Annotated in this window: 57 protein-coding genes, 2 tRNA genes and 2 pseudogenes; 1 reads left to right on the top strand and 60 read right to left on the bottom strand. The window is 44.4% G+C overall.

The genetic code is table 11. From position 1 onward, the window contains the following. Nucleotides 1-249: 249 nt before the first annotated feature. The 47 genes from lysS to metG form a co-directional block, all read right to left on the bottom strand. On the bottom strand, nucleotides 250-1749 hold the full coding sequence (gene lysS, locus AXI59_RS12895; RefSeq protein ID WP_061528441.1) for a lysine--tRNA ligase: 1500 nt from the start codon (nucleotides 1747-1749) through the stop codon (nucleotides 250-252). Between the two features lie 90 nt (nucleotides 1750-1839). Further along, complete coding sequence (gene dusB, locus AXI59_RS12890) at nucleotides 1840-2841, bottom strand: tRNA dihydrouridine synthase DusB (protein ID WP_061528440.1); 1002 nt, start codon at nucleotides 2839-2841, stop codon at nucleotides 1840-1842. Beyond that, nucleotides 2841-3068 carry a helix-turn-helix domain-containing protein gene (locus tag AXI59_RS12885; RefSeq protein ID WP_061528439.1) on the bottom strand — a complete coding sequence of 76 codons (228 nt, stop codon included), beginning with the start codon at nucleotides 3066-3068 and terminating at the stop codon, nucleotides 2841-2843. The genes dusB and AXI59_RS12885 overlap by 1 nt, the downstream gene beginning before the upstream one ends. Continuing rightward, nucleotides 3020-3523: a 2-amino-4-hydroxy-6-hydroxymethyldihydropteridine diphosphokinase gene (gene folK, locus AXI59_RS12880; protein WP_061528438.1), complete on the bottom strand. Its 504-nt coding sequence runs from the start codon at nucleotides 3521-3523 to the stop codon at nucleotides 3020-3022. The genes AXI59_RS12885 and folK overlap by 49 nt, the downstream gene beginning before the upstream one ends. Then, on the bottom strand, nucleotides 3520-3882 hold the full coding sequence (gene folB / locus AXI59_RS12875; protein WP_061521580.1) for a dihydroneopterin aldolase: 363 nt from the start codon (nucleotides 3880-3882) through the stop codon (nucleotides 3520-3522). Before folB ends, folK begins: the two co-directional genes overlap by 4 nt. Then, nucleotides 3875-4732, bottom strand: coding sequence for a dihydropteroate synthase (gene folP, locus AXI59_RS12870; RefSeq protein ID WP_061528437.1), 858 nt, complete (start codon nucleotides 4730-4732; stop codon nucleotides 3875-3877). Before folP ends, folB begins: the two co-directional genes overlap by 8 nt. Then, the gene (gene pabC, locus AXI59_RS12865) at nucleotides 4713-5597 is read right to left on the bottom strand and encodes an aminodeoxychorismate lyase (RefSeq protein ID WP_061521578.1); all 885 of its coding nucleotides are present in this window, start codon (nucleotides 5595-5597) and stop codon (nucleotides 4713-4715) included. The genes folP and pabC overlap by 20 nt, the downstream gene beginning before the upstream one ends. Further along, nucleotides 5594-6181, bottom strand: a complete 588-nt coding sequence (pabA, locus tag AXI59_RS12860) for an aminodeoxychorismate/anthranilate synthase component II (protein WP_061521577.1) — start codon at nucleotides 6179-6181, stop codon at nucleotides 5594-5596. Before pabA ends, pabC begins: the two co-directional genes overlap by 4 nt. A gap of 11 nt (nucleotides 6182-6192) precedes the next feature. Beyond that, nucleotides 6193-7608, bottom strand: coding sequence for an anthranilate synthase component I family protein (locus tag AXI59_RS12855; RefSeq protein ID WP_061528436.1), 1416 nt, complete (start codon nucleotides 7606-7608; stop codon nucleotides 6193-6195). 166 nt (nucleotides 7609-7774) lie between these two features. Then, entirely contained in the window at nucleotides 7775-8701 is a 927-nt protein-coding gene (gene cysK, locus AXI59_RS12850; RefSeq protein ID WP_061521575.1) for a cysteine synthase A, read from the bottom strand. Nucleotides 8702-8776: 75 nt separating this feature from the next. Beyond that, nucleotides 8777-9667, bottom strand: coding sequence for a peptidyl-prolyl cis-trans isomerase (locus AXI59_RS12845; protein WP_061528435.1), 891 nt, complete (start codon nucleotides 9665-9667; stop codon nucleotides 8777-8779). Nucleotides 9668-9712: 45 nt separating this feature from the next. Beyond that, nucleotides 9713-10588, bottom strand: coding sequence for an Hsp33 family molecular chaperone HslO (gene hslO / locus AXI59_RS12840; protein ID WP_061528434.1), 876 nt, complete (start codon nucleotides 10586-10588; stop codon nucleotides 9713-9715). Between the two features lie 9 nt (nucleotides 10589-10597). Beyond that, nucleotides 10598-11374 (bottom strand): type III pantothenate kinase, encoded by a 777-nt coding sequence (locus AXI59_RS12835; RefSeq protein WP_061521572.1) that lies wholly within the window; start codon nucleotides 11372-11374, stop codon nucleotides 10598-10600. 148 nt (nucleotides 11375-11522) lie between these two features. Then, nucleotides 11523-13442 carry an ATP-dependent zinc metalloprotease FtsH gene (gene ftsH / locus AXI59_RS12830; protein ID WP_061528433.1) on the bottom strand — a complete coding sequence of 640 codons (1920 nt, stop codon included), beginning with the start codon at nucleotides 13440-13442 and terminating at the stop codon, nucleotides 11523-11525. Between the two features lie 97 nt (nucleotides 13443-13539). After that, nucleotides 13540-14079: a hypoxanthine phosphoribosyltransferase gene (gene hpt / locus AXI59_RS12825; protein ID WP_061521570.1), complete on the bottom strand. Its 540-nt coding sequence runs from the start codon at nucleotides 14077-14079 to the stop codon at nucleotides 13540-13542. Then, nucleotides 14076-15494 (bottom strand): tRNA lysidine(34) synthetase TilS, encoded by a 1419-nt coding sequence (gene tilS, locus AXI59_RS12820; protein WP_061521585.1) that lies wholly within the window; start codon nucleotides 15492-15494, stop codon nucleotides 14076-14078. The genes hpt and tilS overlap by 4 nt, the downstream gene beginning before the upstream one ends. 103 nt (nucleotides 15495-15597) lie before the next feature. Continuing rightward, the gene (locus tag AXI59_RS12815; RefSeq protein WP_061528432.1) at nucleotides 15598-16599 is read right to left on the bottom strand and encodes a protein kinase domain-containing protein; all 1002 of its coding nucleotides are present in this window, start codon (nucleotides 16597-16599) and stop codon (nucleotides 15598-15600) included. Next, nucleotides 16565-17302 (bottom strand): vWA domain-containing protein, encoded by a 738-nt coding sequence (locus AXI59_RS12810; RefSeq protein WP_061521568.1) that lies wholly within the window; start codon nucleotides 17300-17302, stop codon nucleotides 16565-16567. Before AXI59_RS12810 ends, AXI59_RS12815 begins: the two co-directional genes overlap by 35 nt. Before the next feature lie 67 nt (nucleotides 17303-17369). Next, complete coding sequence (gene spoIIE / locus AXI59_RS12805; RefSeq protein ID WP_061528431.1) at nucleotides 17370-19859, bottom strand: stage II sporulation protein E; 2490 nt, start codon at nucleotides 19857-19859, stop codon at nucleotides 17370-17372. A gap of 209 nt (nucleotides 19860-20068) precedes the next feature. Continuing rightward, a tRNA-Glu gene (locus tag AXI59_RS12800) sits at nucleotides 20069-20140 on the bottom strand. Nucleotides 20141-20149: 9 nt separating this feature from the next. Continuing rightward, a tRNA-Met gene (locus tag AXI59_RS12795) sits at nucleotides 20150-20226 on the bottom strand. Nucleotides 20227-20385: 159 nt separating this feature from the next. Next, complete coding sequence (locus AXI59_RS12790) at nucleotides 20386-20772, bottom strand: S1 domain-containing RNA-binding protein (protein WP_004264630.1); 387 nt, start codon at nucleotides 20770-20772, stop codon at nucleotides 20386-20388. An 80-nt stretch (nucleotides 20773-20852) separates the two neighbouring features. After that, nucleotides 20853-21230 (bottom strand): cell division protein DivIC, encoded by a 378-nt coding sequence (gene divIC, locus AXI59_RS12785; RefSeq protein WP_061521566.1) that lies wholly within the window; start codon nucleotides 21228-21230, stop codon nucleotides 20853-20855. A 17-nt stretch (nucleotides 21231-21247) separates the two neighbouring features. After that, the gene (gene yabQ / locus AXI59_RS12780; RefSeq protein ID WP_061528430.1) at nucleotides 21248-21883 is read right to left on the bottom strand and encodes a spore cortex biosynthesis protein YabQ; all 636 of its coding nucleotides are present in this window, start codon (nucleotides 21881-21883) and stop codon (nucleotides 21248-21250) included. Continuing rightward, entirely contained in the window at nucleotides 21880-22182 is a 303-nt protein-coding gene (gene yabP / locus AXI59_RS12775) for a sporulation protein YabP (RefSeq protein ID WP_004264638.1), read from the bottom strand. Before yabP ends, yabQ begins: the two co-directional genes overlap by 4 nt. Nucleotides 22183-22260: 78 nt before the next feature. After that, nucleotides 22261-22521: an RNA-binding S4 domain-containing protein gene (locus AXI59_RS12770; RefSeq protein ID WP_061521564.1), complete on the bottom strand. Its 261-nt coding sequence runs from the start codon at nucleotides 22519-22521 to the stop codon at nucleotides 22261-22263. 1 nt (nucleotide 22522) lies between these two features. Next, nucleotides 22523-23998: a bifunctional methyltransferase/pyrophosphohydrolase YabN gene (gene yabN, locus AXI59_RS12765; protein ID WP_061528429.1), complete on the bottom strand. Its 1476-nt coding sequence runs from the start codon at nucleotides 23996-23998 to the stop codon at nucleotides 22523-22525. Then, nucleotides 23988-25568: a putative polysaccharide biosynthesis protein gene (locus tag AXI59_RS12760; RefSeq protein WP_061521562.1), complete on the bottom strand. Its 1581-nt coding sequence runs from the start codon at nucleotides 25566-25568 to the stop codon at nucleotides 23988-23990. The genes yabN and AXI59_RS12760 overlap by 11 nt, the downstream gene beginning before the upstream one ends. A 164-nt stretch (nucleotides 25569-25732) precedes the next feature. Then, nucleotides 25733-26269: a stage V sporulation protein T gene (gene spoVT, locus AXI59_RS12755; RefSeq protein WP_061521561.1), complete on the bottom strand. Its 537-nt coding sequence runs from the start codon at nucleotides 26267-26269 to the stop codon at nucleotides 25733-25735. A gap of 136 nt (nucleotides 26270-26405) precedes the next feature. Beyond that, a complete protein-coding gene (gene mfd, locus AXI59_RS12750; protein WP_061521560.1) occupies nucleotides 26406-29939 on the bottom strand; it encodes a transcription-repair coupling factor in 3534 nt (1177 codons plus the stop codon). A 70-nt stretch (nucleotides 29940-30009) separates the two neighbouring features. After that, entirely contained in the window at nucleotides 30010-30240 is a 231-nt protein-coding gene (locus AXI59_RS12745) for an anti-sigma-F factor Fin (protein WP_061521559.1), read from the bottom strand. A 60-nt stretch (nucleotides 30241-30300) separates the two neighbouring features. Beyond that, a complete protein-coding gene (pth, locus tag AXI59_RS12740; RefSeq protein ID WP_061521558.1) occupies nucleotides 30301-30867 on the bottom strand; it encodes an aminoacyl-tRNA hydrolase in 567 nt (188 codons plus the stop codon). Between the two features lie 86 nt (nucleotides 30868-30953). Further along, complete coding sequence (locus tag AXI59_RS12735) at nucleotides 30954-31562, bottom strand: 50S ribosomal protein L25/general stress protein Ctc (protein WP_061528428.1); 609 nt, start codon at nucleotides 31560-31562, stop codon at nucleotides 30954-30956. A gap of 84 nt (nucleotides 31563-31646) precedes the next feature. Beyond that, the gene (locus tag AXI59_RS12730) at nucleotides 31647-32600 is read right to left on the bottom strand and encodes a ribose-phosphate diphosphokinase (RefSeq protein ID WP_061521556.1); all 954 of its coding nucleotides are present in this window, start codon (nucleotides 32598-32600) and stop codon (nucleotides 31647-31649) included. A gap of 21 nt (nucleotides 32601-32621) precedes the next feature. Beyond that, nucleotides 32622-33992, bottom strand: coding sequence for a bifunctional UDP-N-acetylglucosamine diphosphorylase/glucosamine-1-phosphate N-acetyltransferase GlmU (gene glmU / locus AXI59_RS12725; RefSeq protein ID WP_061521555.1), 1371 nt, complete (start codon nucleotides 33990-33992; stop codon nucleotides 32622-32624). Nucleotides 33993-34183: 191 nt separating this feature from the next. Continuing rightward, a complete protein-coding gene (gene spoVG, locus AXI59_RS12720) occupies nucleotides 34184-34477 on the bottom strand; it encodes a septation regulator SpoVG (RefSeq protein ID WP_004264660.1) in 294 nt (97 codons plus the stop codon). 196 nt (nucleotides 34478-34673) lie between these two features. Beyond that, nucleotides 34674-35051: a 2-iminobutanoate/2-iminopropanoate deaminase gene (ridA, locus tag AXI59_RS12715; RefSeq protein ID WP_061521554.1), complete on the bottom strand. Its 378-nt coding sequence runs from the start codon at nucleotides 35049-35051 to the stop codon at nucleotides 34674-34676. Beyond that, on the bottom strand, nucleotides 35048-35905 hold the full coding sequence (purR, locus tag AXI59_RS12710) for a pur operon repressor (RefSeq protein ID WP_061521553.1): 858 nt from the start codon (nucleotides 35903-35905) through the stop codon (nucleotides 35048-35050). Before purR ends, ridA begins: the two co-directional genes overlap by 4 nt. 55 nt (nucleotides 35906-35960) lie before the next feature. Further along, complete coding sequence (gene ispE / locus AXI59_RS12705) at nucleotides 35961-36830, bottom strand: 4-(cytidine 5'-diphospho)-2-C-methyl-D-erythritol kinase (protein ID WP_061521552.1); 870 nt, start codon at nucleotides 36828-36830, stop codon at nucleotides 35961-35963. Between the two features lie 146 nt (nucleotides 36831-36976). Then, the gene (locus AXI59_RS12700; protein ID WP_011996172.1) at nucleotides 36977-37165 is read right to left on the bottom strand and encodes a small, acid-soluble spore protein, alpha/beta type; all 189 of its coding nucleotides are present in this window, start codon (nucleotides 37163-37165) and stop codon (nucleotides 36977-36979) included. 163 nt (nucleotides 37166-37328) lie between these two features. Further along, the gene (gene veg / locus AXI59_RS12695; RefSeq protein WP_003218330.1) at nucleotides 37329-37589 is read right to left on the bottom strand and encodes a biofilm formation stimulator Veg; all 261 of its coding nucleotides are present in this window, start codon (nucleotides 37587-37589) and stop codon (nucleotides 37329-37331) included. A gap of 213 nt (nucleotides 37590-37802) precedes the next feature. Continuing rightward, nucleotides 37803-38675 carry a sporulation peptidase YabG gene (gene yabG / locus AXI59_RS12690; protein WP_061521551.1) on the bottom strand — a complete coding sequence of 291 codons (873 nt, stop codon included), beginning with the start codon at nucleotides 38673-38675 and terminating at the stop codon, nucleotides 37803-37805. A 173-nt stretch (nucleotides 38676-38848) separates the two neighbouring features. Beyond that, nucleotides 38849-39730 (bottom strand): 16S rRNA (adenine(1518)-N(6)/adenine(1519)-N(6))-dimethyltransferase RsmA, encoded by an 882-nt coding sequence (gene rsmA / locus AXI59_RS12685; protein ID WP_061521550.1) that lies wholly within the window; start codon nucleotides 39728-39730, stop codon nucleotides 38849-38851. Further along, complete coding sequence (rnmV, locus tag AXI59_RS12680) at nucleotides 39720-40283, bottom strand: ribonuclease M5 (RefSeq protein WP_061521549.1); 564 nt, start codon at nucleotides 40281-40283, stop codon at nucleotides 39720-39722. The genes rsmA and rnmV overlap by 11 nt, the downstream gene beginning before the upstream one ends. Nucleotides 40284-40418: 135 nt before the next feature. After that, nucleotides 40419-41744, bottom strand: coding sequence for a G5 and 3D domain-containing protein (locus AXI59_RS12675; protein ID WP_231878426.1), 1326 nt, complete (start codon nucleotides 41742-41744; stop codon nucleotides 40419-40421). A gap of 134 nt (nucleotides 41745-41878) precedes the next feature. Continuing rightward, nucleotides 41879-42646: a TatD family hydrolase gene (locus tag AXI59_RS12670; protein WP_061528427.1), complete on the bottom strand. Its 768-nt coding sequence runs from the start codon at nucleotides 42644-42646 to the stop codon at nucleotides 41879-41881. Nucleotides 42647-42722: 76 nt separating this feature from the next. Further along, nucleotides 42723-44714: a methionine--tRNA ligase gene (gene metG, locus AXI59_RS12665; protein WP_061528426.1), complete on the bottom strand. Its 1992-nt coding sequence runs from the start codon at nucleotides 44712-44714 to the stop codon at nucleotides 42723-42725. Between the two features lie 493 nt (nucleotides 44715-45207). On the opposite strand from metG, the gene abrB reads away from it, so the two are divergent. Further along, the gene (gene abrB, locus AXI59_RS12660; RefSeq protein ID WP_169510469.1) at nucleotides 45208-45498 is read left to right on the top strand and encodes a transition state genes transcriptional regulator AbrB; all 291 of its coding nucleotides are present in this window, start codon (nucleotides 45208-45210) and stop codon (nucleotides 45496-45498) included. Between the two features lie 51 nt (nucleotides 45499-45549). Here abrB and rsmI read toward each other — a convergent pair whose 3' ends face one another. The 13 genes and pseudogenes from rsmI to AXI59_RS12595 all read right to left on the bottom strand — a co-directional run bounded on the left by rsmI (nucleotide 45550) and on the right by AXI59_RS12595 (nucleotide 54788). Next, nucleotides 45550-46428 (bottom strand): 16S rRNA (cytidine(1402)-2'-O)-methyltransferase, encoded by an 879-nt coding sequence (gene rsmI, locus AXI59_RS12655; RefSeq protein WP_061528425.1) that lies wholly within the window; start codon nucleotides 46426-46428, stop codon nucleotides 45550-45552. Continuing rightward, nucleotides 46403-46703, bottom strand: a pseudogene (locus tag AXI59_RS12650) (GIY-YIG nuclease family protein). Before AXI59_RS12650 ends, rsmI begins: the two are co-directional and overlap by 26 nt. Further along, nucleotides 46690-47433, bottom strand: coding sequence for a tRNA1(Val) (adenine(37)-N6)-methyltransferase (locus AXI59_RS12645; RefSeq protein WP_061528424.1), 744 nt, complete (start codon nucleotides 47431-47433; stop codon nucleotides 46690-46692). Before AXI59_RS12645 ends, AXI59_RS12650 begins: the two are co-directional and overlap by 14 nt. 60 nt (nucleotides 47434-47493) lie before the next feature. Further along, nucleotides 47494-47853, bottom strand: coding sequence for a replication initiation-control protein YabA (gene yabA, locus AXI59_RS12640; RefSeq protein ID WP_061521543.1), 360 nt, complete (start codon nucleotides 47851-47853; stop codon nucleotides 47494-47496). 14 nt (nucleotides 47854-47867) lie between these two features. After that, on the bottom strand, nucleotides 47868-48695 hold the full coding sequence (ricT, locus tag AXI59_RS12635) for a competence/sporulation regulator complex protein RicT (protein ID WP_061521542.1): 828 nt from the start codon (nucleotides 48693-48695) through the stop codon (nucleotides 47868-47870). A 2-nt stretch (nucleotides 48696-48697) separates the two neighbouring features. Continuing rightward, entirely contained in the window at nucleotides 48698-49687 is a 990-nt protein-coding gene (gene holB, locus AXI59_RS12630; RefSeq protein ID WP_061521541.1) for a DNA polymerase III subunit delta', read from the bottom strand. Between the two features lie 11 nt (nucleotides 49688-49698). Beyond that, nucleotides 49699-50139 carry a YaaR family protein gene (locus AXI59_RS12625; protein WP_061528423.1) on the bottom strand — a complete coding sequence of 147 codons (441 nt, stop codon included), beginning with the start codon at nucleotides 50137-50139 and terminating at the stop codon, nucleotides 49699-49701. A gap of 12 nt (nucleotides 50140-50151) precedes the next feature. Beyond that, the gene (gene darA, locus AXI59_RS12620; protein WP_061521539.1) at nucleotides 50152-50481 is read right to left on the bottom strand and encodes a cyclic di-AMP receptor DarA; all 330 of its coding nucleotides are present in this window, start codon (nucleotides 50479-50481) and stop codon (nucleotides 50152-50154) included. A 72-nt stretch (nucleotides 50482-50553) separates the two neighbouring features. Next, nucleotides 50554-51192 carry a dTMP kinase gene (tmk, locus tag AXI59_RS12615; RefSeq protein ID WP_061521538.1) on the bottom strand — a complete coding sequence of 213 codons (639 nt, stop codon included), beginning with the start codon at nucleotides 51190-51192 and terminating at the stop codon, nucleotides 50554-50556. Beyond that, complete coding sequence (locus AXI59_RS12610) at nucleotides 51189-52622, bottom strand: aminotransferase class I/II-fold pyridoxal phosphate-dependent enzyme (RefSeq protein ID WP_061528422.1); 1434 nt, start codon at nucleotides 52620-52622, stop codon at nucleotides 51189-51191. The genes tmk and AXI59_RS12610 overlap by 4 nt, the downstream gene beginning before the upstream one ends. A 76-nt stretch (nucleotides 52623-52698) precedes the next feature. Further along, nucleotides 52699-53815: pseudogene (locus tag AXI59_RS12605) on the bottom strand (toxic anion resistance protein). A 15-nt stretch (nucleotides 53816-53830) separates the two neighbouring features. Then, complete coding sequence (locus tag AXI59_RS12600) at nucleotides 53831-54445, bottom strand: 5-bromo-4-chloroindolyl phosphate hydrolysis family protein (protein WP_061528421.1); 615 nt, start codon at nucleotides 54443-54445, stop codon at nucleotides 53831-53833. A 148-nt stretch (nucleotides 54446-54593) separates the two neighbouring features. After that, on the bottom strand, nucleotides 54594-54788 hold the full coding sequence (locus AXI59_RS12595) for a sigma factor G inhibitor Gin (protein ID WP_061521534.1): 195 nt from the start codon (nucleotides 54786-54788) through the stop codon (nucleotides 54594-54596). Nucleotides 54789-54972 lie beyond the last annotated feature (184 nt).

Below are 54972 nucleotides of genomic sequence, written 5' to 3'. Positions count from 1 at the left end.
TTTCAAAGATCATCCTGTCTTTCGTTCAAGCGACTTTATTATTATATCTTATCAATCTCTTGAAGTCAACAACTTTTTGAATTTCTTTTTTTCGTCAGCGCCTTGTTTTAGCGGCAACGAATAATAATATACCATCCCATAAATAATAGTGCAATAGTTTTTTTGAAAGAAAACCAAAAAAGTTTTCGGGATGTAAGATTTTCAAAAAGCGCCGCACTGCAGTACGGCAGAAACGGCGCATCTCTTTTATTAACGGTGTCTCATTTGAGGGAATAATAAAACATCTCTGATAGACGGAGCATTTGTTAAGAGCATGACAAGACGGTCAATGCCGATGCCCAATCCTCCGGTCGGCGGCATGCCGTACTCAAGAGCTTCAACGAAGTCTTCGTCCATCATATGCGCTTCGTCATTTCCCTCTTCTCTTTCTTTTAATTGCGCTTCAAACCGCTCTCTCTGATCGATAGGGTCATTCAGCTCTGTAAATGCGTTGGCGTGCTCACGGCCTACGATAAACAGCTCAAAACGGTCTGTGAAGCGAGGGTCCTCAGGATTTTTCTTAGCAAGAGGAGAGATTTCTACCGGGTGGCCGTAAATAAATGTCGGCTGGATTAGTGTTTCTTCAATTTTTTGTTCGAAGAATTCATTAATGATATGGCCGACTGTCATTGTGTTCGTAATTTCCACACCGTGTTCTTTTGCGTGGCCGCGTGCTTCTTCCACCGTCATTTCATTCCAGAAATCCACACCGGTCGCTTCTTTCACGGCGTCTACCATATGGATTCTTTTCCATTCCGGTTTCAGGTCAATTTGCTCCTCGCCGTATTGGATAGTGGTGCTTCCAAGCACTTCTTGCGCAATATGAGCGACAAGGTTCTCTGTCAGGCTCATGATATCTTTATAATCAGCGTATGCTTCATACAGCTCGATCATGGTGAATTCAGGGTTATGACGAGTAGAGACACCCTCGTTACGGAACACGCGTCCGATTTCGTAGACTTTTTCTAAACCGCCGACGATCAGGCGTTTCAAATGAAGTTCAATCGCAATACGCATATAAAGAGGCATGTCCAGCGCATTATGGTGAGTAATGAACGGGCGTGCGGATGCTCCCCCCGGTATGCTGTGCATCGTTGGCGTTTCAACTTCTAAGTATCCGTGGTCATCTAAGTATCTTCTCATCGCTTGGATGATTTTGCTGCGTGTGATAAAGGTCTGTTTGCTGTCAGGGTTCACGATGAGATCAAGATAGCGTTGGCGGTAGCGCTGTTCAACGTCTTTTAATCCATGGTATTTATCAGGCAGCGGACGCAGCGCTTTTGTCAGCAGTACAAAAGATGTGGCTTTGACAGAAAGCTCGCCTACATTTGTTTTGAAGACCTTTCCTGTGATTCCGACTACGTCACCGAGGTCTGAAGACTTGAAGATTTCGTATTGTTCGTCGCCGACACTGTCTTTTCTTACGTAAATCTGGATCTGTCCTTCTAAGTCCTGCAGATGCGCAAAGCCGGCTTTCCCTTTTCCGCGCTTAGTCATCATGCGGCCTGCAATAGTGACTTCAATCGCTTTTTCTTCCAGCTCTTCTTTAGAAAGCTCTTGATAGGCTTCAATGATTTGTTGAGATTGATGTGTTCTTTCGAAACGTTCACCGAAAGGATCAATGCCGTTTTCTCTCAATTGGTTCATTTTATCGCGTCTGACTTGCAGCTGGTCGTTCAATTCCTCATGATTTTGCTCTTCTTGACTCATTGGTATCACTCCGTTACATTTTGATTTCATGAAAAAAGCAGAAAAACTGCCAGCGGAAAGCTGGCAGTGAGCAGCAAATAGAGGTGGATATTATCCTACTTTTGCATCTTGAAGCTCTTTTGCCTCTACTTCAGCCGTAAATGCATCTAAAAGCTGTACAAGTTCTTCACGCGTCTCACAATGGTTGATTTCGTTGCGGACCTTCGCATTGCCTCTGACGCCTTTCAGATACCAGGCAGCGTGTTTTCTCATTTCTCTGACTGCCACGTTCTCGCCTTTTAATTTGATCAGACGGTCCAGATGCAGTTTACATACTGACATTTTTTCGCGAACTTGCGGTTCATCTTTTAATTCACCTGTTTCAAGATACTGAACCGTACGGTAAATCATCCACGGATTTCCGAGTGCCGCGCGGCCGATCATTACGCCGTCAACGCCGGTTTCATCAAGCATGCGTTGGGCGTCCTGAGGCGTTTTGACATCACCGTTTCCGATAACAGGAATAGAGACGGACTGCTTCACTTCTTTAATGATATCCCAGTTCGCAGTGCCTTCGTACATTTGCACTCTTGTACGGCCGTGCAGAGCGACAGCTTTTCCGCCTGCCCGTTCAACGGCTTGAGCGTTTTTCACCGCATAGATGTGATCTTCGTCCCATCCCATTCTCATCTTCACTGTGACAGGCTTGTCAACGGCATCAACCACAGCAGATACCATTTCATAAATTTTGTTCGGATCCAGGAGCCATTTCGCTCCCGCATCGCATTTTGTAATCTTTGGAACTGGACAACCCATGTTAATATCAATAATATCAGCAGTCGTATTTTGATCTACAAACTTAGCCGCTTCCACAAGGGTTTCTTTCTCTCCTCCGAAAATCTGAAGGCTGAGTGGTTTTTCTCTTTCCTCTATATAGAGCATTCCCATTGTTTTTGCATTGTTGTACAGGATGGCTTTGTCACTTACCATTTCCGCACATACCAGACCCGCTCCGAATTCTTTAACGGTCAGCCTGAATGCGGCGTTGCAGACTCCTGCCATCGGGGCAAGAACCACTCTGTTTTTCAATTGAATATCACCGATTTTAAACATTATTTGTCCTCCTTTCGTTTATTTTCCGGCGGAGCCAATTCCTCCGCGCTTATATTTAAAGCATCAGCCGCGTCACGAATGACCGCAGCTGACGGCAAACGGTTTCCGCGTTCAATCTCGCCGAGAATGGAAACTGATATACCTATTGCTTTTGCAAACCCTTCTTGAGTATACCCTTTCAGCTTTCTGAATGCACGAATTCGTCTACCCCAGATTTCTGCTTCCATACTCTTACACCTTCTTGTTTTGTTTCAGCGCTTATTGTTATATTGTCAGCTTGCGGACATATTTCTTTTAATGGCGCAAGGACAAATAAGCGCTCATACATTCTCGGATGCGGAACAATCAGCTGCTCTGTTTCAATATTTTCACGATTATACAGCAAAATGTCAAGGTCTGCCGTTCGCGGTCCCCAGCGGACTTCTCTCGTTCTGCCTAATTCGGCTTCGATGTTTTGTGTCAGCTCCAGAAGTTCAAAAGGAGACAGAGAGGTATTGACTTCAACCGCCATATTGAGAAACTGATCTTGGTCCTCGTATCCGACCGGGTCTGTTTCGTATATTGAGGACACCTTCGTCACCGTTACATGCTGATGCTGCGCGAGCATTGCCACTGCTTGCCGCAAATAGCGTTCGCGGTCGCCTATATTTGATCCGAGGCCGATATATGCTGTATTGTTCATGATTTCTTTCTCGTCATTTCAATCGCTACCGATTTATAATGGCCAGGAATCGGGGGATCGGGTTTAATGACTTTTACCGTACATTGTTGCACCGGGTCAAACTTCTTGAGGACAGTGTCCGCAATCCGTTCCGCAAGCGTCTCCACCAGATTGACAGGTTTGCCCTCTACGATTTCCCTGCAGACGCTGTAAAGCTCCGCATAATTAATGGTATAAGCCAGATCGTCAGTTTGTCCCGCTTTGCTCAAATCGAGTTCAGCTGTAAGATCTACCTTGAAACGCTGTCCCAATTTGTTTTCTTCCTCAAATACACCGTGGTATCCGTAAAACTCCATACCTTCTACATATACTTTATCCATGATGTACGCCCCCTTTATTCAACATAGCATCCATCATCTTCGTCATCCTTGCGATTTGTTTTACATCGTGCACTCTGACAATGTCAGAGCCCTTCTGAATGCCAAGACAAACTGTCGCTCCCGTCCCCTCAGCACGCTCCTCAGGAGGAAGATCAAGCACACGGCCGATGAATCTTTTTCTTGAAGTAGCGAGAAGCAGCGGATAGCCCAAGTTGCTGAACAGTTCAAGCTGATTCATGACGACCAGGTTGTCCTCGTATGATTTCGCAAATCCAATCCCCGGATCAAGGATGATATTTTTATCTTCAACACCAGCTTCCGCCGCGATCTTTACGCTTTCCATCAAGTCGGCAAGCATATCTGGAATAAGGTCGTTATAGTTTCTCTCCTGCCGGTTGTGCATTAAGATAATCGGAACGCCATGGGCGGCGGCTACTGACGCCATGTCAGGGTCGCCCTTTGCCCCCCAGATATCATTAATAATGGAGGCTCCTGCTTTTACAGCTTCATCTGCCACAGAAGCTTTGTACGTATCGATAGAAATCGGAACGTCCAATTCGTTTGTAATCCGTTCAATCGCCGGAATCACCCGTGACAATTCTTCATCAACAGAAACAAATGATGCGCCCGGTCTGGTCGATTCACCGCCGATATCGATGATATGAGCGCCTTCCTCGGCCATTTTCACCGCATGCACGAGAGCTGTTTCCGTACTGTCGTATTTACCGCCGTCAGAGAAGGAGTCAGGCGTTACGTTTAATATCCCCATAACGAGCGTCTTCTCTTTATAAGACAGAATGCCTTTTTTTGTATGAATCAGTTTGGGCTGTTCAATCGTTTGCTGCGCCATTTTGTTCCTCCTTCTGTAAGTTCATTTTGTTTATGTCTTGCTGATACAGCTTCTGGAGAAATTGTACTGTCTCTCCGCTCACTCCCGGAAACTGTGCTTCTTCTATTTTAGAAAACGGAATAATCTCAAGAACAGAGTTTGTCATCCACGCCTCATCCGCTTCAAGCATAGATTGAAAAGGGAATCGGCCTTCGATGACTTCTGTTCCCTGCCGTTTCATTTCACCGATCACAAATTGCCTTGTCACACCGTCAAGTATGCCTGTGTCCAAGGAAGGTGTATACACCGTGTTTTCTTTACGCCAAAAGACATTGGAAACAATGCCCTCTGCGACATCCCCTTCTTCAGTCAAGAAAATCCCTTCATATTTGGGGTCATTGCCAATTTCCTGTTTGGCGTACATATTATTTAAGTAGTGATGGGATTTTAACCGAAGTGATCCTTCAGGCGTATTCCTCCGAATTGAGAGGAGCTTGCCTTCTTTTTGAACAGGCAGTGTTTCAGGGTTCAGCGGGTGGACAAAACAAAGGACTGTCGGCTTTTCATAGGTTTGAGCGGCAAAGCCTTTATCACTGATACCGGCTGAAATGTTCAGCCTGACCCGGGCGCTGCCGTCCTTTATGTCATTCAAAAGCAAAAGCTTATCCAGCATATCAAGCAGTTCCTGCCTGCTGACGTCATATGCAATCTGCACGTCACGAAGCGCCCGTTTAAGCCTGCCGATGTGGCCGTCCAGCAGAAAAGGCCGGCCTCCGTAGAGCCTGAAAGTCTCGAACACGCCGATTCCGTACAGATAACCATGGTCAAAAGGAGAAAGCACTGCCTCTTTCTCCTCTATATATTGACCATTCAAATATATAATCACACCGTCACTTCCTTCTTGCGGTGCGTCTCAATAAAGTTTCTGAGCATTTCCTTTCCGAAGGAGGTCATGATCGATTCAGGGTGAAATTGAACGCCTTCGATAGGCAGCTCATTATGGCGGATTGCCATAATTTCTCCCTCTTTAGTCTCCGCGGATACCGTAAAACAGCTAGGCAATGTTTCCGCTTTGACGATAAGCGAATGGTAACGGGTGGCGACCAATGGATTTTGCAGGCCTTTAAATATCGTCTCCCCGTCATGCATGATTTCTGATGTTTTACCGTGCATAAGCCGTTCCGCTCTGACGACGTCGCCGCCGAAAACCTGGGCGATTGACTGATGTCCGAGGCAGACTCCGAAAATAGGGATGCTCCCTGCAAAATGTTTGATGGCTTCAAGGCTGATCCCCGCCTCATCAGGGCTGCACGGCCCCGGTGAAATCATTAAGAAATCCGGTGCCAGCTCTTCGATTTGCTCGATCGTCATCTCATCATTCCGCCTGACGATCAGCTCTTCCCCAAGCTCCCCTAAATACTGAACCAAGTTATAAGTAAATGAATCGTAGTTGTCAATCATTAATATCATCTCTGCTCACCTCATCTGATTTTTGTCTCTTCTTCACTCAGCTCTAACGCTTTTTTCATCGCAAAAGCTTTTTTGAACGATTCCTTATATTCATGCTTAGGAACCGAATCAATGACCACTCCTGCGCCGGACTGCATAAAAGCATGTCCTCCTGATGCATAGATCGTCCGGATCACGATGTTAAACTGCAAATCTCCGTTAAACCCGAACCATCCTATAGAACCAGTATAAAGCCCTCGTCTTGTCGGCTCAAGCTCTTCTATAATTTCCATCGTTCTAACCTTAGGCGCTCCCGTGATCGTGCCGCCGGGGAAAACCGCGTGAATGATGTCCACCGCGTCATATCCGTCCTGCAGTTCTCCCTGTACATTTGACACGATATGCATGACATGGGAGTACTTTTCTATCGCCATAAACTCGTTCACACGAACGGAGCCGTAGCGGGATACACGCCCGAGATCATTTCGTTCCAGATCCACAAGCATGACGTGTTCCGCGCGTTCTTTTTCATTATGAATTAACTCGTCAGCCAGCGCCTTGTCTTCAGCGTCATCTTTTCCTCTGGAACGCGTGCCTGCGATCGGCCTCGTTTCGAGCTTCTTCCCTTTTTTCGTCACCAATAGTTCAGGCGATCCGCATATCACTTGAAAGCCCGGTGTCTCCAGGTACGCCATATAAGGTGACGGATTAACGTCTCTTAAGTGCTTATACACCTCATAAGGATGGGCTGAGAGGGGCTGAGACTGACGAATGGACAAATTAACCTGAAACACATCCCCGCTCCCGATATATTGCTTAATTTTTTCTACTGCTTGCGAGAATCCTTCTTCGGTAAACGGAGAGGCGTATGATCCGTCTCCGCCTTGCTTCAGTGCCTGGTTAGGCACATTTTCAGTCTGGCGGGACCGCCACATTTGCTCTAACTCGGTAAGCTTTGCTTCGGTCAGCTCCTCATCTCCATCTTCAGTATGGGTAATGAGCCATAACGCTTCCTCCATGTGGTCAAAAACAGCGACATCATCAAATACGAGAAAGTAGATATCAGGCGTTTCCAGATCATCTAAGGAAAGCATTTTAAAATGCTCTATATATCGGGCATAGTCGTAGCTTATAAAACCGATCGCTCCGCCTTGAAAATCAGGGAATTCTTCTTTAGTTTCAGTTCCCAGTGTCTGAAACCAGCTGTGAAAGGCACGCAGCGGGTCACCTTCTTTAAACAGCGTTTCCCCTTTATGCTTAATCGTCGTAATCCCGTCTTTCCCTTTTACAGACGCAATCGGATCTAGACCGGCTATGCTGAACCTTCCCCCTCTCGCACTTTCGAGCAAAACATGCCGCTTTCTCAATTTCGCAAGGTTTTCATATTGTTGTAAGAAATCTTGTTTTTTAAAAGGTATTTTTCTTCCTGCCGGTCTGCGTTGTGCCATCGTATCAATCCTCTGCTTCGTTTTCTCTTAATTTTATTTTAAAGCAATCACGTGAGTGAAAAAAGTGAATTTCTCTTCCAACCATAAGATTCGAAGCGATTTTTGGATTTAAGATACTTCGGACAAAAAAAACTCCCGGATAACCGGGAGCCGCGCGTGTGTTTTTCTATTCAAACTGATAAAGCGGCGTGCTTAAGTAGCGTTCTCCGTTACTCGGGATGATGGCAAGCACTTTTTTGCCTTTCCCCAATTTTTTCGCAATTTCCAGAGCGGCGTAAATCGCTGCCCCGGAAGAAATACCGCCGAGGATCCCTTCTTCTTTTGCGGTTCTGCGGGCATATTCAAATGCATCCTCGTTTTGTACAGGAATGATTTGATCATAAATTTCTGTATTTAATGTTTCCGGCACAAAGCCCGCTCCGATTCCCTGAATTTTGTGCGGACCCGGTTTTCCGCCGGAAAGCACCGGTGAATCAGCCGGCTCTACTGCGTAGATCTTGATGGACGGGTATGCTTTTTTCAGCACTTCGCCTGCTCCTGTAATGGTTCCGCCTGTACCGATCCCGGCAACGAACGCATCAAGCTGGTCGTCTCCAAACTGTTCTACAATTTCTTTTCCTGTCGTTTGACGGTGGATTTCAGGATTTGCCGCATTGTTAAACTGCTGAGGCACAAAATAGCCGTGCTCCTTCGCAAGCTCTTCTGCTTTTTTAATGGCACCCTTCATTCCCTCTGCGCCGGGAGTAAGCACAAGCTCCGCTCCGTATGCGCGCAGAAGATTGCGGCGCTCCATACTCATCGTGTCAGGCATTACGAGAATCGCCTTTAAGCCTTTTGCCGCTGCAACCATCGCAAGCCCGATTCCTGTATTTCCGCTTGTCGGCTCAATAATCGTGTCTCCCGCTTTTAATTTGCCTTCTTTTTCAGCGGCTTCGATCATCGCAACTCCGATTCGGTCTTTTACGCTGCTGCCCGGATTCATGTATTCAAGCTTCAGATATACGTCTGCACTGTTTTCGTCCGTCAGACGATTTAATTTTACAATTGGAGTATTTCCGATTAATTCAGTAATAGAATTTGCAATACGCACCATCTTGGACACCTCAATTTCCGACTAAATTTATTGGTATTATGTATACAACTTATCAATTTCAAAATTTTTTGTCAATCATTTAGTTCTTTTATCCTCATAAAACCAGGAGACTCCAGCCTCTTTCCACAACGTTTTGACTGTCGCTTTGTCACCTAATTGATCCATAGCGATTTGCCTTCTGATTTGGCTCTTTACTTCATTGTATGAGAAAGTTCTCGCTTTGAGCTTTTCTTTCAGCTGAATGACGGCATAACCGGCAGAAACTTTGATCGGTTCAGAGGACCATTCGTTTTCTTTAAGATTTTTCGCTTCTGTAATATAAGCGGGCGGGATATTGTCCTGGTTTTCCGTTACAAAACCGAGATCTCCGCCGTATTGGGATGTATATCTGTCTGTTGAGCGTTCTGCGGCGACGGCTTCAAAACTTGAACCGCCCTTCAAATCAGCCAGCACCCGTTCAGCCTCTTTCTCGCTCTTTACGACGATGTGCCTGATTCTGTAGGAATCATCAAATTGGTACAGTTCTTTATTTTTATTATAGAATGATTGCATTTCTTTATCCGAGATATCGATGTCCTTCGTTAACAGCTCTTCCAGCAGAATGTTGTAGCGAATCTGGTCTTTCCATTCCTTTTCCGTTACATGATCGTCTTCATAAAATGAATTATTGACGGCTTTTATTAAAAGGAATTCGCGTTCAAGTTCGCTGTTTGATACTGTGAGTTTGTTCTTTTTCGCAAGCTCTTCTACCACTTCGGTGTTAATCATGTCTTCTAGTGTTGATTTTCCGTATTGGTCCTCCATTTTTTTCATCCACTCTTGTCTCGTGATGCTCTTATCCCCAATTGATGCGATTGATTCTTGAGAAGATCCTGCTGCTTGGGATTTTGTTAAGGTGTACGCGACAACTGTGCAGCCCACTAAAAGCGCTCCTACAATAATGGTCCATATCGTTCTTGATTTCAAATTCTACCCCATCCCTTTTTTAAATTAAAACAACCCGCTAAAGAGCTAGCGGGTTGTTTCGTCACGAAGCTCTTCCAGTTCTTCTTTTGTAAATAAATAATTCTCATTACAAAAATGGCAAACCGCTTCGGCTTTTCCGTCTTCTTCTATCATATCTTGAATTTCTTTTTTGCCTAGTCCTAAAATGGCTGTTTGAAAACGTTCTTTGGAACAAGAACAGTGAAATTTGACCGGCATTGTTTCAAGAACTTCCGGTTTTTGTCCTAATACTTCTTCTAAAATTTCTTCCGGTGTCAGGCCTTTTTGAATTAATTTTGAGATCGGTTCGACCTGGGACAAGCGCTGTTCGATTGTTGAAATGGTCTCCTCATCGGTTCCCGGCAGAAGCTGAAGAATGAACCCGCCCGCTGCCAGAATGGTATTGTCAGGGTTCACGAGCACCCCTACACCGACAGATGATGGCACTTGCTCTGATGAAACGAGGTAATACGTAAAGTCATCACCAAGTTCGCCTGACACAATCTCCACTTGCCCCGTAAAGAATTCGCGCAGTCCTAAGTCTTTTACGACACTCAGCGTCCCGTCTGTTCCGACGGCGCGTCTGACATCCAGCTTACCTTGTTCATTAAGGTCAAAATGAACGTGAGGATTTGATACGTATGCTCTGACTTCGCCTTTTGCATTTGCATCAGCGACAATGGCTCCGATCGGTCCGCCGCCTTCTACCTTTACTGTCAGTTTATCTTCTCCTTTTAACATGGCTCCGAGCATAAGAGAAGCCGTCATCGTCCGGCCTAAAGCCGCTGAAGCGGTCGGCCATGTGTCATGCCGTCTTTGCGCTTCGTTTACCATATCCGTTGTTCGGGCCGCATAAGCCCGTACTTTACCGTCAAATGCGATTGCTTTAATTAAATAATCCATAGTTACCTCCTATACATGACCCACACGATTTCGTTCATAAATAATTTCTAATCCTTTCAGAGTCAGAAACGGGTCAACAATGTCTATACAATCTGATTCTTTTGCGATTAATGGCGCAAGACCGCCGGTAGCGATGACTTTCGGCTCTTGTTTAGCCTGCCATTTCATCCGTTTTACGATGCCTTCAACTTGTCCGACGTAACCGAACAAAATGCCGGATTGCATTGCGCTTACCGTGTTTTTCCCGATAATATTGTCCGGACGCGCTATTTCGATTCTCGGGAGCTTGGCCGCGCGCGAGTACAGCGCTTCAGTCGAAATCGTAATGCCCGGCGCGATGGCTCCGCCCATGTATTGTTTGTTTTCATCAATATAGCAATACGTTGTCGCAGTTCCAAAATCGACTACAATGAGCGGACTTCCGTACAGCTGAATCGCCGCAACAGCGTTGACGATGCGGTCTGCCCCTACTTCTTTAGGGTTGTCATATTTTATATTTAAACCTGTTTTCATACCGGGACCGACAATTTGCGGATCGATATGAAAGTATTTTGTACACATTCTTTCTAAAGAAAACATAATCGGCGGAACAACGGATGAGATAATAATCCCTTCGATCTGTTCAAACATCAGGCCGACATGTTCGAATAAGGAGCGAAGCAGCATTCCGAACTCGTCCTCTGTTTTATGCCTGCTCGTCTCTATACGCCAATGATATTCTAATTCCCCATCATGATATACACCAATCACGGTGTTGGTGTTCCCCACATCTATAACCAGTAACAACCTCTATCACCACTTTTGAATAGTTTCTTATCATTACTTTTTCAACATTCTACAATACCATACACGATCACCGGCTCTTTTGTAAACAAAACGAGACCAGTAAAAAAACCGCCGGTATATGCCGGCGGTTTTCATATCAGAAAGCGATCTATTCTTTAGAGTCGTCCTTCTTTTCATCTTCTGTTTTAGACAGAATGTTAACTTTCACATCATCTTTTTTGAGATGGTCATCTGAGAAATTGCGCTCAGGGAGTTTTCCGTGATCCACAAGATGCTTGATTTGTTCTGCATCTAACGTTTCAACTTCAAGCAATGTTTGGGCGATCAATTCAAGTTTATCACGGTTTTCAGTCAGGATCGTTTTCGCACGCTCATAACATTCTTTAATGATGCGCTGAATTTCCTGATCGATTTCGTAAGCGATTTGATCACTGTAGTTTTGCTCGTTATTGAAATCCCGGCCCAGGAATACTTGACCGCCTTGAGATTGACCGAATTGAAGCGGTCCGAGTTTTTCAGACATACCGAACTCTGTCACCATTCTTCTGGCAATATTCGTTGCCCGCTGGAAGTCATTGTGAGCTCCAGTGCTGGCCTCGCCGAAGACAATTTCCTCGGCAACGCGTCCGCCCAAGAGACCGACAATTTTATCAAGAAGTTCAGGTTTTGTCTGGAAGTAACGGTCTTCTCTAGGAAGCATAACCGCGTATCCTCCTGCTTGACCCCTCGGAACGATCGTTACTTTGTGAACCATATCGGCTTCGTCTAATACAAGTCCGATAACGGTATGGCCGCCTTCGTGGTAAGCCACGATATTGCGTTCTTTTTTCGAAATGACGCGGCTCTTCTTCGCAGGCCCCGCAATGACGCGGTCTGTCGCTTCATCAATGTCGCGCATATCAATTTTTTTCTTGTTTTGGCGGGCAGCAACGAGTGCTGCTTCGTTAAGCAGGTTTTCTAAATCGGCACCTGAGAAGCCCGGTGTTCTTGAAGCGATCGCTTTTAAGTTCACCGTTTCATCAAGCGGTTTGTTTCTCGCATGGACCTGCAATACGGCTTCACGGCCGATGACATCCGGACGGTCTACCGTAATCTGACGGTCAAAACGTCCCGGACGGAGCAATGCAGGGTCCAGAATATCCGCACGGTTTGTCGCAGCGATAATAATGATTCCTTCGTTCGCACTGAAACCGTCCATCTCTACAAGAAGCTGGTTCAGCGTCTGTTCACGTTCATCGTGTCCGCCGCCAAGACCCGCTCCCCGCTGACGGCCCACTGCGTCGATCTCATCGATGAAGATCAGGCAAGGCGCGTTCTTTTTCGCGTTCTCAAATAAATCACGCACACGGGAAGCACCGACACCGACAAACATTTCAACGAAGTCAGATCCGCTGATGCTGAAGAAAGGAACGCCTGCTTCGCCGGCAGAGGCTCTCGCAAGCAAAGTCTTACCGGTACCCGGAGGTCCTACTAAGAGAACACCTTTAGGGATTCTTGCACCAAGCTCGGCAAATTTGCGGGGATCTTTCAGAAACTCAACAACTTCTACAAGTTCCTGCTTCTCCTCATCCGCTCCGGCTACATCCTTAAACTTCACGCGTTTCTTCTCTTCCGTGTACAGTTTCGCTTTGCTCTTTCCAAAGTTCATGACACGGCTTCCGCCGCCCTGAGCTTGATTGAGCAGGAAGAAAAACAGAATAAAGATGATGACAAATGGAATGATGGTCGTTAAGAACGTCACCCATCCGCTTGTTTCCTGTGCGGGATCAACCTTTACGTCCGTCTTTTTAATCGCATTAAATATCTGGTCTGCTCCCTTTCCTTCAGGAACATGTGTTAAAAAGTACTGATCTTTGTCGTATTTTTTCAGCTGTCCTTTGACCTCATAAACACCTCTGACAGGCTGAACCGATACGCTTTCAACTTTACCTTCATCGAGGTTCTTGATAAACGTACTGTACGACATATTTTCTGTTTTCGGGTTTGAGGTCTGGAAGTAACTCACAACCCCGATTACTACTAATAAAATAAGTAAATAAAAAATGGTATTACGGAAGACCCGATTCATTCCTTACCTCCTCCCACAGTAAGCACAACTATGTTCAATAGTACCATAGAAAATCATTCCAATACAACTGATAACCATCTCGGAAGCAGGCAGCCAATCAGCTTTCATAAATCGCCGGTTTTAAGACTCCGATGTAAGGCAGATTGCGATAGCGTTCGGCATAATCAAGTCCGTAACCCACAACAAACGCGTCAGGAACTTCAAAGCCCACAAAGTCGGCTTTAATGTCCGCTTTTCTGCCGCTTGGTTTATCCAAAAGGGTAACAATCTTAATTGATTTCGCTTTACGATATCGGAAGAGTTCTACGAGATAGCTCAAGGTTAACCCACTGTCGATAATATCTTCAATGATTAAGATGTCCCGGCCTTCTACAGATGTATCCAAATCTTTTATGATTTTTACTTCTCCGGAAGAAACCGTGGAATTTCCGTAGCTTGATACATCCATGAAGTCCATTTCCAAATATGTATCAATATGTTTCAAAAGATCCGCCATAAAAGGAAGAGCTCCCTTTAACACACCGATCGCTAACGGAAACTTATCGCTGTACTCGCTTGTTAATTGCTCTCCAAGCGCTTTTACTTTCTGCTGGATCTCTTCTTCTGAGATCAGCACTGTTTCAATATCTTGTTTCATGTTAATGCTTGCCCCCTACACTTTTCATGCTGTCTATATTGTAATACAATGCGGTCACTGTTTGAAATCACAAGATCTTCAAAGATGGATTTTTTCAAGCCAGGCAGCCAGATAATTTCACCGCTTGCATCCGTTACAATCGGCCATTCATTCCGATCTTGCAGAGGCAATTTTTCATCAATAAATATATCCTTTACCTTTTTTGAGCCATTCATCCCTTTAAGTTTTATGCGATCTCCGGTTCTTCTCGTCCGGATAGTTAAAGGAAATTGCACCTTATTCCTGCTTGTCATAAAAACAGCATTCCCATTTTCGAGATGAGGATCGGCATCATCTGCGACCTCAATCAAAAAGCCGTTGGGGAGAACAGCCGTCTCGCCTTCAGCTCCGTGCAGCTGCAGCTCAAAGGGAACTTTTTCACATTGCCATTGTTCAAATGTAAACAAACATGTCTGGTATGATTTGACCACCCTCAGCCCTTTCGGAAAGTCAAGCACTCCCGAGGCGCTGCCGTTTTCAGCCCATTCGAGAAACTGGTGAATATGGCGGGCGGAAAACGTTGATGGAACGTTTTCATAAAGATAGTTTAATATTAGTTGAACTCCTCTTCTTTGTAAAGGTATCGGAAGGGCAAGCAATAGAGAGGAATTGATTTCAACTGATGTGTCAGACTTGCTTGTAATAACCTTATTCATTCGTTCTTTCGTTAATGACTGCAAGTATTGCTCATCTTCTGTCAGAGCTTCACTTACCTTTTGAAACATTTTGTGAACGTCAGGTGATTCTTGTTTTAAAAAAGGGAGCACGGTCTTTCTGAATCTGTTTCTTGTATAATCATCTTTTGTGTTGCTCTCATCCGTTCTGTAGCTCAGCCCTTCTTGACGGCAATATTCGAGAATATCATCCTTCGATATAGAAAGAAAAGGCCTGATCAGAAAACCGGATTCAAATGCGCGGACGGGCCGCATTCCCAGAAGCCCGGCCCCAAGCGCCCCTTTAGCAAGCCTCATGAGCATGGTTTCGATTTGGTCATCACCATGATGGGCCAGCGCTAAATACTTCGCTTGATGCTTAGCCATCAGTTCTTTGAAAAACTGATATCTGCATTCACGCGCGGCAGCCTGCTTATTCAGCTTATACTTCTTTGCATATGCAGTGACATCAATCTGTATCGTTTCGCAGATGATGTGTTCCGCTTCGCAATATGCCTGCACAAACCTCATATCCTCTTCAGATTCAGCTCCCCTGAACTGATGGTCGACATGCGCCGCAATGATAACAGAAGACCGCCCGAAGTGCTTGTTCAGCAAACTGAGAAGCGCCATTGAATCAGGGCCTCCGGAGACGCCTGCAATGATGGTTTCTCCCTCTGCCTGAAGATGATAGTTTTTAAAAAAGTCTTTCACGCTTTTCACAATGTCCTCCTCACGGTGAGCAGGTTTTTTAAAGATATACATATCCTATCACTTTCAATCCCTTCAAGCAAAGAAGAAGCATGGCTGTTCACCCCTGATCCCGCTAGATCAGAAAAAAGACGATGTAAGCAAAATAAAGGGCAAGAACGCTGATCAAAATAAGCAGTGTTTCAAACAAGCCATTCGATTTTGCTGATTTCTGTTTGGGCTTATATCGTGTCTGCGCGACTGTGCCTTGGCGCGGTTTAACCCGCTGCTGCTTTGGCTGCGGGGCGGCTTTTTTTCTGCTCCCGGAGCTTTGGCCCGCCGTTAATATGTCATGCTTCATGGCTTCGGCAGACGAATATTGACCGTTTAAAGCAGAAAACAGAACCTTCTTATACTTATTCAAAAACGGATGGCCTTCAATAATGGAACGGAGCTGTTCTTTTGGCTGACTTGTCTTTTTATATTCTTTTTTTTGCACACAGTGAATCATGATCATTGCAACGGCAAACAGGTCATAGGATGGTTCTGCTTTTCTTGTACCATACCCCCAATACCCTCTATCGTAAAACTCTGTATACTCTTTAATGGCTCTTCCCTGTTTTGTCGTCCCGCCCACATCTATGCAGCGAATAGCAGCCGGAGGGCCGGTTACAATGAGGTTTTCCGGCTTGAGGTCGCCAAAGACCCATCCTTGCTGGTGAAGAACGGATAAGCTTGAAAGAAGCTGCACCATCAGCACCGGAATCCATTCCATGCCCTTACTGCTGATATATTGCGGAAGAAGCGGGCCTTCTATGTATTCCATCACGTAAAAAGATACACTTTTTTTCAATTGAGGTATGAACGCGTCATCTGCATCAAAAAAAGAAGGCCCCATCGTTTGCGACCGGGCCTTTGAAAAGGATTTTAAGACATTCACTTCAGAGGTAACAGACATGCTGTCGTCGCTTACTTTTAAAGCGACATGTCCGTCTGATGCTTCTGCCAAATATACAATTCCGTTAGCCCCTTTACCAAGCTGTCTGAGCAATCTGTAGGATCTGCCGTTCCATTTTCCCTGAATCGCCATTCCCGGTGTCAGACTACATACCAAACTCGTTAAAGCGTCGTTCATCATCTGCCAACATGCTCCTTCTTGAGCGGATTTTCTCAAATTGCTGCGTCGCTTCTCTAATAGCAGGGCCGGTAGGCGTTATACCGCCAGTCGACAGCTTCGCAAAGAGTGCGGAAAGCGATTCAAGCTTCGGCGTCCAATTCAGTACAAGTTCAACTTCTTGGCTTTTCCCGGGAAATATACACATAGCAAATTCATTATGTCCCGCCCGGGAATTGAGACTGATTGAAAGATCGATCAGCGCTTCCTTCACTGTCGGGAGCTTCGGCGCCATGCTCGCACTCGTATCAACAAGAACAAGCACTTGTAAATGAACCGTTTCCCCGAGTTCATCGACCACTTCCATTACTTCGCCGCGTTTTTCCGGAGAAAGCTCCTCCATCTCAACGTTTTTTCCTAAGATTTGTTTAAGCTCTTGATTGACAACACCTTGGAGAGTTTGGGTCATCGCTTTTTTAGTAACCATTTGGACCGTCTGAGACAATTGAGATGCATAAACAACTTGATGAACGCCGCCTCCAGCCATTGCGATGCCTTCGACTTCCTTCATTGCCTCTTGATCAATTGCGTTTTCTTCCATAATTCCAATGACATTCACCGTAATTCCCTGCTCCTTGGCAAAAGCCGCCATAGCGATCGGGTCTTCGCCGTGATTGGAGCAGCCATCTGTAATCAGCAGAACTTGATTTAAATGTCCCTTATTCACATACATTCCTCCCGGTGATACGATTAGTCACATCTTCGCCAGAAGGGAAATGATTTATACGAAGGGATTATGAAATCTCCTTTTTATTTTGGAAAACAGCCGGCACCGGAATGGAGGCCCATTTCGGCGTATTGTGATCAATCCGAATGACCACAACTGTCATATCATCCTCAATTTGGCCCGCGCGTGTTCTGATGACTTCCTCCATCATTAAATCGGCGATTTCCTGCGGGTCCTCTGTTTTTAACCCTTTCATTTTCCGTTTCATCCACAGATCATGATTCTCGACATGCTTCGGCCCTTCAAATATTCCGTCACTCATCATCACGAGCAGGTCACCCGCTTTTAACTGTTCACTCACGACCTCCACATCAAATTCATTAATAATGCCTATCGGCAGATTGCTGGCCTGCACTTTAATGACCTGATCTCCCCGCTTAATAAAACTTGGCGTTGAGCCGACCTTCAGAAACTTACAGCTTGCGTCCTGGAGATCAATAATAGAGAGATCGAGAGTCGAGTAAATTTCGTCTGTCGTCCGTAAAGACAAAATACTGTTGATGGTTTTGATCGCTATTTTTTCATCTATACCTGATTCAAGGATCTTTTCGAGCAGTTTGATGGTCTCATTGCTCTCATAATGAGCCCTCGCTCCATTTCCCATGCCGTCGCTGATCGCGGCCGCATACTTTCTTGCCCCCAGCTCCATCATGCTGTAGCTGTCGCCGGAGACAAGGCCGCCGCCTTTTGCCGCGTGAGCCGCACCTGTCGACACCCGGTAAGACTTGGTCGAACCGAACGCGACATGACTGTAGCCATTCGGATGATTTGAGTGCTGTTCGCTTTTCACGAGAATCTGCTCCTCGAGAATATCAGACAGCATAGGGGCGATAATTTTCTCACTCTCGCCATGGCCTCCGCTGAACGGAATGGTCATTTCAATATCAATGTTCCCCTGCTCCAAGCTGTATATCTCCACATGCTGGATCTCAATTCCGAAATGCTGGAGCGCCTCAATCATTTGCTCTTCCTGAATAAAATGCTGTTCCCTTTCCCGTTTTATTTCCCGAGAAAAGTCAGCCATTACTTCAGAAACGCCTAATAACTGTTCTGCAACAAGCCTTCTGCTGTCCTGAACCTTTCTCTTCAGGGTCAGATGGGCATGATGGTGGGCAAGCTCGTCCTCAATCAGCTCTTCAACTTGTCTTGATTTCGAACAGTGCTGCTGAAACTCCTTTTTCAGCCTGCGGTTCGATGTGTATTGTTTTTTCTCCGTTTCATGCATAACTTGTTTCATTAAATCATATGTTTTATCAAAGTTCTGAACCCAGCACTTGCTTTTTTTATAGCAAGATTGGCAGGAATGCTCTGTAATTTTGCTTAAAAAGAGATCAATTTCTCCATCATCAGTCTGTTCATCAGAAGACGTCTGATGAAACGTAGCGAAGCTCTCGGACAAGGCATGGAACACATTGGAGAATTGGTCCACTTTCTGCGCAGTGACATCTCTGATTTTTCTCGCGTACTGCTGCTGCTCCTGAATGTGCTCAGCAGTGCCCGGTATGTATCGCGCCACCTTTTTCGTAATGGACTGCGGAGTAAGTAAAAACAGCGCAACGGCAATCAGAGATTCGTAGAGGGTGGTCATTAATCCGGCCGATCCTTCTCCATATAAAGAAATGAGAAGCGAACCGATCACCAATCCGACTGCTGCACCGACTTTTTTGCCTTCCTTCAGCAGCCCGCCAAGAAGACCGGAAAAAGCAAGCAGACTCATTTGATAAAGATTCCCGATATTGGCAAGCCCGAGGATCAGCCCCGTCACGACACCTACGGTACAGCCGATGCTTGCCCCTCCGACAAAAGAGAAACTCAGCACGACATAGCGGGCCAGGATATGTTCAGCCTGCATTCCTTGAAACGAGACACCTGCAAGCCCCGTCAGTACAGAGGCGATTAAGATCATAAAACAAATGATTTCTTCTATTTTTAAAGATTGTTTGACTTTCTTTATTGTAAAAATCGGAAGACTTTGCAGAAAGATTAATGTCAAAATAAAGGCCAAGCCAGCTTCGACTACAGCCATCACGTAATCATAGGTTGTAAAGCCTCCGTTTTCGGCATATACAAATCCGATTCTGGCCGCTGCCATAGAGAAAAACACTACGATCGGCAGCATTTTTACCCGATCCTGCATTATGAAGGTGCCGATTTTTGAAAAAAGAGAGAAGACGATTAAAGCTGTCAGGATCATTAAAGAATGCTTCGGCGAAATGGTCAGTGCGCCTGCCAGTAAAGACAGACAAGCATAGAAAGCTTTATCTCTTCTGATCAAAAGCATCGCCCCGAAGAACGGCAGCGCAAAAGGAAGAACCTCAGATAATATGAAAGCCCGTCCGAGTAAAAAGCCGATCACGACATAAATAAAACCCTTATAGAAAAAAAGTGAATGCGCTTGATGGACTGTGAGCTTAGCCGCCTTTTCAAAAAACGATTGAAGTTTTTCCAAAGCTTGTCCGGCCATCGGCCCGTTCACTCTTCTTTCTGCTTTTTCCATTGCTCTCATCCCCCACCTGTTTTATTCGTTGCTAGTCATTATAAATGAAAGCACAGATAGGATTTTGTCAAAAGAAGGTAACGATTTCAAAGAACTCTTCGACGCTTTCTCCCTTGTTCCCCTTTCCTCTCGTATTTCCTCCGACATTTCTCAAAAAGTTGTCTAAATATGAAAAAATCGGCTTCTAGAGCAGAAGCCGATTCGCTTGATGACCCGTACGGGATTCGAACCCGTGTTACCGCCGTGAAAGGGCGGTGTCTTAACCGCTTGACCAACGGGCCTAACAAATATGGTAGCGGCGGAGGGGATCGAACCCCCGACCTCACGGGTATGAACCGTACGCTCTAGCCAGCTGAGCTACACCGCCATATAAGTGCTTATAAGCACAAGTTATATAATACAAAGGTTTCTTAATTCCGTCAACAGAAAGTTTAAAGTTTTAATTTTCAGACTGCGTAAAGGAGCATACAAAAAAAGCACCCGCTGGGATAGACGGATGCCCCATGTATTTATAGAAAGCAGCAAGTTATCCTCTTCTTGCTCCGCGCCCTCCACGTTTTGATTCCGTGTTTCGTTTTAAAGATGATAAGCGATCTTCGCTATCTTTAAGAAACTTGTTCATTTTCTGTTCAAAAGATTCTTTCGGACGGAAATCATTTCTAGGTCTGGCTTGCGGACGGTCTTTAGCTTTTTTGATTGATAAACCAATTTTCCCGTCTTTTTCAACGTTGATGACTTTCACTTCAACTTGATCGCCGACTTTTAAATGTTCGTTAATGTCTTTCACATAATTATCGGCTACCTCACTGATATGAACGAGACCGGTTGAGCCTCCAGGCAATTCAACAAACGCTCCGAAATTTGTAATACCTGTTATTTTCCCTTGCAACTTGCTGCCAACTTCAATCGACATAAAAAAAGTGCTCCTCCTTAGGCTTATAAAAAGATCGTTTGTTTAATTATACCTAAATAAAAATTTAAGTGTCAACAAGGCTACTTGCTCTTCTTCTCTACATTGAAGAGAATTTCACCATTTCCTGACATAAACAAGTCTCTTCTGGCAAGCTCTGTGACGTAATCCTCATCCTTTAATTTGGTAATTTCATCTTTTAAATCTGCTTGTTTTGTTTTCAATCCTTTGATTTCTTTTTCCAGCTGTGCTTTCTTTTCTTCGTTTGCGCTAAGGGAAGAGGTTTGTGACCAAAGAGAACTTGCTAAGACAATAGCCGTTAACAACACAAGGGCGCCGAATACAATCAACCGTCTGAACAGCCCTTTTCGCCTTCTTTTCATAAGCTGAGATTGCCGCTCTACCTGCTCTTTATAGTCGTTTTGAATTTCAGTTATTGTTCGTTCCCTAGATAGATTCAAACCAGACGGTCCTCCTTTCACCTTTTCAAAATACGTATAATGGTCGATCTGATTGTTATGAATAGTTTCTTGCTCTGTTTTAAAAATCCTGCACCCTTTTGAAAATATCGTTTGAAAGTAAGACGCCACTTTTCAGGAAGAAGTTTCAATATTTGTTTTAACAGGAAATACAGCGGATATAACAAGAATTTCATGATCTTATAAAGACATAATACGAAAAAAGCAATCATTCGGTAAGAGTATAAAGAAAGAAACGCAGCCAGTCCGATCACCAGCTTAAACAGCCCAACAACCGGACGAAACAGCACGTTCTGAATGAGCTTTTTTGCAAATTGATAAAGAGAAACCGCAAGATGAATGGTGAATTTCAGTATTTTTATATACATTCGTTTACAAAGGCTTTGGTACGTCGCAATGCCCAATAATACAGCTAAAAAAATGTATATCCGGAGTTCTCCCTCATTTACATTAAGCAGCACGTAGAAAAACAGCAGCCCTTGTACAATCCAAAAGAGAATATCGTGGATAAATAACAGCCACCTGGCTGTTTTGGCGCGAATGACAAAAAGCCTGTATGTATCAAGTGACGCTCCGAGCCAGGCGCCCATACCGGCCATTGCCAGCATCGTATAAAATTGTGTCGTCAGCGTCATTTAAACAACTTGCTAAAAAATCCTTTAGCTTTATCCCCTTGCTGCTCGTCTAAATATACAAGGTCAAACACCCTGCCTTTTATGGACACAATTCCCTTTTCCACATCAAGATTTTTCATTTGCAGATTCTCGCCTCTGACCGAAAGCATACCCATAACCGTTTCCAGCAAAAACTCTTCGTTGTCAAAACTTTCTACATGCTTGACGCCCGAAATGTCTAAATGCTTTCTGCCTTTCATTGTCACGTCATGCTGTTCCGGAACAGAAGAAGAACCTTTTTGCTCATAATATGAATTCATCTATTCAGCCCCCATATCCTCGATACTTTTAGCATTATTACTGCATTGTATGAGGCGGGAGCTTGGTTTAGAACAAGCCTACTCGCCGAGTTTTTCTTCTTTGACGATCGTGTACATGCCTGCGGCTTCCTCTTTTTTCGTCGTTTCTTTCAGTTCATTTACTTTTACAGTAACAAGCTTTTGACCGAAACGGACCTTCAGTTCGTCTCCCGCTTTTACGTCAGAGCTGGCTTTTGCCTGATTTCCGTTAATGGTGATTCTCCCCTGATCGGCGACTTCTTTTGCCAATGTGCGGCGTTTAATTAATCTGGATACTTTTAAAAATTTATCAAGTCTCATACTAGGATCTCCTCTCCGTTTCTTTGGCTTCATTCCACAGTTTGTCCATATCCTCAAGTGACATTTCTGTCAGCTCCAGTCCCTTTGATGCGGCTGTTTTTTCAATATAAGCAAACCGCCTGCGGAATTTGTCGTTTGTCATCGCAAGCGCTTCTTCCGGTTCAATTTTATAGTATCGGCCGATATTGACCAATGCAAATAAAACATCGCCGAATTCAGCTTTCAAGCTCAGTCCGTCCAAAGATTCATCGGAAGCCTCCGCAGAAAATTCCTTGATCTCTTCATTCACTTTGTCCCACATATCTTGAACCCGCTTCCAGTCAAACCCGACTTTGGCCGCTTTTTTCTGAAGCTTGGCGGCTTTTGAGAGGGAAGGCAGGGTTTTCGGTACAGAATCCAGCAATGACGCGGATGTTGTTTGCTTTTCTGCCTTTTTGATTTCTTCCCAATTGGCAACGACGTCATTTTCATCCTGAACCTTAACATCTTTAAACACGTGCGGGTGCCTTCTGACCATTTTCGCGCTGATGTCTCTCAGGACATCATCTATTGAGAAGTATCCCTCGTCTTCTCCGATTTGGGCGTGCAGCATGACCTGAAGCAATACGTCTCCAAGTTCTTCTATGATATGATCCGTGTCTTCTTCGTCAATGGCCTCAAGCAGCTCGTAGCATTCCTCGATCATATATTGTTTTAAAGACTGATGTGTCTGCTTTTGATCCCACGGACAGCCGTTCGGCCCGCGAAGCTCTCGGATAATTCTTCGGAATGCAGAGAATTCTTGGTAGAGGAGTTCCTCTTTTTTAATCGGCGGAACATACACACTTGTTAAATTATTTATGCCGACACTGCGGTCAAGCTCGAATAAAGGAACCTTTCTTATATCCTCTTCCTTGCTTCCCGCTGCGGTCACGATCACTACCTCATAGTCATCAGGCAGCTTCTCCATCAGCGTCAGCTTCACGTCTGAGGCGGTCATTTGGTCATAGACCTGGCAAATAATCAGATGATGGCGCAGCTCAAGCTCATCGGGACTCATCGTTGCCGCATCTGCAAATTGCAGCCCCTCAATCGGGTCAATATGCAGGGCGTTAAATGTCGCATCCAGAAAGCTTTGCCCTCCGGCGGTGTGTACGGTTATCTGTTTTTCTTCTTGCCGTTCAAACAATAGCTGAACCGTTTTCTCTGCGACAAACGGATGGCCCGGTACTGCGTAGACGACATCTTCATGCTTCGCCTTTTCAAAAAGAATGTCTGTGATCTCTTCGTAAACGGCTTCGAATTGATCGTGTTTTTCATAAATATCATCAAAGAAATGGATCCGGGCCGCGGTCTCTTGCTCTAACTCTTTTACTACAGGGTGGTCTTTCGTTCTCAGATAAAGAGCCTCCGCCCGAGTCAGCAGTTTATGTACGCCTACTGTTAACTGGTCCATGTCTCCGGCGCCAAGACCGACGACTGTAATGTTACCTGCCATGTTTTTCTCTCCTCGTTTTTAATCTACTTAATGTATTGCCAAAAGGAACGCTGCTCAGCTCTTCGTCCGTAAAAATCTTCATTCTTATCATACAATAGATAAACAAAAGCCCCCCGATTGCTGATGCCGATAAGCTCTCACATACCGCTCCGGCCCTGCTGTCGGGAACAACGCTCTGCCAGAGTTTCAAATAGACGAGCAGTAAGACTATCATCAAGAGACCGCACCACAGCAGCCGGGCGATGACGCCGCCTATTTTGGTCAGCCAGCCTTTTTTTCTAATCCGATGCAGATTGAGGCCCGCAACGGCGGCAAATGCCAGAACGGTCGCAAGCGCCGCTCCTGCAATACCCCAGCTTGGGACTAGCAAAACATTCAGCAGCCATTTCAGCACCCCTCCTGCACAAACTGATACCGCGGGGAAAATGGTATGTCCCGCCCCTTGAAGAATGGCAGCTGTAGTCAGCGCGATTGATGCAAAAAAGATGGACAAACTGAAGATTTGTAAGGCAGGCGTTCCCTCACTGTTCTGAAACAGCATAATATTAACCGGTTCTAAAATACAAAAGAGACCTGCTGAAGCGCCGATTCCCACTGCAAGGCAGAGCTTGACGGCAGATGTTGCTTTTTCTTTTATGATAAACGGCTTCTTTTCATTGACCGCTTTTGATATGGATGGAACCAGGGAAGCAGCGATGCTGACGGCAAACACGGTTCCCAGCTGAAGAAGCGGCTGTCCCCGATCATAAATCCCTTTCAGCTGTTTGGCGCCGTGGCTCTCTGTGCCATCTGACAGCAGTGAATATAAGTTCAGGGCGTCAACAAGCTGAATCAAAAGCAATAATACACTGCTGACGCAAATGGTGATGGAATACAGCAGCAGCTTCTTTATAATAACGCCTGTCCCGATCTCGCCGCTGTCCTTCTTTGTTTCCTTTCTTTTGTACCAAAAAACAGCCAATACACATAGCGCCGCAAGGCTTCCGGCAATTGATCCCGAGGCCGCTCCCGCTCCCGCCGCGTACAGTGAGCGGCCCTTTTTCAGCAGCCAGAAGGATAATCCGAGAAGCACCGCCACACGCAGCAGCTGTTCTGTAATCTGTGATAAGGCAGACGGCAGCATGTCGTGCACACCTTGGAAATAGCCCCTCAAAAGCGCGGCAAACGGAAACAGCAAAAAAGCAAATGATGCGACGCGTATCAGCATCACAAGGCGGGCGTCACCCATAAAATCGGCTAACGGGGCCGCTCCCGCATACATCAGCACAAAAAGAATGATGCCCGCTGCCATGACATACAGAGCTGAAATTTTCAGTATTTTTTGTTTATGATCGCTATAGTCATTCATTAATTTCGATATGATCACCGGAAAACCGGATGTTGAAAGCATGACTGCGATACCCAAAAACGGGTATACCTGCTGATAAATGTAAAATCCGACGTCACCGACAATATTCTGAAAAGGGACTCTGTACACGGCGCTCAATATTTTTGTAACGATGCCCGCAATGACCAGCACAAAAGCCCCTTGCCACGCCCATTGCCGTTTGGCGTCAACTGAATCGTTCATCCAAAAGCTCCTTCCAGCCGCAGAAAAATACGAACTATAAAAACGAGCTTATTATATCACAATCCTAACGGCGGGAACCGATTTTGGAGCACATATGAAAAAGAACAGCGCATGTCCCTGAGCTGTTCTTTCCACGTTGCTTATTTCAATAATGGTAATAAGACCTACTGTTCCATCTGTCTCGCCAAAAAACTGGCTGCCGTTTCTACCGCTTTATGCTCGACTTCGCCTAAGGCTTGTTCTTTTGAAAAAATGACCACGGCTCCGATGGGATCGCCATTTGCTACGATAGGAGCTATCGTATAAGAGCTCATGTCTTCATCAATGTCATTCACAAGCTGCGCCGATTTCACATCGCTCTCTATTACGGAGCTGCGCTGATCCATCGTTTTTTCCAGCAAGTCGCTGATTGCTTTATTCAGAAATTCTTTTTTCGAACTGCCTGAGACGGCAATATATGTGTCACGGTCGCAAATCAAAACGGAATGGCCGAGACTGTCATAAAGTGCGTCTGCATATTCCTTCGCAAAATCACCCAGCTCACTGATTGGAGAATACTTTTTCAAAATAACTTCTCCGTCGCGATCAACAAATATCTCAAGCGGGTCTCCTTCCCTGATTCGCAATGTTCTCCGAATTTCTTTAGGGATGACGACCCGTCCCAGATCATCAATACGACGTACAATACCTGTAGCTTTCATCTCTCTGGTGCCTCTCTTTCATGTGATGATATTTAAGGGAAAGTACTAAAGCTTTCTACTTTATGTAGCTTCCGCCACTCGCTTGAAATTAGTATCCGACACATCAAATGTAATATACACCAGAGAGTAACAATTTTTATGAAGATGCGATTGTTTGTTTTTTCACGTCTTGCAGGCCTTTGAGCATGCCGAGCACTGTATCGAGCCACTCTTCCGTTTTGCGGCCTTTCGTCTGCACTGAGATTTTCAGTTTTTTCCCTTCCATTCCCAGTCCGATTTGTCTGCCGTATTTATTGCCGAGCTCGAAAAGTTTTTGTCCGTCAATTTCTGCACTGGCTTCTTCAGAAATGATAAATCTGACTGCGTCTTTATCCTGTTTAATGAGTTCGACGCGTTCATACTTTCCGTACACCTTCATCTCAGCGACTGTAAACAGAAGTTCCACTTCTTTCGGATAGGTGCCGAACCGGTCGATCATTTCGTCTTGAAGCTCGTTTTTCTCCTCAATTGTCGCGACTGATCTAAAGCGCTTATACATGTCAATCTTCTGTTTGCCGTCTTGGATATAGTGTTCAGGAATGTAAGCGTCAAGTTCGATGTCGATTTCCGTTTCGAACTGCTCGCTTCTCGGCGTATCGCCTTTTCGCTCTTCAATCGCTTCTTTCAGCATTTGTGAATACAAGTCAAACCCGACTGAATCGATAAAGCCGTGCTGCTGGGCGCCGAGAAGATTACCAGCTCCCCTGATCGTCAAGTCACGCATGGCAATTTTGAATCCTGAGCCAAGCTCCGTAAATTCTTTAATCGCTTGAAGCCGTTTTTCCGCCACTTCAGTAAGGACTTTGTCTCTGCGGTACGTGAAATAGGCATAAGCGACCCGATTGGAGCGTCCGACCCGTCCTCTGAGCTGATACAGCTGAGACAGCCCCATTTTATCGCCGTCAAACACAATTAATGTATTAACGTTTGGAATATCTACGCCTGTCTCAATAATGGTCGTGCTGACCAAGACATCCGATTCCCCTTCGAGAAAATTAAGCATGACGCTTTCCAATTCATTTTCGGTCATTTTCCCGTGGGCGTATGCCACTTTCGCATCAGGAACAAGCATGGAAATCTCATCAGCTTTCCGCTCGATATCATCAACACGGTTGTACAAGAAATAAACTTGGCCTCCGCGTGCCAGCTCCCTCTCAATCGCTTCTCTTACAAGCGCGCCGTTGTATTCAACCACATACGTCTGTACAGGGAAACGGTTTTCAGGCGGTGTTTCAATGACAGATAAGTCCCTTACTCCGAGCATGGACATATGAAGTGTACGCGGGATAGGCGTCGCTGTGAGTGTTAATACATCGACATTGGCTTTGATCTGTTTGATTTTTTCCTTATGTGTGACACCGAAGCGCTGCTCCTCATCAATAATAAGCAGACCGAGATCCTTGTAGACAACATCTTTTGATAAGAGCCTGTGGGTTCCGATGACGATATCAACCGTTCCGTTTTTCAGACCCTTGATCGTTTCATTCGCTTCTTTTCTCGTTCTGAATCTGCTGAGAAGGCCGATGTTGATCGGGTAGTCCTGGAATCTTTCCATAATGGTTTCGTAATGCTGCTGAGCCAGTATGGTTGTCGGCACGAGCAGCGCCACCTGCTTCCCGTCGGCAATCGCTTTAAATGCGGCACGGATGGCTACCTCTGTTTTCCCGTAACCGACATCGCCGCAAAGCAAACGATCCATCGGGCGCTCTCTTTCCATATCCTTTTTGATCTCCTGAATGGAGCGGAGCTGATCTTCTGTTTCCTGATAAGGGAAAGCGGACTCGAACTGCCGCTGCATTTCATGATCAGGAGAGAAAGCATAGCCTTTGCTTGCTTCTCGTTCCGCATAAAGCTTAATCAAATCGTCGGCAATGTCCTGAACGGATGTTTCGACTTTTTTCTTCACCCGTTTCCATTCGCTGCCGCCGAGTTTATAGAGCTTCGGTTCTTTCCCTTCAGATCCGACATATTTCTGAACCTGATCGATCTGTTCTACCGGCACATACAGCTTATCGCTGCCCTGGTAATGGATGTTCAGATAATCTTTATGGATCCCTTTGATTTCAAGCGTTTCAATGCCTAAATACTTACCGATTCCGTGGTTGATGTGGACGACATAGTCTCCGACCTGGAGTTCAGAATAGCTTTTGATCCGCTCTGCATTTGTCAGCTTCTGTTTTCTCGGTTTCTTTTTGATGCGGTTTTTGAACAGCTCTTCTTCCGTAATGACGGCCAGCTTCATCAGCGGCAGTTCAAAACCTGATTGCAGCTCGCCCTCCATCACATAAACCTGTCCTTGGACAAGTGCTTTAGTGCTGTCCGTTTTAGCCGCTTCAATTTCATAATCAGCCAGCACGGAAGCCAATCTGTCCGTTCTGTCTTTATTTGCTCCTAAAAAGACGACAGTAAAATTTGATTTCTTAAAGCGTTCCATTTCACCGGCGAGTACGTTCATCTGTCCGTGGAAATTCTGCATTTGCCTGCTTGTCACATTCACGATATTCTGCGGGCTTGTATGCTGCACATGTCGCAAAAATAACGAAAAGTACAGCGTCGGCCGCCGTTTTTCAGACATAAGGTGCTGGAAGCTGAAGGATAAATTGATGTCATGCAGAATTTTTCCTTCCTCCAGCAGATTCGTCATGAACTCGGCCTCTTCTTTTTGCAGCTGCTCCTCCATCTCATGGATACGGCTGACCTCGTCTAACACTAAAATCGTGTCTGACGGCGTATAATCTAGCAAACTAGCAGGCTTTTCGTAAAAATAAGAGAGATACTTGACCAGCTCTTGGTCAGTCTGTCCCGTAGATAATCGCTCTTTATCATGAGAGATATTCAAGTGCAGCATTTCTTTTTGTTTGTCCTGCTTTAACTTTTTCAGGCTTTCGGCAAGCCCTTGATCCAATTTCTCGATCGCACGGGCTTTTTCTTCCGCTCTGATGATCAGTTCCTTGGCGGGACCGATTGTGACGGTTTTAAGCGTCTCAATTGATCTTTGGTCATCAGAGTTAAAGCTTCTGATAGAGTCAACCTCTGTATCAAACAATTCAATTCTCACCGGATGCTCCGATGTCAGCGGATAAATGTCGATAATTCCGCCGCGAATACTGAATTCACCGGGTGCAGAAACCATATCGGATCGTTCATACCCCACCTGTACAAGGCGTGCAGAAAGCTGATCCGGCTCTATATCATCTCCAAGGGTGATGACCAATTGACTTCTTTTCCAAAGCTCTTTTGGCGGAAGCATTCTTCTTACGGCAGCGACGGGCGCTACGACAATCGGCGCTTCACCATTTGTTAATCTATTAATGACATCGAGCCGCTGAGCCCGCAATTCAGGACTCGCCACTGCGATTTCTGAAGAAATCAGTTCGTTAACGGGGTACAAAAAAACAGACTGGTCCCCGAGAAGCGCCGTTAGGTCTTCTGTCACTTTTTGTGCCTGGTATAAATTATGGGTGATAAAAAAGATCGGCTTTTTCGTTTCCTGTGCCAGGGCGGAGGTAAAAACAGAACGTGCGGAACCTGACAGACCCGCAAGCAGCTGTTCCTTCAGCCCCTCGTGTAAACCGTTAACAATGGAGTTAAAATCATCGCTTTCTTTTATAAAGGTTTGAATATTGTCCATATGGGCCCCTCCTCTCTGTTTTCTGCAAGAACAGAAAAACGCTTTGGTCTAGAATCTACACCAAAGCTTCTTATTGAATAAATGTGTGGTGTTCATGATACTGCGGGTTACGCTCCAGCGCTTCTTGGCAGTCTTCACAAATTGTAAGAACATGGACATCTCCATTGTCTTTATATGAAATCATATCGTTTCTTTCCTCATTTGTTAAGTGCTGAAATCCAAGTGACTGAGTCGGCACCACCGAATATTCCAGGCTTCCTACTTTAACACCGCAATGGCGGCAGAAATAATGCAAAGCCATACATTGGACCTCCTGATGTAAAAAATCATTTTTCCCTAGTATGGTCTCCCATTATGTATCTTATACATTTGCATTAAATTCGTTCATAACTTCTAAAAACGGTTTCGTTAAGGAAGCATCACAGGCTTTAACTGATTTTGAAATGGCTTCATTGATAAACGGCGCTTCTTCTTTCGAAAAGGCCCCTAACACGTAATCAACCACTTTCATGCCATTGACGGGACGGCCGATTCCGATTCTGATGCGGTCAAATTCGGGGGTTCCGAGGTGCTGAATCAGGGATTTGATGCCGTTATGGCCGCCTGCGCTCCCCTTCGTCCGCAGCCGGATTTTACCCGTCGGCAGATCGAGATCATCGTAAATGACCTTCAGATCTTCATTCTCCGCTTCATAATAATCCATTAACGGGCGCAAACATTCCCCTGATAAATTCATATATGTAAGCGGTTTAACAAGTAGAACTTTTTTTCCGGAAACAAAGCCCGTTCCGTAAAGCCCGTTGAATTTCGTTTTGTTCAGTTCAATATTCCATTCCTTTGCAAGCTGATCAATGGCCATAAAGCCGACATTATGTCTTGTGTTTTCATAGTTCTTTCCCGGATTTCCCAGACCGGCTATCACAAGCATCGCAAATCCTCCCTTAAAACATGGCTGTAATTCTTCTCATTCTAGCACAAAAGACGTAACCGCGGGCGGGTTACGTCTTAAAGCACTTATTGATTTTCTCCTTCGGATTCGTCCTTAGGCGCTGGTTCTGCATCCTCTTCGAATGCTTCTTGCTTAGGAGGAAGGATGGACGCCACGACCTCTTCCGGCTCGTTTATAAACGTATAGGCGCCGTCAGCGGTTAGGTCCGCAATCGTCAAAACGTCATTCATCTCAAGTCCTGAAATATCAACATTGATTGTCTGAGGGATGTCTTTCGGCCTAGCCTTAATCGAAAGTTCATGCAGCGGCTGCTGGATGATGCCTCCGTCCTTGACTCCTTTTGCCTCTCCCGTCAGCTGAATCGGCACTTCAGCCTCAAGCTCTTCACTCATATTTACGACTTGAAAATCGGCGTGCGTCAACTCGTTTTTGAGCGGGTCTGTCTGAAGCTCAGTCAGCATGACTGATTGCTGATTTCCATTGACATCAATTGTGATAATCGCGTTTTTCCCTTCGTCCCGCAATGTTTTACGCAATTGGACACTGTCTAAGGAGACAGGTGTGTTCGTTGTTTCTTTACCGTATATAATCCCCGGAACATGTCCTGAATGACGGATTTTCCGAAGCGTCGAACGTTTAAAATCTGTTCTTTCGTTTGCTTTTAAAGTTGCCATATTCAGCACCATCCTAATTATCGTTTTATCGTCCTATTAGAACAATACCCACAATATCCAGGATTTAAACCTTAAAAGATCGGTTTAGCTGAATAAATAGCTGACAGATTGCTTCTCGTGAACGCGGATGATGGCTTCTGCCAACAGCGGTCCGACAGAAAGCTGCTTGAAGCGCTCGATTTTTTTCTCGTCAGGAAGCTTAATGCTGTTCGTCACGACAAGCTCCTTGATTTTAGAGTTGTTGATCCGTTCAACGGCAGGGCCTGACAATACAGGATGCGTACAGCAAGCATAAACTTCCGCAGCTCCGTTTTCAACCAATGCGTTTGCGGCAAGTGTAATTGTGCCGGCTGTATCAATGATGTCATCAATCAGAATCGCTGTTTTTCCTTCTACGTTACCAACGATATTCATCACTTCAACCTCATTCGGTCTAGGACGGCGTTTATCGATAATCGCGATCGGCGCTTTCAGACGGTCCGCAAGCTTACGGGCGCGCGTCACACCGCCGTGGTCAGGAGAAACAATGACGATATCTTTAAGGTCTTTGCCTTCAAAGTAATGGCCTAAAATCGGAACACCCATTAAGTGGTCAATCGGAATATCAAAGAATCCTTGAATTTGCGGCGCATGCAAATCAAGCGCAATCACACGTGTCGCACCCGCTGTTTCAAGCAGGTTTGCAAAAAGTTTTGCCGTGATCGGTTCACGTGATCTTGCTTTTCTGTCCTGACGTGCATAGCCGTAGTATGGAATGACAATATTAATCGTTTTAGCAGAAGCGCGTTTCAAAGCGTCAACCATGATTAACAGTTCCATAATGTGCTCGTTGACCGGCGCACTTGTAGACTGAATGATATAGCAATCACAGCCGCGAATGCTTTCTTCTATGTTGATTTGGACCTCTCCGTCACTAAATCTTGTAACAGAGCACTTTCCTAATTGAACCCCTACATTATCCGCGATTTCTTTTGCAAGCTCTGGATTTGAATTCAAAGAAAAAATCTTTAAATTCTTATCTCCGTATTGGTTAGACATGGTAAACCTCCGATTTTAGGATTAATTTTTATGAATATTTTTCACATAATCTTCTTTGTTGACTTGTCTCGCTCTGGCGATAGCAAGCGCTTCGCCCGGCACATCTTCTGTTACGGTTGAGCCCGCAGCGACGTACGCACCTTCTCCTACAGTAACAGGAGCAACCAAATTGGAGTTGCAGCCTATAAAAGCGCCGTCTTCAATTTTCGTTAAATATTTCTTCTTCCCATCATAATTGACTGTGATGGAGCCGCAGCCGAGATTCACATCCGCGCCTACTTCAGCATCACCGACGTAGCTTAAATGGGATGCCTTGCTTCGATCGCCGAATTGTGTTTTCTTGATTTCCACAAAGTTTCCGATCTTCACTTCATTTCCGATTGCCGAATCTGGTCTGATGTGAGCAAAAGGACCGATATTGACATCATTCCCAACTTTGCTTCGATTGACAACGGACTGTTTAATCAACGTGCGGCTGCCGATTGAGCTGTCCTCTATCTCAGTATGAGGGCCGATGACACATTCTTCACCGATTTCAACTTGTCCCTTCAAAACAGTTCCGGGATATATAACTGTATCTTGTCCGATGATGGCTTCAGCCGAAATGTAAGTATTCATCGGATCAATTAAAGTGACTCCGTTCTGCATATGCCGTTTGTTGATCCGCTCTTTCATATACATCTCAGCTTGAGAAAGAGCGACTCTATCATTCACTCCGAGCGTCTCTTGGAAGTTACCAGTCTGGTAAGCGGCAACAGTTTCGCCTTCATCTTTCAGGATTTCGATGACATCAGGCAGATAATACTCGCCTTGGGCATTTTCATTCGAAACCTGCTCTATGACACGAAAAAGAGCCTCGTTATCAAAACAGTACGTTCCCGTGTTGATTTCTTTCACAAGACGTTCTTGTTCCGAAGCATCCTTATGCTCCACGATTTTTTGAACGGCGCCGTTTTTATTGCGAATGATTCTGCCGTATCCGGCCGGATCATCGGCAACTGCTGTTAAGACCGTGGCTTTTGCACCTTTTTTTGTATGTTCCTTCAGCATGGCTTCCATTGTCTCCGCCGTCAGAAGAGGAGTATCACCGCAAATGACGATCGTGACGCCTTTTTCACCATGAAGAAATGATTTTGCCTGCTTTACAGCATGAGCCGTACCGAGCTGTTCTGCTTGAAGGGCATAATCGCTTTTATGTCCGAGCTGCTTTTTCACATCTTCGGCGCCGTGTCCTACAATGGTGACAAGCTTCGCTAAAGATAATTTCAGAGCTTCGTCAGCGACGTGCTCTACCATAGGCTTTCCGCATACCGGATGAAGGACTTTGTAAAGTTTCGATTTCATTCTCGTTCCTTGTCCGGCAGCTAAAATGACTGCAAACCGCTTATCCATTTAATGGCCTCCAATATCCCTTTTATCCATAGAAAAATATATCCTAAATAGCTGTTGATTTCAAGGAGGCATCAAAAAGTGCAAGAATTTTCTATGTAATCGCTTTATGTTTGAAAAATCAGATATAAAAAAGGACTGCCGGAAAAGGCCATTTTTCAGCCTTTGTCAGCAGTCCTTGCATTTTGTTATTTTTAAGAAGCTCCAGCTTCTTCATATTCTAATGCTTCAGAGTCACCCAAACGATGATACTCATTTAAAACAGCATCCTGGATCTTGCCCCGCGTGCTGGAATTAATAGGATGAGCAATATCGCGGAATTCTCCATCAGGGGTGCGTTTACTCGGCATCGCAACGAAAAGACCATTGTTTCCATCAATCACACGAATATCATGTACAACAAATTCGTGATCCAGCGTGATGGATGCAATCGCTCTCATGCGACCATCGGTATTCACGCGGCGTAATCTTACGTCAGTAACTTCCACAGTAGTTCACCACCTTTTCCCTATATAAAAGCATTAGTCTAACAATTCCACGATTCTTTTTAAAATCCTGCATGTTTCGAAAATTTTTTTGAAAATATAGGATATACATACACAAATAGGTGATAAAATATTTTTGGAAATCATATACTGCATAAAAAAAGTGATTCCGGGACCCGGAACCACTTTCTGACGATCATTATTTCACTAACGCGATGACTTCGATTTCAACGAGAGCGTCTTTCGGCAGTCTTGCAACTTCCACACAAGACCTTGCCGGCTTATGTACATCAAAATATTGTCCGTACACTTCATTCACTTCCGCAAACTGCTCCATATCAGCAATAAACACCGTTGCTTTTACAACCGTCTCAAGAGAAGCGCCTGCTTCTTTCAAAACAGCCTTTAAATTGCTGAACACTTGATGCGTTTGCTCTTGGATATCACCGTTTACCATTTCTCCCTCTGCAGTAAGAGGAATCTGGCCTGAGCTGTAAAACATATTATTTACGATCATTCCTTGTGAATATGGCCCGATTGCCGCCGGCGCGTATTTCGTGTGGATTGCTTTTGTCATTTTTCTGTCTCCCCATTCTTTAAATGCTGTTCTTTAAAAAATCGCAGAAAATTGCCGTTTTGAATCTCAATTGATTTGTCTTTCATGTTAATGGTTGAAAGAGTGAGCAGTGACATGTATTCGTCGACAAGCCGTTCGTCCACTCCCTCAGCTTCAACCAAGACGCCTATACCCGCCACGTTCGCATTAAATTCATCGAGCAGGTTAATCATGCCGTTAATCGTGCCGCCGGCTTTCATAAAATCATCGATGATTAATACGTTTGAACCCGTTTTCAAACTTCTTTTCGCCAGTGACATCGTCTGAATGCGGTTAGACGACCCTGACACATAATTAATGCTCACTGTAGAGCCTTCCGTCACTTTATTATCTTTTCGCACGATCACTACGGGTACGTTAAGATAACTGGCCGCTGCGTAAGCAAGAGGGATTCCTTTTGTCGCAACGGTCATCACCACATCAATATCCCGGTCCGCAAATACGGAAGCAAAAAGCTTGCCTACATTCGACAGGACAGAAGGTTTGCCTAAGATATCCGTTAAATATACATAACCGCCCGGAAGGATACGCTCAGGATTCACTAATGACTGTCCAAGCTCCTGTATAAACTCTTCTGCTTCAGCCTGCTTAACTTTCGGGATGTATTTGACGCCTCCGGCAGCTCCCGGCACTGTAAGCAACGTCCCAATGCCTTGCTGTTCAAAGGTTTGTTTAATAATCGTTAAATCTTCACTGATTGATGACTTTGCTGATTGATACCGTTCTGAGAAAAACGTCAACGGTATTAATTCATGCGGATGGGTTAACAAATAATTTGTTAAGTCCACCAATCTGCCGCTGCGACGAAACTTCATGAACTTACCCCCAAAATCCGAATAATTTAAAAATAATATAACTTAATATACGGATTTAATCAAGAGCATTCTGTTCGCCGATCATCCTCACTGCGTAAACCTGATCACAGAAACCTCTTAACCCGTTATAAATCCGCTGCACTTTTGATTCGTATTGTACCAATCCGAAAACAGTCGGTCCGCTGCCGCTCATTAACACTGCATCAGCGCCGAAGCGTTTCATTTGATTTTTAATCATGGCGACCTCGGGATGCAGGTTGAGCGTAACTGACTCCAATACGTTTCCTAACTGGCTGCATACCTTTTGGAAGCTTTTTTCTTCAATTGCATCGATCATGGCCTGCACGTCGGGATGACGAACCTGTTGTAAGTTTAATCGCCGATAGACTTCAGCTGTCGATACACCGATCGTGGGCTTTGCCAAGACGACCCAGCAATGAGGCGGAGCGCTGATATGTTTAATCTTTTCTCCGCGTCCGGTTGCAAGGGCTGTGCCTCCGTATACGCAAAAGGATACGTCCGAACCGATTTCAGCTCCCAGCTCCGCAAGCTCTTCAACAGAAAGCTTCAAATCCCAAAGCTTGTTCAGTCCTCTGAGCGCGGCCGCCGCATCGCTGCTTCCGCCGGCCAGTCCTGCCGCTACCGGAATCACCTTCGTGATCATAATGGAAACGCCCTTTTTGACTTTGTACCTGTCTTTAAGCAGTTTGGCTGCCTGATAAGCCAGATTTCTTTGATCATCGGGAACAAAGCGGTTGTGTGATGCAACCCTAATTGTGTTTTCAGGCAGCTCTGTCAGTTCAATCCGATCTGCCAAATCAATTGTCGTCATGATCATTTCCACTTCATGATAACCATCCGGGCGTTTGTTCGTAACATCGAGGGACAGATTGATTTTGGCCGGCGCTTTTTCTAAAATACGCATAGCTTTCACCTACTTCTCCATCTAAACATAAGTATGAACATTGTATCACATTTGGAGACCAGGAGGTACTTATCAGAAAATGACGCAATTCCCTGACAGCCATATATAAAAAAACCGGGGAACGGATTGTCCCCCGGGCCACTGCATTATCGGTTATTTTGGTTCTGAGCCGCCATCTGCTGTTCGGCAATTTCGATTGCGCGCTTTACCATATTACCGGCATCACGTGCCCGAATGCCTCCCCATCCTTCATTTTTTACTGTATCGTAAAAACCAAGATCCTTAGCCAGCTCATATTTGAACTCATCTGACATAACTCCACGACGTCTGCCCAAACGAAACAACCCCTTTATAGAAATTGGTTACCATTCGTGCACGCCACGATAAAACATGTGACATCTATAGCTTCCGTTTTAATCGGCTGAAACTTTCGAGGGAATAATTAGAAGAGCTGATCGAAGGCAAAACAAAAAGCAGTAAACAAAGGTTCACTGCCCATTAAAATGCTACTGAGCTTGCTGCATCATCATTGAATGTTAATTCAACAGTCTCAGTCAGAATATCAGCATAACTGTATGAAACTCTTTCAAACGAGTTCTCGTCTTGATCTAGTTGTATCACAAAAACAGAAGGGTACGTCTCAGCTAAAATGCCCGAACGCTCAATCGTTTTTCGGCGGCCGCCGTTTGCTTTTAACGTAAGCCGTTTACCTAAATTCCCATCAAGCGATCTTTTTATGTCGGACAACGTCTTCGCCATTGCATCCACCTCACTACATTTATTGTACAACAAGAGCCCAATTTTGTCAAACAAAATTTAAATTATATCAACGTTAATAAGCTATTGTCAACAAAATTATTTTGACAAAATTCTATTGATTCCTACGTTATTTTTCACAAGTTCCGGTAATTTATGTATCATTATGTAAAATAATTAACCCGCATAGCGAAACATATGCGGGTTTTTCTCTTGTTAATTTGATTTATACGGCATACCGACTCTCAGCACGCCCTTCGTTTCAATCCCTCCCATCCCTTTTTCTCTTGTGAGTGTATTTCTCAGGACATCCCACACATTGATCCGTTCCATAAACGGAGTAAAGCTGATTTTTGCGACAATGTACACCGGATCAAGCGCGTGGATATTCACGCGCGACGGCGAGCTTGCAAAATTTGCGCCCGCTCTGATCAAAGACTCGAAATGGGATTGGCAGGCGCCCGCAAAAATCACCAGGTGATCCAAATGAGGCACCTTTTGTCTCGCTTTATGAACGGTTTCGACAAAGTGCTTTGAGTGTCTGTACGCACTTAAATCGTTAATCCCGCCCTTATGCTTAGAATAAGCGTCGTGGCCCGTAATGACTAAAATGTCAGGTCGGTATTTGTCGAGCAATTCATCAATCGATGCCGACATTTTTTTCTCATGGCAATGAATCCCGTAGACCGGGACCCCGATCTTTTTATACACATTCAGGCACTTTTTCAAATAAGCTTCATCGCCATCCAGATGCAATACCTTGCCCGGCATATGAAAGTAGTGCTCCTGATGCTGATATTGATTCGTCACGTAATACTCCTGTTTTTCCCGAAGCAGCTTATAATCCTGGCGGAGCAGCTCGAGAGATTCATTCATCCTGCTTTCATCTTTCTGTTTTCTCATCACCTGTTCGTCTTTTCTCACAGGCTCCAAATCAGAAAAATCAGCATCCGCAATCAATCTGACTTCGTCACCATGCAGGATAGCAATTGAATTTCCTTTGCTTGTTTGCTCTATGCCAATAATGCGAAATAAAACATCCATTTGATAGGATTTTCTGGCTACCATATCCCCTATTTGAAATTGCACGTTACCCACTCCACAAATAGACTAAGCCTCATCATGAAAGAAAGCCTTATAAAAAGCACCTCTTTCCGCTGCGGCGCTTGAAGCTTCAAGCTTTTCTTGCAGTTGAATGAATAAGGTTCTTCTCTAGCCTATGTGGCGGCAGTCCAAGTGGTGACGCAAAACAAAAAGCCCTCTTAGAAAAGGGCTTTATACAATCCGTTGGACAGCGCTGCGAACTCTTCAATAGACAAGGCTTCGCCGCGGCGTTTTCCGTCAATATTTGTTTGTTGAAGGACTTCTTCAATTTGTGATTTCTTCTCTTTTCCGCCGGGAAGATTGTTCACAAGGTTGTTCAGCAGTGTTTTACGGCGCTGGGCAAAGCTTGCTTTAATCAGCTGAAAGAAAAACGCTTCATTCTCGACATCAACGGCCGGGCCGTCACGAAGCAGTAGCCGGATGACCGCGGAATCGACATTAGGCTGAGGCACAAACACCGTTTTCGGCACCGTCATGACGGTTTTAGCCTCCGTATAAAACTGAACCGCGATTGAAAGCGAACCGTATTCCTTTGAAGACGGATCAGCGGCCATACGTTCAGCCACCTCTTTTTGAAGCATCACGACAATCCCTTTCAAAGGAAGATGTTCCTCTAAGAGCTTCATAATGATCGGTGTGGTCACATAGTACGGAAGATTCGCCGTCACCATGATTTCATCACAGTCTTGGAATTGCTCTTCAATGACGGACTTGACATCCGCCTTCAGAACGTCTTGATGGATGATCGTTACATTATCATACGGAGACAACGTATCATTAAGAATGGGCAGCAGACGCTGATCTATTTCAAAAGCGACGACCTTTTTCGCCCGTTTGGCGAGCTGCTCTGTCAGCGCGCCGATACCAGGGCCTATTTCAATGACTCCGGTCCGATCAGTAATTTCGGCATGATCCACGATTCTGTCCAATATATTTGTATCAATTAAGAAATTCTGTCCCAGGCTCTTTTTAAAAGAGAATCCGTACTTTTTCAGAATTTCCTTCGTTCTGATGGGTGTCGCTATATCTTTATTGTTCATTCTGTTCCTCCTGCATCATAGCATCGAGCGCATCTATAAAATCATTTCTCTTAATTTGAAACATTTGCAGCCGCTTTTGAAGCTGCTTGCCGTTTGTATAGCCGATTTTCAGCATGTCGCCCAAACGTTCGCGGCGTTTTTTTGCCGCCGCGCCGCCGATAAGCCCGGCCTGTATTAAATCTTCGGCAGAAATCTCACTCGGCTTTGCCTCCATCTCTTCGTGCACGTTTTCCAGACACGCTCTGATGCTCTCAATAGATGCATGTTCAACGCCAATCCCTCGCTTGTTTTTAGGCTTGGCAAGATGTTTGGGCAAAAATGCGTGTTTACAGCCGGGCACCGCTTCAGAGATCGTTTTGCGGATTTTTTCACCCGGAAAATCCGGGTCCGTCAAAATAATGACCCCTCTCGTTTCCTGCGCTAACCGAATCTGCTTGATGACTTGGTCTCCGATTGCTGATCCGTTCGTCTCGATCGTGTCCGCATCAACGGCAAGTTTAATGCGCGCAGTGTCATCACGTCCCTCGACTACGATGATTTCTTTAATTTTCATTACTTCCTCCAAAGAAAACTTTTTATATCCAAAACGAAACTTTCCCTTATGTTTGTCGTCTAATTTACTGAAAATACACTTTACCTATTATAACGAAAAAAACAGAGGGCGCAAAACCCTCTGAATGAATCGGAATCAATTTAAAATTTTAATGGTGACTTGTTTCTTTCCCCAACGGTAAGCTGAAGACTTTTCCGGGAAAAAGACATCAATCCGTTTTCCTTTAATGGCCGAACCTGTATCAGCGGCCACTGCATCCCCGTATCCGTCTACGTGGACTCTAGTGCCGAGCGGAATCACGCTTGGATCTACCGCGATGACTTTGGCATTCGGATTGCTCGTCAGGTTAACGCCTGTAGCCGTTTGGCCGGAACAGCCGCTGCAGCTTGCGGTATAAGCAGTGGAAGACACAGTAAGCACTTTACCGGATGATTCATTTCGGCTTGAATCCGCCCTGCTTGGCGCACTGAGCTGTTCAATTCTGGGACTGTTCGGTTTTGTGCCGACAGCAATGATTTGATCTTTGCTTTTTTCAGATGTTTCTTCTTTGACAAGCTTTCTCGATACTTCTTTTCCATTTTCTTTTACAACATGAAAATGTTTTTTGAGCTTGCCTTCTTTTCCTTTTTGAACGATCTTTTCTTTCCCTCTCTCGAGAGACGCGTCTTCTTTTTCTTTCACATGATACGCTATTGTTTCCTCAACTACATCGGTGACTTTTTTGATACGAGTAATCTGTATGCCAGCTCTATCTTTCGTCAATTTTTGATCTAATGCCGGCTTTACTTTATCTTCGTCTTTCATGTCCATCTTATGCTGTGTTAAAAAGTCAGCGACCGTAGTCGAAGTCGTCCATATTTTCTTTTTCTTTCCCGCATCGTTTACAGTGACCTGAAAAGCCGGATCTATCGTGACTTTCATGCCGTTTTTGACTTTTGTATCTGATACTGGATCTATTCTATCGTGCTGATTCACAGGTGTATGCTGTTCGTCTAGAAATGCGCCGACTGTTTTTGCCGTTGACCATAAAGTCTTTTCTTCTCCGCCTCTTGTAAGCCGGATCTGTTTTGCAGCTTCATACACGACATTCATGTTGTCTGTCAGTTTCGTTTGCTTAGACGGGGCGACCTGATCTTCATCTCTTGTCTGTATATCCAAAGTTTCCAGAAGTTCCCCGACGGTCTTTGCATGTGTGCGTATATGTTTTTTCTTGCCGTTAATTGAAATTGAGACTGATTGTTTTGAGAGCTCATGAGCTCCGTATGCAGTCCCGGTTCCTGCCAACAGCAGAAAAGCAGCAATGAGAATGACCTTACTTTTGCCAAGCTTTACGGAAAACAGTTTTTTCATTTTTTGTGTGATGAAAAACGCCTCCTTCTCCTCGGAGAGATTATATAGAGTATCGAAAATGCTGTCAACCCTCCCATCTTGAAGATCAAAAACCTTCAGCGTATTCCTCATTATGCAAAAACACAGCAAAAAAAGGAAGAGAGACATATCGACAACCTATCCTATGAGAAGAAGGAAGCTTGTAGAACTGTTTTACATATCCTCTGAATCGGACAAGCCTTTACAGCTTACGACAGCACATTCTGTCAGTTCATGCGGAAAAGTCTTTTTGCATTTTCCGTGGTAATGGACGCAATCTCTTCATACGTCATCCCTTTTAATTCCGCGAGCTGTTCTGCGACATATTTCACATAGCTCGGCTCATTTCTTTTGCCTCGGAAAGGATGCGGCGTTAAGAAAGGACAATCTGTTTCAATCAGCAAACGATCATTCGGAATTTCCTTTGCCACCTCTTTCGGCTTCTTCGCATTTTTAAAGGTAACCGGGCCGCCGAATGAAATATAGAAATTCATATCCATGCATTGCTGTGCAACTTCTGTGCTTCCCGTAAAGCAGTGCATAATTCCGCCTACTTGTTCAGCGCCCTCCTCCTTCAGAATTGTTACGACATCCTCAGTCGCATCGCGGTTATGGATGATGATAGGAAGATCCACTTCCTTCGCAAGGGCAATTTGCTTTCTGAACACTTCTTTTTGAATATCCTTCGGTGATTTATCCCAGTGATAATCGAGTCCCATTTCTCCGATTGCCACCACTTTTTCATGAGAGGACAGTTCCTTTATCCAAGCCAAATCTTCATCTGTCATATCAATAGCATCTACAGGGTGCCAGCCGACAGCGGCATAAATAAAATCATATTCCTCAATCAGTTCCATTGCCCGGGTGATTGTCGGTCTGTCGAATCCGACTACTACTATCCGTTCAACCTGTTCAGACTTTGCACGTTCGATTACCTCTTCTAGATCCGTGTCGAATTGCTCGGCGTTTAAATGTGCATGAGTATCAAATAGCATCAAAAAAACTCCTTTCTTGTTGAAAAACAAAAGGTGTTCGACGGAATGTTACACGTGAAACACCTTTTGTACCTGTTTATTTAATTCTAGTGCCTTTCGGTAATGACTGGTCAACCGATACGACTTTGAGAACACCGTCCGATTCTCCAGCAAGTATCATTCCTTGAGAAAGCTCGCCTCTCAGTTTTACCGGTTTTAAATTGGTTACACAAATGATCTTCATTCCGACAAGCTGTTCCGGTGTATAATGCTTTGCGATTCCTGATACAACCTGGCGCTTTTCAAAACCGAGATCAATTTCCAATTTCAGCAACCGATCTGCTTTTTTCACCGGTTCTGCGGACAAGACTTCTGCCACTCGAAGTTCTGTATCCATAAATTGATCAATTGTTATTTCAGGAAGGCGGTCAACTTCCTGCAGCTCTTCTGACTTTTCTTCTTTCGCAGGAGCGGTCCCTTGCATTTTTTGTTTGATGTAAGCCACTTCTTCCTCTGCTTCAAGACGAGGGAATAACGGCTCACCTTTTTGCACTTTCGTATTCTTTAATTGGCCAAATGCTGTAATGCTCTCCCATGCTTTAAGAGACTGATCTTCTATACCGAGCTGGGCAAACATTTTTTCCGGCGTTTTTGTCAAGAAAGGCTGAAGCAGCACTGCCGAAATACGCAATGACTCAGCTAAGTGGTACATCACAGATTGCAATTCTTTTTCTTTTTCCGGATCCTTTGCAAGGACCCACGGCGCTGTTTCATCAATGTATTTATTTGTACGGCTGATCAACTGCCATAATGTTGACAATGCTACTGAAAACTCCATGTTTTCCATTGCATTTTCATAAGATTTCACTGTTTCTTCTGCTACTGAAGAAAGCTCCCGGTCGAAATCGGTGACGTTTCCTTCATAAGATCCGATCTGACCGTCAAAATATTTATTAATCATTGCGACTGTACGATTTAAGAGGTTTCCTAAGTCATTTGCCAAGTCATAATTGATACGCTCTACGAAGCCTTCTGGTGTAAAGACGCCGTCTGAACCGAACGGCACTTCGCGAAGAAGGTAATAACGCAGTGCATCTAAGCCGTATCGTTCAATTAACGTCACAGGATCAACGACATTACCTTTTGATTTCGACATTTTACCGTCTTTCATCAGCAGCCAGCCGTGCGCGAATACTTGCTTAGGCAGCGGCAGATCCAATGCCATCAGCATAATCGGCCAATAAATTGTATGGAAGCGGACAATTTCCTTACCCACAAGATGAACGTCAGCCGGCCAGTATTTTTTGTACAGCTCATCATTTTCCGTATCGTATCCGAGCGCTGTAATATAGTTGAACAGCGCGTCAATCCATACATACACGACATGCTTTGGATTCCCCGGAACTTTTACGCCCCAGTCAAACGTTGTTCTGGAAACGGCTAAATCCTCAAGGCCCGGCTTAATGAAGTTGTTAATCATTTCATTTTTACGTGATTCAGGCTGGATAAAGGAAGGATTCTCCTCATAAAACTTCAGCAGGCGATCTGCATATTTTCCCATACGGAAGAAATATGATTCCTCTTTGATTAATTCTACAGGGTGGCCGCTGTCCGGGCTTTTGCCTCCGATGACTTCGCCCTTATCATTCCGTTCCACATCCACAAGCTGTGTTTCTGTATAAAACGTTTCATCCGGAATGCTGTACCAGCCCTCATATTCATCCAAGTAAATATCGCCATTATCAAGAAGCTGTTGAAACACTTTCTCAATAATCACTTTATGCCGGCTTTCTGTTGTCCGGATAAAATCATCGTGAGAAATGTCGAGCTGCTTCCATAGTTTTTGAATCTCAGCAACCGCACGGTCTACATATGCCTGAGGAGTGATGTTCTCCTCCTCTGCTTTCTGCTGAATTTTTTGCCCGTGTTCATCCGTTCCGGTTAAATAGCGCACATCGAAGCCCTTCAAACGCTTGTACCGCGCCATTGCATCGCCGGCCACAGTGGTATACGCATGTCCGATATGTAATTTTCCGCTTGGATAATAAATCGGAGTCGTAATATAAAAAGTATTATTTTCTTGCGGCATGTTGCAACCTCCCAATCAGAATGTCGAAAAGCTCACGCCCAAAGGACGAGAGCGGCAATAAGTGCAAATCATATTGAATGAGTTATTTTATTTTTATTCTTAATCTATGATACCATCTTAGCCTTTAAGATCAAGGATATATACGTGCGGGGCTTAAAAGAATAAATAAAATTAAAAATTTAAATTGAAATTAAAAAAAGTCTTAACATGTCGAATTTTGTCGTATATAATCTACTAATATAAAACACCTTGGTTCGAAAGTCTTGATTTAAAAGGATTTTCAGTAGGATAATAGGTTGGTTAAAGCAGTTAAAAAGCCCGTTATTTCAGGATTTCCAAGGCTTTACTTACTATAAGAACTAATTCTTACAAACAATAGCAAACAAAATGATTGACGATTATTGGAAACCTTGTTATGCTAGGAATGTAAGGAATTTGTCGAATAATGACGAAGAAAATTATAATTTACAAATAATTATCTCTCGGGAGGAGACTGTTAATGAAATCTACTGGTATCGTACGTAAAGTTGATGAACTTGGACGCGTAGTTATTCCTATCGAACTTCGCCGTACACTTGGCATCGCAGAAAAAGACGCTCTTGAAATTTATGTTGATGATGAAAAAATCATCCTTAAAAAATATAAACCAAACATGACTTGCCAAGTAACTGGTGAAGTTTCTGATGATAACCTTAAACTTGCCGGCGGTAAGCTTGTGCTTAGCAAAGAAGGCGCTGAGCAAATCATCTCTGAAATTCAAAACCAGCTTCAAAACCAAAAATAAGCTCTTTCTTACAAAAACCGTTCTTGTTACGACACAAGAACGGTTTTTTCGTTATTTAATGTGATATGCATCATAGATCTCCCGCTTCGGCACGTTCCGATCAACTGCTGTTTGTTTAATGGCCTCTTTAGAAGAAGCTCCTTCATTCATGTAATGTTCCACATGTTCCTTTTCAGAAAGATCCTCCCACCACGGCTTATCTTCCTCATCCGGTTCAACCGCTTGATTGCCTTCGACAACGAGACAGAATTCACCGCGAATTTGATCTTCATTCGCCCATTCGATGACCTCTGCGATCGTCCCCCTTATAAATTCCTCGTATTTTTTCGTTAATTCCCTTGTTACGGCGATTTCTCTGTTCCCCAGAACGGCATGCATCGCAGTTAATGTTTCTTTCAATCTATGCGGCGCTTCATAAAAAATCATTGTTTCCTGCCGTTTTTTAAGGATTTCGAGCTCTTTCTTCTTTTCTTTCTTCTGTCTGTTTAAGAACCCGTAAAAGAAAAAAGGCTGCGGCACGATGCCGGACGCCGTCAGCGCAGTTAACGCTGCATTGGCTCCCGGAAGCGGAACAACATATCCGCCGATCCGGGTAAAATCTCTTACGATCTCAGCCCCCGGGTCAGATATCGTAGGCATTCCCGCATCGCTGACAAGCGCGACGTTCTTACCGGATTTCAGCCATTCCATGATTTTATGGCCGCTGCTTTCTTTATTATGTTCATGATAACTGACGAGAGATGTCTCTATCTCATAGACATGGCACAGTTTTTTCGTCTGCCTCGTATCTTCGGCAGCAATGACATCGGCCGATTTCAGAGTGTCCACCGCACGAAATGTCATGTCTTCCAAGTTTCCTATCGGTGTAGGAACAAGGTAAAGAATCCCCATATCAGACTTTCCGTTAAAGCTCATTTGGCGTCGTAACATATACAGCCTCCTTGCTGCTTTTGTTTTTCTTCTATATATTGTTCTTTTTTCTTTCGGGTCAGTCTCTTAAAGCGATACTCCGCCTGCATCGCTTCCCGTTTTGTTTCAAATGATTCCGCATGGAATAATGTTACCGGCCTTCTTGCTCTCGTGTACTTTGCGCCCTTCCCGTCGTTGTGCGTTTTCAGGCGTTTTTGCAAGTCATTTGTATAACCGGCATAAAGGCTGTTGTCATTGCACAGCAGCACATAAAAGAAATGACTATTTGTCTCCATACAAAATCGTGCGGATCTCTTTCGTATATTCATTATTTTCATCATACACAAACAGCGGAGGAAGGATTTTCAGATCGGGACGGCCGCCCTTAATGCCCTCTACCAAAATGGTATTCGCTTCTTTCCCTTGTTTCGGATAAATAAACTGGACCCGCTTCGGTTCAATTTGATAAGCTTTCATCAATTCGAAAATTTCCAATAACCTTCCAGGCCGATGGACAAGAGCCGCTTTTCCGCCCTGCTTCAACAGCTTGCTGCTGACAGAAATCACATCTTCGAGCGTGCAATGAATTTCATGCCTTGCGATTCTAAGGTGTTCGTTTAAGTTTTGCTCAGCCTGCTTCGGTGTTTTAAAATAAGGCGGATTGCAAGTGACTACATCATATTTATTATGCCCGAGTCTTTCGGGCATATTTTTCAGATCATCATGAATGAGGCTGATCTGATTTTCCAGCCCGTTGTATTCCACGCTTCGGAGCGCCATATCATACAGTCGCTCCTGAATTTCAACCCCGATGATATCTGCCTTTGATCTCGTACTGAGCAAAAGAGGCACAATTCCGTTCCCTGTACATAGATCAACCATTTTTCCTTTTTGTATCGGAACGTATGCAAATTTCGATAACAGCACGGCATCTAATGAAAAAGCAAATACGGTCGGGCTTTGCACAATTTTCATATCTTCAGCTAATAAATAATCCAATCTCTCATCATCACGTAATGAAATCATAATCTTATCCTTTCGGCACTCTCTGAAAAAGGCTTCCGTTATCAGCGGAAGCCTTTTTCCTTATTTTTTATTTAAGAATGACAGACAAAAAAGACAATCTCCCTTGCGGACGCTTCCATAGTGGACGTTGCAAATATGAAAGCCTTCTTGATACAGCCGGGCCAAGTTATCGTACCCTTCTCCTATATCCGATTGCTCTGTCTTCTGTGTTTTTGATTCTTTCTGATCGGCTTTGAATTTCTCTATTTGCTCTGTCGTGTCATCAAGCCGTTTGCGCAAATGTTTGTTCTCAAGCTGCAAATGGTGATTCTCTTCAATCATTTCGCCGATATGCTGCTTCAAATCACCCAGCTGACGGTACAGCGAACCGATTTGTTCCTCAAGGTTAATGACTGTATCAAATAACTCTTTTTTATCCAAGGTTCCACACCTCGTTAATCTGTGGTTTGTGCGGATACGACGCCCTCTTCCAAGAGCTCTTCCCAAGTATATTCTATCACTTTTTCACGGTTCTTCAGTTCCACCTGAAGCACCCGTTCCAGAATATTAAGACCGACAACCTTTGCAGGGCCGTTTGCCGTCGTAATCGTTTCGCCTAAATCCGGCAGCTGTTCTTTTGCTGTCTCATACTCATCATTCTCGTATTTTAAACAGCACATCAGACGTCCGCAGAGACCGGAAATTTTCGTAGGGTTCAGTGATAAGTTTTGATCCTTTGCCATTTTGATGGATACCGGCTCAAAATCACCGAGGAACGTAGAGCAGCAAAGCATTCTCCCGCACGGACCGATGCCGCCGAGCATTTTCGCCTCGTCTCTTACCCCGATTTGGCGCAATTCTATTCTTGTTTTAAAGATAGAAGCCAAGTCTTTTACAAGTTCTCTGAAATCGACCCGACCGTCGGCTGTGAAGTAAAAAATCACTTTATTGCGGTCAAATGTAAACTCTACATCAACCAATTTCATATCTAAGCCGTGTTCGGCCACTTTCTTCTGGCAGACTTCAAAAGCGGATAACGCCTCTTGTTTGTTTTCTTCTACAATGAGAAGATCGCGTTCATCTGCGACGCGTATGACTTTCCGAAGCGGGAGCACGACATCATGCTCGTCCACTTGTTTATTTGCAATGACAACCTGCCCGTACTCGACACCTCGGACGGTTTCGACAATGACGCAGCTGTCTTGTTCTATATCAAATCCGTTCGGATCAAAATAATAAATTTTCCCCGCTTTTTTAAAGCGGACGCCAATTACGTTGTACAAGCTTATCCCTCCTGCAACGTTAACACCAAGTGCTCCATTAATCCCTGCACATTCACATTTGAATGAAGCCGTTTTTTTGCTTCTAAAACAGCGAGAATTTGGTTCGTAACGCTTTGTTGTGTAGATTGCAGCGCATGCTGTTTTATTGATTGGAATAAGTCTTGATAAATCAGTTTATCTTCATTTCCAATTTGGATGGATAGTACATCACGGTATATCAATAAGAGCATATCAAGACCCATTTCTTGATGGGTTTTTTCTTTGAAAAAGGGCACCCACTGATCCTGAATGAAGAAAAAGGCATGTCCTTTCCGCTGATGTAAGACTTCATACAATTTTATCACTTTCGCTCTTGACTCTGCAAACTCATCATTTCGACTTAATTCGACTGCTTCCGCTATATTATTCGTCATATTTGCTAAAAGTCTCGCCATATGAGGGGTTACTTCCTGCTGAACGAGTCTTTCTTCTATCGCTTTCGGCTGCAGCGGCTGAAACGAAAGAACCTGGCATCTCGAAATGATCGTATCCAGCATTCTGTGCAGCTGCTCGGTGATAAGAATTGCGATGGTATCTTGATTCGGCTCCTCTAAAAATTTCAACAGGCTGTTGGCTGCGTTTGTTGTCATTTGATCCGCATGGGATACAATGTACAGTTTTTTGTGCGATTCCAGTCCTGTTTTAGAGAATTCCTCCTGCAGCGATTGGATTTGGGCCTTTTTGATGGATAACCCGTCGGGCTGAACCAGATGCAGGTCAGGGTGGTTTCCGGAATCGATACGCTTACAGTTCCGGCACTCCCCGCAAGGCTCAGTCCCGTCTTCAAGGCAAAAAAAGCTTTTCGCGAGAAGCAATGCGGCATCCAGTTTGCCCGTTCCTTTTTTTCCTTCAAACAGATACGCATGAGAAAGCCTTTTCTTTTCAATGCTATTGTGCAAAAGCCTCATCACTCTTGGCTGCTGCTCGGTCATTTCTTTCCATGATATTGCCATTGTATCACTCTCTATGTGTAAAGGTTAATCAATAAACCTTTTATTTCTCCAATTCGATCCAGCAAATCAATTGCCGGTTTTTCCTGATCTAACATCTCTTCAGTCAGCTGAAGCAGTTTTTCATCAATTTCTTTCACAAGCCCCAGCGTTCTGCTGTTTCCGTAAAGGTCAAAGCTTTTCTCCGTTTCGTGGGATAAACCGCTGTCAACGGCCTCTTTTACAAAGCGTTTTACCAACCCTTTAAATTTCGCTAAGTCTTTGAAGTTCCTCGACTTCGTCAGTCTTTTACCGAATGTTTCTATATCCGTTAAGAACCTGCTCAGCTGGTCAAATTTCAGCTTGCTGTTTTGGCTGTCCATTGAGCTTTTGAACGTTCCGGACAGCTCTGCAGATTTGAAGGCAGGCTGCTGCTTTTTTTCTATAAAGGTACGTAAGTCAGAATTTATTTTCACAGCTTCATATCCTTAAAATTGATGAAATTCATCGACCGGAAGGACAAATACCGTCGCTCCGCCGACTTCCACTTCGACAGGATAAGGGACGTAGGAATCTGCATTCCCGCCCATCGGGGAAACCGGTGCAATCATCTGGTCGCGTTTACAGCCATTTTCTTTAATGAGGCTAAGCGCTTTATTGACCCGGATATCTTCTACCCCAATCATAAACGTTGTGTTGCCTGATTTAAGAAAGCCGCCTGTCGTCGCAAGCTTCGTCACCCTGAAGTTGTGGTCGGTTAATACTTTCAAAAGCCTGTTGCTGTCCTGATCCTGTACCACTGCCACTATTAATTTCATCTTAAAGGCCCCCTTTAGGTTGGAAACAACATTGTGTAGTTACATTTATTATATCAACTTATGAGAATCAGGTCACAACTGAATTTTTTTCAGTGCTTCATTTATCACATTCAGTACGTCCTGTATGACGCGGTCCTTTGTCTGGGAAGCATCTATTGAATGAAATCTTTCCGGAAAACGCTCCATCACCTTTTGGTATCCTTCTCTTACTTGAGTGTGAAACTGTAAAGCTTCGAGGTCGAGACGATTCTTTTCCCGTGACTGATTTGCCTTAATCCGTTTCAGCCCTTCCTCCGGCTCAATGGAAAAATAGATGGTGATGTCCGGCATGGTATCTCCGATTGCAAATTGATTGATGGAAAGAACCTCATCAATCCCAAGCCCTCTCGCATAGCCTTGATAAGCCAGCGAGCTGTCTATGAAGCGATCACACAGAACAATACGGCCTTCTTCCAAAGCGGGCTGTACTTTTTCGACTAAATGCTGTCTTCTGGCAGCCGCGTAAAGCAATGCCTCCGTCTTAGAATCCATTAACGTATTGTTTTTATTTAAAATAACTTCCCGAATCTGTTCGGCAATTTCAATGCCGCCAGGTTCTCTTGTCGACGTTACGGGAAGCCCCTCTGTTGATAGGATTTCTTTTATTTCCTGAAGCACTGTCGTTTTTCCCGCTCCTTCAGGTCCTTCGAATGTAATAAATAAGCCGCTCATGATTTCTCCTCTTCTATATAAACAAGTAATTGTTTCTCCTTTAACCGGCCTTGAATATGCGCATTCATACCGATTAAACGAGATAGCTTCTGTATGCTTTCTTCTGTTATTCTTTCTCCGTCCATGACAAGGGGAATCCCCGGCGGGTACGGAATGATATCCGCTGCATGTAAGCGTCCGGCCGCCTTATCCATATCAACGAACTCTTTTTTGAATCGGCTGATCTCGCTTTTTGGATAATCGAGTGTAGTGATGGATGGAAATGTCCACTTTACAGCTTCCGGCCGTTTATCAGGCGGTGTATTCTCCAGCATTTGATGTATGATTCTTACGGTTTCCGGTTCTATCTTTCGCCGGCCGCCTAATGGCAATACGAGCAAAACCTGATATTCGTCCGCCAGTTCAACAAACACCCCTGAGCTTTCCAATATCCTTTGTAACGAATAGCCTGAATGTCCGAGCTTTGAGCGGAGCGTCAGTTTTAACGGGTCCTGCCGCAGCCCATTTCCTGATGGATTGATCACTTCAATATAAGGAATTGAAGCAAACGTTTGTTTAATTTGGTCAATGTGCTGCATATGAGCAGGCAGTGTCCCGTTTTCAGCGATATCCTGCACATAAGCGCGTGCCGTATCTAAAGACGCCATAATCGGATATGAGGGGCTGCTGCTTTGTAAACTGCTTAAATAATATACCAGCCTGTCTCTGTCAATGCGGCTGCTGTTCAAATGAAAGTAAGACCCCATCGTCATGGCCGGAAGGGTTTTATGAGCGGAATGAACGACGGCATCCGCTCCCATTGCCAATGACGAGGGCGGAAACGGTTCACCTAACACTAAGTGAGCGCCATGCGCCTCATCAACAAGAACAGGAACTCCATATGAATGAGCTGCTTTGATCGCTGCCGTCAGATCGGCAGAATGCCCATAATAAGTAGGATTTGTAAGGACAAGCCCTTTCGCATTCGGGTAGTCCGCTAACGCTTTTTCAATTACTGAAAGAGGCACATGAGCCGGCACGTGCATGCCCTCATCAACCTCCGGCGCTATATATACCGGCTTAGCTCCGCCCATTGCCACCGCATGAAATACGGACTTATGACAATTTCGCTGGATCAGGATAGGCTCTCCCGGCTCACAAACCGCTAAAATCATTGCTAAATTGCCGGCTGTCGTCCCATTGACGAGAAAGAAACTTTCCCTTGAGCCATAAAGCCGGCTCACCAAATCCTGCGCTTCTTTTATGACTCCCGTCGGATGGTGGAGATCATCAAGCCCCGTGATCTCAGTCATATCTATCGATAAAAGAGATTGATAAACAGATTTAGCTTCATCAAAAAAGACATCTCCATTGTGATGTCCCGGAACATGAAAAGAATGCGTATTTCTGTGCGCATGCTCAATCAGCGCTGTATATAAAGGTGTGTCCATTTTAAACAAATCCTTTGACTATCATACTTATTATATCGTGCCTGTGATACAACTTAAAGCTAAGACTTTTTGCCAGCTAGCTGTTTTCCCGGCCGGATTTCATATTCAGCAATTTTTCCTTTAAATCGCCTTCCATTACCGCCAGCTCTTCCTCAGCCCGCCTGCGCTTAATTCTTCCTTCTTCCTGAATGGATATTGTTTCTTCCAGTGTACTGATTAAGCTTTCTTGCACCCTTTTGAGTGTGTCTACCTCAACGAGACCGCGTTCATTGGCTTTTGCTGTTTCAATCGTATTGGTCTTGAGAAGCTCGGCGTTTTTCAGCAGCAATTCATTCGTAGTGTCTGAGACCTTCTTCTGTGCGTCTGCCGCACTGCGCTGCTTCAAAAGCGTTAATGCGATGGCGACTTGGTTTTTCCATAGCGGAATCGCCGTTACGATCGAGGACTGGATTTTCTCTGCCAGCGCTTGATTTGTGTTTTGAATCAAACGGATTTGCGGCGCGCTCTGAATCGTAATCTGCCTGCTCAGAAGCAGATCATGAATTCTCTTATCTAACCGCTCAGTAAATTGAATAAGATCATTTACTTCCTGTACAGCCATTTGATTGTGTTCACTTGATTCAGCTTTTCTTGATAATTCGGGAATCACCTTTGTTTTTAGCTCTTCTAATTTCAATTCTCCCGCAGCTATATACATATTTAATGCGGAAAAGTATTCTTTATTTTGTTCATACAGCTGCTCTAACAGCTTATTATCACTCATCAGCGTGTTTTTTAGAGTGCTCCAGTTTTTTGCTGATTCGGTCAATCTGCACACTGGTCTTTTGGTATTTCGAAAGCACTTCCTGCACAGAGCTTGATACCCTTCCGAACATACGGGCGAGAAACCCTTGCTTCTTCTCTTGCAGGTCGTCAGGGTTTACTTGATCAAGCTTTTGCATCAGATCGCTTAATATGTGGCCAATCTCTCCGATATCTTTTCTTTGCACATGCTCTATCATAGTGTGAGAAAAATTCAGGAGATTGGATTGTGCTTGTGAACCAAATAAAACGATGCTTTGCATATTCTTGGGGTCTAATTTTTCTGCCAGCTGAAGTGCTGCTTCTCTGTTTTCCTCACGCATTGTATCTGCAAGCCTTATATTCGTCTGATCATTCTCACCGTTGTGTTCATCCGAACGGTCTTTGCCCATTTTCTTCCCCCTTTCTTATTTTCTCAGCGAATGCTTTGCCATATCTAATTCAAAGTGTAATTCATCTATGTCTTCTTTCATGATTTCATGAAGATCCTCTTCCAGCCGTTTGGTCAGCTCTGCAAGGGTGATTCTCGTTTCGCTCAAGGACATGGACAAATCTTTATTTTTCCGCGGCTGTGATGATAGCAGGCCGTATTTTTCTGTTAATTCAACCACATAATCAAGCGTCTGATAATAGAAACGTTCCGCCTGATAAAAACGCTTCGGTTCCTGTTTGGTGAGTATATATATTCGCCTGACAATCCTCAGTATTTCCGCATTTTGCTTCAGCATTTGAATACTCTTAGACCGAAATAGCGCTTTACGCAAACGGATGATTTTATCTTTTGCTTCTTCAAGATTTTCCTTGATGTAGGCATATTCTTTTCTTGTCAGCTGATGTTTTCTTAAAAAGAGACGCTTTGTATTCCACAGGCCGCCTGCACATACGATTGCCCCGCCAGCTGTTCCGTATAAGAACGAATATAGAAAAGGCTGATGCCATATAAAAAAGCTTGAAGTCCCGACGATAACAAACGCGGCGCTGCCGCCCAGGGTCCATTTCATAAATTGAATAAATGGTTTCATGCATGATCGACTCCTATTTATTCACTTCTATCAGTATTATCTATTACATTCCATTTCTAAACAAGTTCATCTTCTTATCGTATCAGTTCCTTTATAAAAAGTGAAAGAAACCCTTTAAATTTATGCAAAAAAAAGACCCTTTTCAGGGTTAGGAATATAATGTCGGTGTATGAAGGCTTTTCAGTTTTCTGACGTAAAATTCATAGTCAGGGTCAGAGGTTGAAGTGGAAACTACTTTTTTCTCACACTCTAAACATATAAACTTCGTATAAATATGGATACCTCTGCTTTTTTTGGTTTCACACACAATACATGTTTCTCCATGGCTGGACGTCTCATTCATCATGCCCACCTCCGTATGAATAGCCTTCCCCTAAGCCAATGATTGTATACACAATTTAGACCTTTTTGAAGTTTGCAATTAGTATATGGGGTCTGCGGCATTTCGGTGTTTGTATTGTTTTTTGATCGCAAAATAAAAACCCAGCTCATGATGAGCTGGGTTAAAGATTGCTTGGCGGCGTCCT

It is taken from the genome of Bacillus nakamurai, from assembly GCF_001584325.1.
GTDB classification, from domain to species: domain Bacteria; phylum Bacillota; class Bacilli; order Bacillales; family Bacillaceae; genus Bacillus; species Bacillus nakamurai.
Note: the sequence above shows the minus strand (reverse complement) of the source record. Positions and strands in the feature narration are given on the sequence as shown.

Excerpts from the sequence above, each read along its gene's own strand:
- lysS (WP_061528441.1), bottom strand. The coding sequence starts at position 1,749 with ATGAGTCAAGAAGAGCAAAATCATGAGGAATTGAACGACCAGCTGCAA.
- dusB (WP_061528440.1), bottom strand. The coding sequence starts at position 2,841 with ATGTTTAAAATCGGTGATATTCAATTGAAAAACAGAGTGGTTCTTGCC.
- AXI59_RS12885 (WP_061528439.1), bottom strand. The coding sequence starts at position 3,068 with ATGGAAGCAGAAATCTGGGGTAGACGAATTCGTGCATTCAGAAAGCTG.
- folK (WP_061528438.1), bottom strand. The coding sequence starts at position 3,523 with ATGAACAATACAGCATATATCGGCCTCGGATCAAATATAGGCGACCGC.
- folB (WP_061521580.1), bottom strand. The coding sequence starts at position 3,882 with ATGGATAAAGTATATGTAGAAGGTATGGAGTTTTACGGATACCACGGT.
- folP (WP_061528437.1), bottom strand. The coding sequence starts at position 4,732 with ATGGCGCAGCAAACGATTGAACAGCCCAAACTGATTCATACAAAAAAA.
- pabA (WP_061521577.1), bottom strand. The coding sequence starts at position 6,181 with ATGATATTAATGATTGACAACTACGATTCATTTACTTATAACTTGGTT.
- AXI59_RS12855 (WP_061528436.1), bottom strand. The coding sequence starts at position 7,608 with ATGGCACAACGCAGACCGGCAGGAAGAAAAATACCTTTTAAAAAACAA.
- cysK (WP_061521575.1), bottom strand. The coding sequence starts at position 8,701 with ATGGTGCGTATTGCAAATTCTATTACTGAATTAATCGGAAATACTCCA.
- hslO (WP_061528434.1), bottom strand. The coding sequence starts at position 10,588 with ATGGATTATTTAATTAAAGCAATCGCATTTGACGGTAAAGTACGGGCT.
- ftsH (WP_061528433.1), bottom strand. The coding sequence starts at position 13,442 with ATGAATCGGGTCTTCCGTAATACCATTTTTTATTTACTTATTTTATTA.
- hpt (WP_061521570.1), bottom strand. The coding sequence starts at position 14,079 with ATGAAACAAGATATTGAAACAGTGCTGATCTCAGAAGAAGAGATCCAG.
- AXI59_RS12815 (WP_061528432.1), bottom strand. The coding sequence starts at position 16,599 with ATGATGAACGACGCTTTAACGAGTTTGGTATGTAGTCTGACACCGGGA.
- spoIIE (WP_061528431.1), bottom strand. The coding sequence starts at position 19,859 with ATGGAAAAAGCAGAAAGAAGAGTGAACGGGCCGATGGCCGGACAAGCT.
- AXI59_RS12790 (WP_004264630.1), bottom strand. The coding sequence starts at position 20,772 with ATGTCGATTGAAGTTGGCAGCAAGTTGCAAGGGAAAATAACAGGTATT.
- yabQ (WP_061528430.1), bottom strand. The coding sequence starts at position 21,883 with ATGACGCTGACGACACAATTTTATACGATGCTGGCAATGGCCGGTATG.
- yabP (WP_004264638.1), bottom strand. The coding sequence starts at position 22,182 with ATGAATTCATATTATGAGCAAAAAGGTTCTTCTTCTGTTCCGGAACAG.
- AXI59_RS12770 (WP_061521564.1), bottom strand. The coding sequence starts at position 22,521 with ATGAGACTTGATAAATTTTTAAAAGTATCCAGATTAATTAAACGCCGC.
- yabN (WP_061528429.1), bottom strand. The coding sequence starts at position 23,998 with ATGGCAGGTAACATTACAGTCGTCGGTCTTGGCGCCGGAGACATGGAC.
- AXI59_RS12760 (WP_061521562.1), bottom strand. The coding sequence starts at position 25,568 with ATGAACGATTCAGTTGACGCCAAACGGCAATGGGCGTGGCAAGGGGCT.
- spoVT (WP_061521561.1), bottom strand. The coding sequence starts at position 26,269 with ATGAAAGCTACAGGTATTGTACGTCGTATTGATGATCTGGGACGGGTC.
- mfd (WP_061521560.1), bottom strand. The coding sequence starts at position 29,939 with ATGGACAATATTCAAACCTTTATAAAAGAAAGCGATGATTTTAACTCC.
- AXI59_RS12745 (WP_061521559.1), bottom strand. The coding sequence starts at position 30,240 with ATGGCTTTGCATTATTTCTGCCGCCATTGCGGTGTTAAAGTAGGAAGC.
- pth (WP_061521558.1), bottom strand. The coding sequence starts at position 30,867 with ATGCTTGTGATAGCCGGTCTGGGAAATCCGGGAAAGAACTATGAAAAC.
- AXI59_RS12735 (WP_061528428.1), bottom strand. The coding sequence starts at position 31,562 with ATGGCAACTTTAAAAGCAAACGAAAGAACAGATTTTAAACGTTCGACG.
- AXI59_RS12730 (WP_061521556.1), bottom strand. The coding sequence starts at position 32,600 with ATGTCTAACCAATACGGAGATAAGAATTTAAAGATTTTTTCTTTGAAT.
- glmU (WP_061521555.1), bottom strand. The coding sequence starts at position 33,992 with ATGGATAAGCGGTTTGCAGTCATTTTAGCTGCCGGACAAGGAACGAGA.
- ridA (WP_061521554.1), bottom strand. The coding sequence starts at position 35,051 with ATGACAAAAGCAATCCACACGAAATACGCGCCGGCGGCAATCGGGCCA.
- purR (WP_061521553.1), bottom strand. The coding sequence starts at position 35,905 with ATGAAGTTTCGTCGCAGCGGCAGATTGGTGGACTTAACAAATTATTTG.
- ispE (WP_061521552.1), bottom strand. The coding sequence starts at position 36,830 with ATGCGTATTTTAGAAAAAGCGCCGGCCAAAATCAATCTGTCCCTCGAT.
- veg (WP_003218330.1), bottom strand. The coding sequence starts at position 37,589 with ATGGCGAAGACGTTGTCCGACATAAAAAGATCGCTTGATGGGAATTTA.
- rsmA (WP_061521550.1), bottom strand. The coding sequence starts at position 39,730 with ATGAACAATAAAGATATAGCGACACCCATCAGAACGAAGGAAATTCTG.
- rnmV (WP_061521549.1), bottom strand. The coding sequence starts at position 40,283 with ATGAAAATTAAAGAAATCATCGTAGTCGAGGGACGTGATGACACTGCG.
- AXI59_RS12675 (WP_231878426.1), bottom strand. The coding sequence starts at position 41,744 with ATGAGGAATACGCTGAAGGTTTTTGATCTTCAAGATGGGAGGGTTGAC.
- AXI59_RS12670 (WP_061528427.1), bottom strand. The coding sequence starts at position 42,646 with ATGCTATTTGATACTCATGCACATTTAAACGCCGAGCAATTCGACACG.
- metG (WP_061528426.1), bottom strand. The coding sequence starts at position 44,714 with ATGCCGCAAGAAAATAATACTTTTTATATTACGACTCCGATTTATTAT.
- rsmI (WP_061528425.1), bottom strand. The coding sequence starts at position 46,428 with ATGTTACGACGCCAAATGAGCTTTAACGGAAAGTCTGATATGGGGATT.
- AXI59_RS12645 (WP_061528424.1), bottom strand. The coding sequence starts at position 47,433 with ATGATTTCATTACGTGATGATGAGAGATTGGATTATTTATTAGCTGAA.
- holB (WP_061521541.1), bottom strand. The coding sequence starts at position 49,687 with ATGGCAATATCATGGAAAGAAATGACCGAGCAGCAGCCAAGAGTGATG.
- darA (WP_061521539.1), bottom strand. The coding sequence starts at position 50,481 with ATGAAATTAATAGTGGCAGTGGTACAGGATCAGGACAGCAACAGGCTT.
- tmk (WP_061521538.1), bottom strand. The coding sequence starts at position 51,192 with ATGAGCGGCTTATTTATTACATTCGAAGGACCTGAAGGAGCGGGAAAA.
- AXI59_RS12610 (WP_061528422.1), bottom strand. The coding sequence starts at position 52,622 with ATGGACACACCTTTATATACAGCGCTGATTGAGCATGCGCACAGAAAT.
- AXI59_RS12600 (WP_061528421.1), bottom strand. The coding sequence starts at position 54,445 with ATGAAACCATTTATTCAATTTATGAAATGGACCCTGGGCGGCAGCGCC.
- AXI59_RS12595 (WP_061521534.1), bottom strand. The coding sequence starts at position 54,788 with ATGAATGAGACGTCCAGCCATGGAGAAACATGTATTGTGTGTGAAACC.